Annotated in this window: 49 protein-coding genes and 2 pseudogenes; 31 read left to right on the top strand and 20 right to left on the bottom strand. The window is 67.3% G+C overall.

What is annotated here, in order from left to right:
• Positions 1-220: 220 nt before the first annotated feature.
• The 5 genes from ASF20_RS12500 (at position 221) to ASF20_RS24630 (ending at position 4,072) form a co-directional block, all read left to right on the top strand.
• Positions 221-499 carry a hypothetical protein gene (locus ASF20_RS12500; protein ID WP_056274623.1) on the top strand — a complete coding sequence of 93 codons (279 nt, stop codon included), beginning with the start codon at positions 221-223 and terminating at the stop codon, positions 497-499.
• Between the two features lie 290 nt (positions 500-789).
• Positions 790-2,313 (top strand): chromosome partitioning protein ParA, encoded by a 1,524-nt coding sequence (locus ASF20_RS12495; RefSeq protein WP_274534724.1) that lies wholly within the window; start codon positions 790-792, stop codon positions 2,311-2,313.
• Between the two features lie 90 nt (positions 2,314-2,403).
• Positions 2,404-2,859, top strand: coding sequence for a hypothetical protein (locus ASF20_RS12490; protein ID WP_056213714.1), 456 nt, complete (start codon positions 2,404-2,406; stop codon positions 2,857-2,859).
• Between the two features lie 154 nt (positions 2,860-3,013).
• Positions 3,014-3,589: a hypothetical protein gene (locus ASF20_RS12485; RefSeq protein WP_056274621.1), complete on the top strand. Its 576-nt coding sequence runs from the start codon at positions 3,014-3,016 to the stop codon at positions 3,587-3,589.
• A gap of 330 nt (positions 3,590-3,919) precedes the next feature.
• Positions 3,920-4,072, top strand: coding sequence for a hypothetical protein (locus ASF20_RS24630; protein ID WP_200917569.1), 153 nt, complete (start codon positions 3,920-3,922; stop codon positions 4,070-4,072).
• A 27-nt stretch (positions 4,073-4,099) separates the two neighbouring features.
• Here the strand turns inward: ASF20_RS24630 and ASF20_RS12480 are convergent, their stop codons facing one another.
• Both ASF20_RS12480 and ASF20_RS12475 read right to left on the bottom strand, forming a co-directional pair.
• A complete protein-coding gene (locus ASF20_RS12480; protein WP_056213996.1) occupies positions 4,100-4,999 on the bottom strand; it encodes a metallophosphoesterase in 900 nt (299 codons plus the stop codon).
• Positions 5,000-5,099: 100 nt separating this feature from the next.
• A pseudogene (locus ASF20_RS12475) lies at positions 5,100-5,570 on the bottom strand (VIT1/CCC1 transporter family protein); the annotation flags it as partial.
• A gap of 347 nt (positions 5,571-5,917) precedes the next feature.
• Between ASF20_RS12475 and ASF20_RS12470 the strand changes: the two are divergent.
• The 3 genes from ASF20_RS12470 to lpxK are packed head-to-tail and all read left to right on the top strand — an operon-like array spanning position 5,918 to position 9,001.
• Positions 5,918-6,694 carry a lysophospholipid acyltransferase family protein gene (locus ASF20_RS12470; protein WP_056213719.1) on the top strand — a complete coding sequence of 259 codons (777 nt, stop codon included), beginning with the start codon at positions 5,918-5,920 and terminating at the stop codon, positions 6,692-6,694.
• 5 nt (positions 6,695-6,699) lie between these two features.
• The gene (locus tag ASF20_RS12465) at positions 6,700-8,007 is read left to right on the top strand and encodes a 3-deoxy-D-manno-octulosonic acid transferase (RefSeq protein ID WP_056274688.1); all 1,308 of its coding nucleotides are present in this window, start codon (positions 6,700-6,702) and stop codon (positions 8,005-8,007) included.
• A gap of 10 nt (positions 8,008-8,017) precedes the next feature.
• The gene (gene lpxK / locus ASF20_RS12460) at positions 8,018-9,001 is read left to right on the top strand and encodes a tetraacyldisaccharide 4'-kinase (protein WP_056274620.1); all 984 of its coding nucleotides are present in this window, start codon (positions 8,018-8,020) and stop codon (positions 8,999-9,001) included.
• Positions 9,002-9,142: 141 nt separating this feature from the next.
• Here the strand turns inward: lpxK and ASF20_RS23350 are convergent, their stop codons facing one another.
• The 3 genes from ASF20_RS23350 to ASF20_RS12455 all read right to left on the bottom strand — a co-directional run bounded on the left by ASF20_RS23350 (position 9,143) and on the right by ASF20_RS12455 (position 13,731).
• Positions 9,143-10,885 (bottom strand): UvrD-helicase domain-containing protein, encoded by a 1,743-nt coding sequence (locus ASF20_RS23350; RefSeq protein WP_082501311.1) that lies wholly within the window; start codon positions 10,883-10,885, stop codon positions 9,143-9,145.
• Positions 10,882-12,963 (bottom strand): ATP-dependent endonuclease, encoded by a 2,082-nt coding sequence (locus tag ASF20_RS23345; protein ID WP_082501310.1) that lies wholly within the window; start codon positions 12,961-12,963, stop codon positions 10,882-10,884. The genes ASF20_RS23350 and ASF20_RS23345 overlap by 4 nt, the downstream gene beginning before the upstream one ends.
• A gap of 546 nt (positions 12,964-13,509) precedes the next feature.
• Complete coding sequence (locus ASF20_RS12455; RefSeq protein ID WP_056274617.1) at positions 13,510-13,731, bottom strand: DUF2093 domain-containing protein; 222 nt, start codon at positions 13,729-13,731, stop codon at positions 13,510-13,512.
• Between the two features lie 218 nt (positions 13,732-13,949).
• Here ASF20_RS12455 and ASF20_RS12450 point away from each other — a divergent pair, with 218 nt between their 5' ends.
• From ASF20_RS12450 to deoA, 4 genes are read left to right on the top strand one after another with little or no spacing between them, the layout of a single operon-like run.
• A complete protein-coding gene (locus ASF20_RS12450; protein ID WP_056274687.1) occupies positions 13,950-14,378 on the top strand; it encodes a cytidine deaminase in 429 nt (142 codons plus the stop codon).
• Between the two features lie 4 nt (positions 14,379-14,382).
• Positions 14,383-15,213, top strand: a complete 831-nt coding sequence (locus ASF20_RS12445) for a purine-nucleoside phosphorylase (RefSeq protein WP_244476414.1) — start codon at positions 14,383-14,385, stop codon at positions 15,211-15,213.
• Positions 15,213-15,956 (top strand): deoxyribose-phosphate aldolase, encoded by a 744-nt coding sequence (gene deoC / locus ASF20_RS12440; RefSeq protein ID WP_056274613.1) that lies wholly within the window; start codon positions 15,213-15,215, stop codon positions 15,954-15,956. The genes ASF20_RS12445 and deoC overlap by 1 nt, the downstream gene beginning before the upstream one ends.
• Positions 15,953-17,266 (top strand): thymidine phosphorylase, encoded by a 1,314-nt coding sequence (deoA, locus tag ASF20_RS12435; protein WP_056274612.1) that lies wholly within the window; start codon positions 15,953-15,955, stop codon positions 17,264-17,266. The genes deoC and deoA overlap by 4 nt, the downstream gene beginning before the upstream one ends.
• Positions 17,267-17,308: 42 nt before the next feature.
• Here the strand turns inward: deoA and ASF20_RS23340 are convergent, their stop codons facing one another.
• From ASF20_RS23340 to dnaK, 4 genes are all read right to left on the bottom strand, one after another.
• Positions 17,309-17,638, bottom strand: coding sequence for a hypothetical protein (locus tag ASF20_RS23340; RefSeq protein WP_156648057.1), 330 nt, complete (start codon positions 17,636-17,638; stop codon positions 17,309-17,311).
• A 122-nt stretch (positions 17,639-17,760) separates the two neighbouring features.
• Entirely contained in the window at positions 17,761-18,396 is a 636-nt protein-coding gene (locus tag ASF20_RS12425; protein WP_056213738.1) for an rRNA adenine N-6-methyltransferase family protein, read from the bottom strand.
• Positions 18,397-18,574: 178 nt separating this feature from the next.
• A complete protein-coding gene (gene dnaJ, locus ASF20_RS12420) occupies positions 18,575-19,735 on the bottom strand; it encodes a molecular chaperone DnaJ (protein ID WP_056274610.1) in 1,161 nt (386 codons plus the stop codon).
• Between the two features lie 155 nt (positions 19,736-19,890).
• Positions 19,891-21,804 carry a molecular chaperone DnaK gene (gene dnaK, locus ASF20_RS12415; protein ID WP_056213744.1) on the bottom strand — a complete coding sequence of 638 codons (1,914 nt, stop codon included), beginning with the start codon at positions 21,802-21,804 and terminating at the stop codon, positions 19,891-19,893.
• Positions 21,805-22,243: 439 nt separating this feature from the next.
• Here dnaK and ASF20_RS12410 point away from each other — a divergent pair, with 439 nt between their 5' ends.
• Positions 22,244-23,215 (top strand): hypothetical protein, encoded by a 972-nt coding sequence (locus ASF20_RS12410; RefSeq protein ID WP_056274608.1) that lies wholly within the window; start codon positions 22,244-22,246, stop codon positions 23,213-23,215.
• A gap of 9 nt (positions 23,216-23,224) precedes the next feature.
• Here ASF20_RS12410 and ASF20_RS12405 read toward each other — a convergent pair whose 3' ends face one another.
• Entirely contained in the window at positions 23,225-23,833 is a 609-nt protein-coding gene (locus ASF20_RS12405; protein WP_056274604.1) for a YqgE/AlgH family protein, read from the bottom strand.
• A 218-nt stretch (positions 23,834-24,051) separates the two neighbouring features.
• Between ASF20_RS12405 and ASF20_RS12400 the strand changes: the two genes are divergently transcribed.
• Positions 24,052-24,534 carry a peroxiredoxin gene (locus tag ASF20_RS12400; RefSeq protein ID WP_056213750.1) on the top strand — a complete coding sequence of 161 codons (483 nt, stop codon included), beginning with the start codon at positions 24,052-24,054 and terminating at the stop codon, positions 24,532-24,534.
• Between the two features lie 58 nt (positions 24,535-24,592).
• Here ASF20_RS12400 and ASF20_RS12395 read toward each other — a convergent pair whose 3' ends face one another.
• From ASF20_RS12395 to ASF20_RS12385, 3 genes are all read right to left on the bottom strand, one after another.
• Positions 24,593-25,573, bottom strand: coding sequence for a homoserine kinase (locus ASF20_RS12395; protein ID WP_056213751.1), 981 nt, complete (start codon positions 25,571-25,573; stop codon positions 24,593-24,595).
• A 92-nt stretch (positions 25,574-25,665) separates the two neighbouring features.
• Positions 25,666-26,667, bottom strand: coding sequence for a 4-hydroxy-3-methylbut-2-enyl diphosphate reductase (ispH, locus tag ASF20_RS12390; RefSeq protein WP_056213754.1), 1,002 nt, complete (start codon positions 26,665-26,667; stop codon positions 25,666-25,668).
• Between the two features lie 137 nt (positions 26,668-26,804).
• Positions 26,805-28,199, bottom strand: a complete 1,395-nt coding sequence (locus ASF20_RS12385; RefSeq protein WP_280136494.1) for a PLP-dependent aminotransferase family protein — start codon at positions 28,197-28,199, stop codon at positions 26,805-26,807.
• A 150-nt stretch (positions 28,200-28,349) separates the two neighbouring features.
• Between ASF20_RS12385 and ASF20_RS23335 the strand changes: the two genes are divergently transcribed.
• The 4 genes from ASF20_RS23335 (at position 28,350) to ASF20_RS12370 (ending at position 33,131) form a co-directional block, all read left to right on the top strand.
• On the top strand, positions 28,350-28,679 hold the full coding sequence (locus ASF20_RS23335) for a DUF1127 domain-containing protein (protein WP_244476413.1): 330 nt from the start codon (positions 28,350-28,352) through the stop codon (positions 28,677-28,679).
• Positions 28,680-28,868: 189 nt separating this feature from the next.
• Positions 28,869-30,782, top strand: coding sequence for a monovalent cation:proton antiporter-2 (CPA2) family protein (locus ASF20_RS12380; RefSeq protein ID WP_056274601.1), 1,914 nt, complete (start codon positions 28,869-28,871; stop codon positions 30,780-30,782).
• The gene (locus ASF20_RS12375; protein ID WP_156648056.1) at positions 30,775-32,211 is read left to right on the top strand and encodes an MATE family efflux transporter; all 1,437 of its coding nucleotides are present in this window, start codon (positions 30,775-30,777) and stop codon (positions 32,209-32,211) included. The genes ASF20_RS12380 and ASF20_RS12375 overlap by 8 nt, the downstream gene beginning before the upstream one ends.
• A gap of 200 nt (positions 32,212-32,411) precedes the next feature.
• Entirely contained in the window at positions 32,412-33,131 is a 720-nt protein-coding gene (locus tag ASF20_RS12370) for a hypothetical protein (protein WP_056274597.1), read from the top strand.
• Between the two features lie 22 nt (positions 33,132-33,153).
• Here ASF20_RS12370 and ASF20_RS12365 read toward each other — a convergent pair whose 3' ends face one another.
• Positions 33,154-33,441, bottom strand: a complete 288-nt coding sequence (locus ASF20_RS12365) for a hypothetical protein (RefSeq protein WP_056274595.1) — start codon at positions 33,439-33,441, stop codon at positions 33,154-33,156.
• A gap of 440 nt (positions 33,442-33,881) precedes the next feature.
• Between ASF20_RS12365 and ASF20_RS12360 the strand changes: the two genes are divergently transcribed.
• Entirely contained in the window at positions 33,882-34,775 is an 894-nt protein-coding gene (locus ASF20_RS12360; protein ID WP_244476412.1) for a hypothetical protein, read from the top strand.
• Between the two features lie 26 nt (positions 34,776-34,801).
• Here the strand turns inward: ASF20_RS12360 and ASF20_RS12355 are convergent, their stop codons facing one another.
• Together ASF20_RS12355 and ASF20_RS12350 are read right to left on the bottom strand one after the other, a co-directional pair.
• The gene (locus ASF20_RS12355; protein WP_056274593.1) at positions 34,802-35,632 is read right to left on the bottom strand and encodes an oxidoreductase; all 831 of its coding nucleotides are present in this window, start codon (positions 35,630-35,632) and stop codon (positions 34,802-34,804) included.
• Between the two features lie 109 nt (positions 35,633-35,741).
• Complete coding sequence (locus ASF20_RS12350; RefSeq protein ID WP_056274591.1) at positions 35,742-38,756, bottom strand: FAD-binding and (Fe-S)-binding domain-containing protein; 3,015 nt, start codon at positions 38,754-38,756, stop codon at positions 35,742-35,744.
• A 131-nt stretch (positions 38,757-38,887) separates the two neighbouring features.
• On the opposite strand from ASF20_RS12350, the gene ASF20_RS12345 reads away from it, so the two are divergent.
• Entirely contained in the window at positions 38,888-39,934 is a 1,047-nt protein-coding gene (locus ASF20_RS12345) for a threonine aldolase family protein (protein WP_056274589.1), read from the top strand.
• A 52-nt stretch (positions 39,935-39,986) separates the two neighbouring features.
• On the opposite strand, the gene ASF20_RS12340 is transcribed toward ASF20_RS12345, so the two are convergent.
• Positions 39,987-40,715: a GntR family transcriptional regulator gene (locus tag ASF20_RS12340; protein ID WP_056274587.1), complete on the bottom strand. Its 729-nt coding sequence runs from the start codon at positions 40,713-40,715 to the stop codon at positions 39,987-39,989.
• A gap of 222 nt (positions 40,716-40,937) precedes the next feature.
• On the opposite strand from ASF20_RS12340, the gene ASF20_RS12335 reads away from it, so the two are divergent.
• From ASF20_RS12335 to ASF20_RS12305, 7 genes are all read left to right on the top strand, one after another.
• Positions 40,938-42,113 carry an aminotransferase class V-fold PLP-dependent enzyme gene (locus tag ASF20_RS12335; protein ID WP_056213781.1) on the top strand — a complete coding sequence of 392 codons (1,176 nt, stop codon included), beginning with the start codon at positions 40,938-40,940 and terminating at the stop codon, positions 42,111-42,113.
• 307 nt (positions 42,114-42,420) lie between these two features.
• Positions 42,421-43,722, top strand: coding sequence for an MFS transporter (locus ASF20_RS12330; RefSeq protein ID WP_056213782.1), 1,302 nt, complete (start codon positions 42,421-42,423; stop codon positions 43,720-43,722).
• A gap of 64 nt (positions 43,723-43,786) precedes the next feature.
• The gene (locus tag ASF20_RS12325; RefSeq protein WP_056274585.1) at positions 43,787-45,022 is read left to right on the top strand and encodes a CoA transferase; all 1,236 of its coding nucleotides are present in this window, start codon (positions 43,787-43,789) and stop codon (positions 45,020-45,022) included.
• Positions 45,019-45,804 (top strand): enoyl-CoA hydratase, encoded by a 786-nt coding sequence (locus ASF20_RS12320; protein ID WP_056274584.1) that lies wholly within the window; start codon positions 45,019-45,021, stop codon positions 45,802-45,804. Before ASF20_RS12325 ends, ASF20_RS12320 begins: the two co-directional genes overlap by 4 nt.
• A gap of 13 nt (positions 45,805-45,817) precedes the next feature.
• Positions 45,818-46,348, top strand: coding sequence for a gamma carbonic anhydrase family protein (locus tag ASF20_RS12315; RefSeq protein WP_056274582.1), 531 nt, complete (start codon positions 45,818-45,820; stop codon positions 46,346-46,348).
• Positions 46,349-46,741: 393 nt separating this feature from the next.
• Complete coding sequence (locus tag ASF20_RS12310) at positions 46,742-47,323, top strand: helix-turn-helix transcriptional regulator (RefSeq protein ID WP_056213796.1); 582 nt, start codon at positions 46,742-46,744, stop codon at positions 47,321-47,323.
• Positions 47,324-47,579: 256 nt separating this feature from the next.
• Positions 47,580-47,822: a hypothetical protein gene (locus ASF20_RS12305; protein WP_156648055.1), complete on the top strand. Its 243-nt coding sequence runs from the start codon at positions 47,580-47,582 to the stop codon at positions 47,820-47,822.
• 272 nt (positions 47,823-48,094) lie between these two features.
• On the opposite strand, the gene ASF20_RS12300 is transcribed toward ASF20_RS12305, so the two are convergent.
• The gene (locus ASF20_RS12300) at positions 48,095-49,114 is read right to left on the bottom strand and encodes a PAS domain-containing protein (protein ID WP_056274578.1); all 1,020 of its coding nucleotides are present in this window, start codon (positions 49,112-49,114) and stop codon (positions 48,095-48,097) included.
• A 498-nt stretch (positions 49,115-49,612) separates the two neighbouring features.
• Between ASF20_RS12300 and pyk the strand changes: the two genes are divergently transcribed.
• From pyk to ASF20_RS12285, 3 genes are all read left to right on the top strand, one after another.
• A complete protein-coding gene (gene pyk, locus ASF20_RS12295; protein ID WP_056213805.1) occupies positions 49,613-51,034 on the top strand; it encodes a pyruvate kinase in 1,422 nt (473 codons plus the stop codon).
• Positions 51,035-51,349: 315 nt separating this feature from the next.
• Positions 51,350-52,003 (top strand): FecR family protein, encoded by a 654-nt coding sequence (locus ASF20_RS12290; RefSeq protein WP_162239171.1) that lies wholly within the window; start codon positions 51,350-51,352, stop codon positions 52,001-52,003.
• A gap of 62 nt (positions 52,004-52,065) precedes the next feature.
• Positions 52,066-52,515 carry a DUF3307 domain-containing protein gene (locus ASF20_RS12285; protein WP_244472660.1) on the top strand — a complete coding sequence of 150 codons (450 nt, stop codon included), beginning with the start codon at positions 52,066-52,068 and terminating at the stop codon, positions 52,513-52,515.
• A 10-nt stretch (positions 52,516-52,525) separates the two neighbouring features.
• Here ASF20_RS12285 and ASF20_RS12280 read toward each other — a convergent pair whose 3' ends face one another.
• Positions 52,526-54,652 (bottom strand): adenylate/guanylate cyclase domain-containing protein, encoded by a 2,127-nt coding sequence (locus ASF20_RS12280; RefSeq protein WP_056274576.1) that lies wholly within the window; start codon positions 54,650-54,652, stop codon positions 52,526-52,528.
• A 174-nt stretch (positions 54,653-54,826) separates the two neighbouring features.
• On the opposite strand from ASF20_RS12280, the gene ASF20_RS12275 reads away from it, so the two are divergent.
• On the top strand, positions 54,827-56,095 hold the full coding sequence (locus tag ASF20_RS12275; RefSeq protein ID WP_056274574.1) for an EAL domain-containing protein: 1,269 nt from the start codon (positions 54,827-54,829) through the stop codon (positions 56,093-56,095).
• A gap of 49 nt (positions 56,096-56,144) precedes the next feature.
• Here the strand turns inward: ASF20_RS12275 and ASF20_RS12270 are convergent.
• Positions 56,145-56,376, bottom strand: a pseudogene (locus tag ASF20_RS12270) (transporter); the annotation flags it as partial.

Below are 56,376 nucleotides of genomic sequence, written 5' to 3'. Positions count from 1 at the left end.
ATCCCGCGGCATTGCGAACCGTCCTCGTCGCCGGCGCGGCTTGGACGCGGTGCGAATCCCGGGGGACCGCGGCCAAGAGCTTCGGAGAAACAGGAGCGTCGGAGGATCGAGCGCGCCATTCCGCTGCCGCCAGTCGCCCGACGAGACAGGGCCCTTGCCCGGCCGCGATAGGACAAGCTGTCCGGCTGACGGCCGCGCCCGCGCCATGCCATGAGCGGGCATGATCCGGATCATCAAGCACATCCTCGTCGAGCCCACGGCGGACCAGCTGCCGCGCCTGCGACGGATTCAGGCGGCGGTCCTCGCCCGGTTTCCGGACGCCACCACGGAGATCGTCCCCGGCCTGCTCGACGATGACCTCGTCGTCGAGGTGCGGCTTCCGCTCCTCCACCTGATGGCGTGGCGCGGCGCCCGGGACGCCTGGGGCGACTTTCGCCAGGCCGGGGACGCGACGCCGCCCGATCATGTCGGGACGGCACGCGACGCCGGGCCGGATTGACGCGTCGCGGGTGGGGAGCGCCATCCCCAGCGCGTTTTCACGCTTGCGGGAGGGATGACGGACGAGCTTGCACGCCGCAATGCTGCAATCGGCCGTCCGAACCGCAAGTCGACCGCCACGCTTGTCAAGCTGAGCCCAGCAACGCGACGGATCAGGCGCCGCTGCGCTACAAAAGCCATACGTTAAGAATTTGCTAACAGGACGCGTTTGGCGTGATTGACAGGGGCAGGAAATTGCAACCTTGTTGAATCCTGGTCGTGGGTTGTCCGCCACGAGATTGGATCGCAGAAATGAGCTGGCTTTCGCTCCGCAAATTGACCGCAAGTGAAAGCAAGGCGCCGTCTTCACAGCAGACTGATGCATTGCTTCGTTCTCCAATACAGGATGTGCCTTTTATCCGTATTGCCGATGAGGCGGAGACGACGGAGCCGCTACTGGACAGTGAAGACCTTTCGCTGGATTCCCTCGGGCAGCACAACGAGAGCCTGCGGTTCCGCGTGGCGGAAATGTCCGAGCGCCTCGACGACCTGAAGTCGCTTCAGGCGGATTTCTCCGCCCTCCTGGTACCGATCGTGGCGATCACCGAGGAGCTTCCGCGGGCCAAGGTCCGGACGGCGGAGCTCGAGACTCTGCTAGCGATGGAGCAGGGTAACGCGGCCACCCTCCGGCGTGATCTCGCCGACGCCACCGGACGCCTCGCCGCGGCGACCAACGACGTGGCGGCCGCCAAGATCCAGCTGCACCACCTCGAGACCAGCCTCCAGGCCCGCGACGCGGCGGCCGAGGAGGTGCGGATCGCCCTGCGCGACAAGACCCTGCAGGCCGAGAACCTGGAGCGGCGCCTCTTCGCCGAGACCGAGCAGAGCCGGGCCCTGCAGGGCGAGAGCAAGGCGCTGCGGGTGGAGGCCAAGGCCCTCGACCAGGCGCTGGCTCGGTCCGACAGCGAGCTGCAGGACCTGCGCGAGAGCCGGCACGCCCTCGACCGGGACAACCTCCGGCTCCAGAACCTGAGCGAGGCCCAGGCGGCCCAGCTTGCAGAACTGAGCGCCCGCGCTCAGGAGTTCGAGGGCCAGGCCGAGTCCGGCCGCGTCGCCCTGCACAACGTCGAACAGCAGCTGGCGGCGGAGATCGCCGCCGCCCAGAAGGCGGAGGCCCAGTACGAGGCCGAGGTCGCGAACCATCGCACCGAGCGCGCGAGCCTCGCCATGCGGGTGGAAGCCGCCACGAGCCGGCTCGCCAACACCGAGCAGATGCTGGCCCAGCTCCGCACGCAGCTCCGCGAGCGCGACGAGGCCGGCCGCTCGGCCGAGCGCGGCCTCAAGGAAGCCTCCATCGAGCGCGTCACCCTGGAGCGTCGGCTGGAGAGCGCCCAGGTCGACCTCGCCCGGCAGAACGAGCGCTTCCTCGAGATGCAGCGGGCCCGCTCGGAATTCGAGCACCGCTGCGAGATGCTGACCAAGGCGATGGCGGCCAAGGATGCGGCCCTGGAGCAGGCCCTCGGCCGGGTCTCCAGCCTGTCCGACCGCATCGACCACCTCGTCCACCGCCAGGAGGTGGAGCGTGCGGATTTCGAGACCGTGAACCACCGCCTGATCGAGGAGCTCCAGCACGAGCGTTCCGAGCGCAAGCTCGCGCAGGGTGCCCTGGACATCGCCCGCGAGAGCCGCGTCGCCCTGCAGAAGCAGCACGAGGCCCTGCGTCGCTCGGCCCGCAGCTTCGCGGGGGACGAGGGGGCGCGGAGCGAGCCGGCCCCGGCCGCGCCCCCGCCGGAGCCGAGCAACGTCCGTCCCTTCTCGCCCCCGCCCGAGAAATAGCGCCCGACCCGACCGATCCAGCCTCGCCGACCCGACCCCTCCACCCCTTCAAGAGACGGCGCGGCGGAGACCCCGCGCAGGGATGCCCAGATGTCCGAGACCGCGCTTCGCGACCGAGAAACCTCCTCCGCCGGAGCCTGGCTGATGCGCAGCCTGCCCAGCCCCCATCGCGGGCCGGGGGCGCCCGAGCCGGCTCAGCAGGCCCATCTGGACGAGACCCTTCCGGCTCCGGCCAATGCCGGCCGGACGCGGGACTGGTCCGCCTCGCTCGATCTGATCCACGAGGCCACGGCCGCGATTCGCATCAGCGAGGAGCGGGCCGCGGAGCTGGAGCAGGAGCTGGAACGCACGGTCGCGCGGGCCCTGGAGCGGGCCACCGCCCTGGAGGCGCAGGTCGCCGCCGCGCAGACCCGCGCCGACCTCGCCGAGCGCCGGGCGGACGAGGCGGAGGAGTGGCTGGCCCGCCTGCACGACGCCGTGGTGGAGGGCTTCACCCGCCGTGCGCCGGCGGACGAGGCGAACCCGGCCAAGGTCGGAACGCCGTGAGGGGCCGGGGCGCCGGTGGCCGATCCATCCCGCGTGGTCACGCCGCCCGCCCGGGACCCTGTTCAACGACCGTCACCATGATCGTTTTCCCGTCCGGGTCTCCGCCCCCATGTCCGCTGCACCCATCTCCGCCGCTCCCATCCCAGCCGCTCCTATGTCCGCTGCCGCCTCCCCCGTCCTGTCGCCCGTGATCGATCTCGCGATCGCCCGGCTGCCCGTCCGTCACGGGGGCGAGGCCTCGGACCCGCGCGAGACGGAAAGCCCCGTGCGGAGCGGCAGCCAGGCGCTTGCCCTGGTGCCCGTGCCGGCGATCACGCCCACCTCGGAACTCGGCGCCACGACCCTGCGCCTGGTCGAGCACAGCATGGAGACGATCCAGGCTCTGCACGAGCGGGTCGATACGATCTCGGCCCAGGCGCGGGACCTGATCCGCCTCACCCACCGGGAGCGGGTCGAGCAGCAGGCCGAGCTGGATCGGGCCCGCGCCGAGGCGTCCGCCTGGCGGCGTCAGGCGATGGAACTGGAGATCCGGATGCGCGAGGCCCAGCTGCGCGTCCGCGAGGCCGAGATGGCGCGGCGCGAAGCGGATCAGGCCGCCCTCGATGCGCGGGAGCGGGCCCGCTCCGCCGAGGGCGAGGTCCAGGACCTGGAAGCCTACCTGCGCAAGATCAGTGACTACCTGCAGGCCAATCTCGGACGAGTCCCGGGCCGGCCGTCGCGCGACGCCTGAGGGTCGGGCGGCGGCGTCGCGCCTCAAAAGAATCAGGTCCGGCGACGAGTCCGCCCGCGGTGGGGGCCGAGGCGGCCCAGGATGGCCGGAACGGGCCCGGCGGGCCCCCGCTCTCCCCCGGAGACCATGGTGCGGCGCAAGCGTAGCCATTCGTTGAGAAGGTTCGGGGATTTCGCCCGCTGAACTGATATACCAAGATGTTCGCTGCATCGCGGGATCGATTTGTCGCGTCTAGCGCCGCCGAGGACTTGCGTAGTCTGAACCGACCGTTAATGTTTCCCCTCCGCCGAAATCATATCGCGTCTAACCTTTTTTGACGGGGTGACAGCCATGTCCAACGTGATTCGCGTGAAGCCGACGCATGACGGCACCTATACTGTCTACCGGGGCGAGGCCGTGCTCGTCAGCGGCCTGACCCGCCTGCAGGCGGAGCGCTACGAGGCCAGCCTCGCCGCCCAGGCGAAGGTGCTGGAGGACGCCTGAGCCCTGAGATCCCGAGGCGGCGACGCCTCAGGAGCGGGCCAGCGGAAGGGCGCCGAGATCCGCGATGGTTCCGGACTCGGTCAGGCCCCGCTCGATGCCCGCGACGGCGTAGCCCGTCGCGCGGCGCGTGATCGTGTAGAGGTGGTAGCTCGCGCGGTGATGCCGGGCATCGCCCCGGGCCGAGGCCGAGGCGGCCCCCACCACCGGAATCGACGTCCCCCCCGGCCCGGGCACGAACGCGACGCTGCGGACGTGGTTGTGCCCGTGCAGGATCAACTCCGCCCCGGCATGGGCCACCATGGCGGTGAACGCCCCCGCATCCTTCAGTTCACGCCCGGACGACGTGCCGCCGGGATGCGACGGGTGGTGGATCATCACCACGCGGAAGGGCGGCTCGGGTTCGGCCCCCAGCGTCCGCAGCAGGGCCTCGGTGGCGGCGATCTGCTGCGGCCCGAGGCGGCCGCTCGCCATCAGGGGCTTCGTCGGCACCGCCGAGGACAGGCCGATCAGGGCCACCGGCCCGCGCCGGCGCAGGTACGGGAAATGCCCGTGCGTGCCGTCGTCGCCCGCCGTCCAGGCGCCGCAGGCGAGGAGCAGGCCCTCGAGGGAGCCGCGCACGTAGGCGTCGTGGTTGCCCGGCACGAAGCTCACGGTCTCGGGCGTCCCCAGGGCTTCCAGGAAGACCTTCGCGGTCGACCACTCGCTCGGCAGGCCGATGTTGCAGAGGTCGCCGGTGCAGGCGACGTGGTCGTGCCCCTGCGCCTGGAGGTCGGCCACCAGGGCGGCCAGCACCTCCATGTCGTGGGCGTCCTTGCGGCCGCGCTGCCAGTTCACGTAGCCGGTGGCCCGCTTGCTCAGAAGCTGGCGCAGGCGCGGGCGTGTCAGCGGCCCCACATGGGGGTCGGTCAGGTGGGCGAGGCGGAACATCATCCCCCAATGCGCGGTCGATGATCGGGATTTCGCGCCCCGCATCGCCCCATCCGGGGCCGGGGGTCAACCCTCGCCTTCCGAATCCGCCCGCCGTCCCTCAGGCGCTCCCGATGGCGATGCCGGCGAGGAGCACCAGGGCGCCCCCGAGCACGACCTGCAGGGCCGCGCGCCAGAACGGCGTCGCCATGTAGCGCGTGCGGATCGCCGCGATCGCCAGCAGCTCCACCACCACCACCAGGATGGCCAGGGCCGTCGCGACGCCGAAGGCGTTCGGCCAGGTGGAGGGGATCGCGTAGGGCAGCGTGTGGCCGAGGCCGCCCACCGTGGTCATCACTCCGCAGACGAGGCCGCGCATCCAGGGTGTTCCGCGCCCGGTGATCTGCCCGTCATCCGAGAGCGCCTCGGTGAAGCCCATGCTGATCCCGGCGCCGATGGAGGCGGCGAGCCCCACCAGGAAGGTGGCGCCGTTGCTGTGGGTGGCGAAGGCGGCGGCGAAGATCGGCGCCAGGGTCGAGACCGAGCCGTCGATCAGCCCGGCGAGCCCCGGCTGGACGTAGCGCAGGACGAAGGCGCGGTGCGCCTCCGCTGCGGCGGCATCGATCGCGGTCATCGGCTCCGGGGCGCCCTGGGCGGGGGAGATCATCATCATCGCGCGTCCTGTCCTGATGGGCTCCCTTCGGAGCGCGTTCCTCTTTGGACTCATTCCAATCTATAGCTTGGAATCAGTCCAAACAAGCCACCTGCGCCGGGTTTCGCCCCCGAAACGGCGGATTCGACCGCCACAGCGTCGTTGCGCCGGCCGCGCGATCGGAGCTAGACAGCCGCCTGCCCGTCCGGCGCGCCGCGCGGGACGGCTCCGCGGACATCCCCTCCTCGACGGCATCGCCGGTCCGTCGGCGACGCGAAAGCGACGTGATGAGCCTCGTCAAACGCATCGGCCGCGCCCCGGCGGTCCAGCAGGCCCTCGGCATCCTCGCGGGCGGCTACCTCCGCCTCGTGCGGCGCACCAACCGCTTCACCGTGGAGCCGGCCGCGCCGGATGCCTGGCTCGACGGGCACAGCCCCTTCATCGCCGGCATGTGGCATGGCCAGCACACGATGATCTCGTTCATGCGCCGGCCGCACGACCGGATCGCCACGATCATCTCCCGGTCGGCCGACGGCAACATCAACACCATCGCGCTCACCCGCATGGGCGTCCGGGTGATCCGGGCCTCGGGCGCCCGCGGCCGCGTCCTGCGGGACGCCCGGGCCAAGGGCGGCGCCGAGGGCCTGCGCGCCATGCTGCGGGCCCTGAAGGACGGGGAGAGCGTGGCCTTCAGCGCCGACGTGCCGAAGGTCTCGCGCCGGGCCGATGCCGGCATCCTTACCCTGGCGCGCTTCTCCGGCCGGCCGATCATCCCCGTGGCGGTGGTGACGAGCCGGCACTGGCGCTTCGACAGCTGGGACCGGGCCTGCCTCGGTCTGCCCTTCGGCCGGGGCGCGATGGTGTTCGGCGAACCCCTATTCGTGCCGCGGGACGTGGAGCCCGAGGCCCTGGAGGCCCTGCGCCGGCAGCTCGAGGCCGAGATGAACCGCGTCCACGACCGCGCCTACACCCTGGTCGGCCGGCCCGACCGGGTCGGGCCCCACGACCGCGTCGGCCATCCCGACCGCGTCGGGGCGGACGGCCGGGTCGGGGAACCGGCGTGAAGGCGATGGCGAAGGCCCCGCCCCTCACGGCGCTCCTGCGGGCCTACCGCACCGGTCTCTATCTCGGCGAGCCGGCGCTGGTGGGGCTGCTCGGCTGGCGCGCCCGCCGGGGCAAGGAGGATGCCGGACGCCTGGCCGAGCGGCGCGGCCTGCCGGGCCGGGCCCGGCCGACGGGCCGCCTCGTCTGGATGCACGGGGCCAGCGTCGGGGAGGCTCTGTCCCTGGTCGGCCTCGTAGACGGCATGATCGCCCGCGGCTTCTCGGTGCTGGTGACGACGGGCACCCGCAGCGCGGCCGACCTGATCGGGCGGCGCCTGCCCGCCGGGGCCGTCCACCAGTACATGCCCCTCGACGCGCCGCGCTGGGTGGACCGCTTCCTCGCCCATTGGCGGCCCGACCTCGCCCTCGTCGCCGAATCCGAGATCTGGCCGAACACGGTGCTGGGCCTGCACCGGCACGGCATCCCCCTCCTCGTGGTCAACGGACGGATGTCCGAGCGCTCGTATCGGGGCTGGGCCCGCACCCCCCGGACCGCCGAGGCGCTGCTGGCCCGCATCGCGATCTGCCTTGCCCAGACCGACGCGGATGCCGACCGCTTCCGCCGCCTCGGCGCCCCCCGGGTCAGCATCGCCGGCAACCTGAAATACGATTCCGAGGTGCCCCCGGCGGACGGCCAGCAGCTCGCCCACCTGCGCGACCTCGTCGGCGACCGGCCGGTCTGGGTCGCGGCGAGCACCCATCCGGGCGAGGACGCCATGGCGGCCCGGGCCCATGCCCGCCTCAAGGAACGCTGGCCGCGCCTCCTCACCATCGTGGTGCCGCGCCATCCCCATCGCGGCGGCGACGTCGCCGCCTGCGCGGGGGCCGAGGGCCTGACCAGCGCGCGGCGTTCGCAGGGCGGGCGCCCCCATGGCGGGGTCGATCTCTACGTCGCCGACACCCTGGGCGAGCTCGGCCTGTTCTACCGCCTCGGCCGCATCGTCTATCTCGGCGGCTCCCTGGTGCCCCATGGCGGCCAGAACCCGATCGAACCGACCCGCCTGCGGGCCGCCGTGCTGCACGGGCCGCACATCCACAACTTCACCCAGGTCTATGCCGCCCTGGACGAAGCCGGCGGCGCCCTGACGGTGACCGACGCCGACGCCCTCGCGAAAACCCTGGACACCCTCCTGGCCGACCGCCCCCGCATCGCGGCGATGAGCCGGGCGGGGGAAGCCGCGCTCCAGCCCTTCGAGGGCGCCGTCGCCCGCACCCTGGCGGTGCTCGATCCCTTCATCGCCCAGATGACGCTCCGGGCGATGGCGGCCCCGTGAGCGCCGGCTGATGCGCGCCCCCGCCTTCTGGGACGCAGGCCCCGGCCATCCCGCCGCCCGGTGGCTCGCGCCGTTGAGCGCCCTCTACGGCCGGCACACCGCCGCGCGCATGGACCGGCCCGGCGAAAGAGCCCCCTGCCCCGTCCTCTGCGTCGGCAACTTCACCCTGGGCGGGGCCGGCAAGACCCCCACCGCCCTGGCGCTCGCCGCCCACCTGCGCGCCCTCGGGGCGAACCCGGCCTTCCTGACCCGCGGCTATGGTGGGCGCCTCGCAGGGCCGGTGCGGGTCGATCCGTCCCGCCAGACGGCCGAAGAGACCGGCGACGAGCCCCGGCTCCTGGCCCGGGCCGCGCCGACGATCCTGTCGCGGGACCGCCCGGCCGGCGCCGCCCTCTGCGTCCGAGCCGGCGCCGACGTCATCGTCATGGATGACGGCCTGCAGAACCCGAGTCTGGCCAAGACGCTGTCGCTCGCCGTGGTCGATGCCGGCGCCGGCCTCGGCAACGGGCGGCCCTTCCCGGCCGGCCCCCTGCGGGTGCCCCTGGCCCGGCAATGGCCCCACATCCACGGCCTCGTGCTGATCGGGACCGGAGACCGGGGCGAGGCCGTGGCGGCGGCGGCGCAAGCCCGCGGACTCCCGGTCCACCGCGCCTGCCTGGTCCCCGGCGCCGACCTGACGGGCCGCCGCGTCCTCGCCTTCGCGGGCATCGGCCGCCCCCAAAAGTTCTTCGCAACCTGCGAAGAGGCCGGCGCCACCCTGGTCGCGACCCGCGCCTACCCGGACCACCACCCCTACGGCCCCGCCGACGAAGCCACCCTCGCGGCCGAAGCCACCCGCCTCGGCGCCGACCTCGTCACCACCGAAAAGGACCACGTCCGCCTCACCGCCCCCTTCGCCGCCCGCGTCGCGGTGCTGCCCGTCACGCTCGCGTTTGCGGATGAGGGAGCTTTGCGGGGGCAGTTGCGGGGGTTGGTTGGTAGCACCTTATTTTAGCGAAACGTCTGGGGTGGACTCAGTTCATAAGCATTTAGATCGAAGCCGCGTTTGGTGTTCTACTCTGCCATTTCTAACACAGTTCGGGTGGCATCAATTTATAGCGCTCGCCCTTCTCCAAATTTTCATGCAATTTTTTGTTCATTTTCCTAGCTGACTGGAAGGTAATTCGATTACTCTTGACGAACCAAATAGGTAAGTGACTGCGTTCAGAGCCGAATCCGAAAGTGTTTGCGTCGCAAGCACAGCAAGTCGCGTCATCGGACGAGAAATAGAAACATAGAAGAGGTTCCGTGAGCGATAGTAGGCCTTTAGATGCTTCTTCTCAACATTTTCGCTGCTTAACTGCTCAAATAGCTGTGGCCAATTATAGTGGTTCCAGCCCCCACCAAGTACAACTAAAACGTTCTGAAACTCAGCGCCCTTCACACTATGTTGTGTAGCAAATGGAGTAAACCCGTCAATAAATCTTACAGCCTCTACGACCTCAACGTAGGGAACATTCCGAAGTCCCGCGTGCCTTATCAAGGATCCCATTTCCTCGGGGATAGGTTCGCCGTTGAGTGCTGCCAAATCGTCCTCTCTTTTGGTGATCCTTGAAGTGAGAGGGGGGCGATTTGTATTCTTTAGATGATCGATTACCTGCCCAATTGTTCCTTCGCGACGCAATTTTAGTAGTTGGTCCATATCACTTCGCCAAGCAACCTTGTCTTTGTGACAACGGATTGCCGGTCCACCTCCATAAATGCGAAACATCTCGCCATAATTACCCGAAGAGTATGCCGCGCACATAGGTTCTACGGTCTCGGCGAGCAACTGAATAACTGGATCTTCTTTTTTGGCAAACTGATCGTTTCTGCCCTTAAACACTTCTACAATTCCTGGGTAGCCCTGTTCAGCGGCGAGTGCACTATGGGTTAGCATAAGCACCTTCGTTTTTTCGCGCGCCCAGCCCTCATTCTCAAGTCGCACTCTCAAGTTGGCCATCGCGGATTTTGCAATCTCAGGGGGCAAATCATTCTTAGAATGAGACGTCTGCGTCCTTTGCCCTTCGTACAAATTGGTGTGGAAAAAGCGGGCCTCACCCGGCAGATGAGGATCGCTGACTACCTGAGGTAATTCAGGCCGTAGACGATTGAGTACATCGACAATCGGCTGCGCTGATCGGAAGTTACAACCCTTGTCTATGCCTATGACTGAATAGGCGGCGAGTTCGTATTCGCTCTGATAAATTGTTTGCCAATGATCGCCAAACAGTCCGACAATGGGTCCGCCATTATTATTGAAAACATTGGTTTCGAGCGAAATCATGAAATGGCGATTAGTATCTTGGTACTCGTCAATAAAAATAATAGGAAATTGCTGAGTGAGAAGACGTTTAAACTTTTGGATCGAAAGCAATTTGGCCAAAATGACCGGAACGTCGTCGTGGCCGAGAGATATCTCATTATCTGTGATGCGAAAAAAGCCGTGATCGTAAGTAATTGGCCTATTGCCGATGCCGCCAGCTTCCTTGATGGCGTCCATTCGGCTCTCCAGATCTGAGAGTACCGAACGTATTGCTGGTTGAAATGGGGCTATGAAGCTCCAAGAGAACGCATGAATAGTCTGTACGAGAATAGCTGGGTGATCTTCAACCTCAGTAGCAATCTCGTCGCGTGCAACTTCCGTGTAGGTGATGCAGGCTACGCGTTGCCCTGCTCGGACAAGAGAGCGCCCCTGCTCAGAAATGACTTTTCTCAGTGCAGCGACGAGAGAGTAGGTCTTGCCGGATCCAGCGCCCGCTTCAAGTCGAAAGCTTTTTCTTTCATCTAGACAGGCCTCTACTTTAGCTTGCGCCACTTGTGCAGCAATGATTGCTGGGTTCGCTTGTATTGTATTCATGATGTGAGTCCCGAGGCTTTGCTGGCGTTCTCTTCCGGTACAACTAACGGGGGTTCAGTGGGCGGAGGAGGAGGCTCTGCAAGCCACGCTAGTCCCTCACGGATGTATCTAGGGGCTATCCAATCCTTTTCCCGAATAGCGAACTGCAGCGCAGTAGCCGCCTTTTCCATACCTTTTGCTAATTCCCACGCCTTGAGTGCTTTGTTGCTATCCTCAGGAAGGTGAAAGTGACTAGGATTCGCTAAAATTAAAGCGTCTTCAAAGCTGCGTGCGCAAGCGTCTTCGCTCGATGACTCTGGAATTTGAAATGCAATTCGCCGATACCGCGAAATCTTTTCCGCATCCGGCTTAGCGATCAAATCCAATGGCTTTATTTGCGGAAAATCCTTGCCGGCGGTCTTATCAAACCAATGCCTAATCGCCGAGTTGCTCGTGCGCTCCCCGTCAACCACGAGGCATTTTTTGTATTTGACATGACCTTTATCGGTTTTTGTCGCATGCACTGAATCGATGTCGGTTATGACAAGTGTTTTAAGTTCAAGAAAGTCGATGAGAGGATAAAACAGATGAGCGTATGCACCACCAACTTCTAACGTTGTAACGTACTGTCGCTCCAGCCTGTGCTCAGGCTTCAGATTTTTGTCTGCTAAGGCACACAATCGAGGTACCAAAATGCGCTCCGTCGTTCCTTCAACCATGATTGCCTTATCGGCAAAATAAAGATCGCATTTGGTGAGGGTCATATATTGGTGCAGAAAATCCCGATCAGCCTCCGGGATGGTCGCCAGGCCTTTTTTAAAGTCTTTGATTTTTGTTTGTCTAGCGCTAGCGATTGCTGGGTCGTCGTTTAAGAAGTAGCGAACCGCTTCAAATGTGGCAGCGTTGGCGACGTGTGGGGAATGGGTTGTAATAATAAACTGAACTCTCCACGCCGGATCGTCGGGATATCCCTCGGAAAGCTTCGCAACAGCTTGGTTTAGCTGTGCGATGAAAACTTCCTGCATCTGTGGATGGAGATGCGCTTCAGGTTCCTCGATGAAGATCAGATGAGTGTTAGGTTGAGTTTCAAGTGCTCTATACTCTTTATGGAAAGTTTGAAGCTGTAGTAGCATGTAAATCAGATTGCGCGTTCCAAGTCCGTTATACCCTTCCGGCAAATGGACACCATCATTGCTGGCATAAACAATTTTTGTGTGGTCATTCAGCAAAGCCTCCACGTTCAGAACTGTTTCAGGCTTTAATTTTGAGTCGTTTTGCCCCGGGAAGCCCAAGACATCCATCGCTGGGAGTAGCTCCGTTAACACATCGCCAAATTCATTTTGTACTTTACGCTCGATTTCCTCAACAGATAGCTTTAGTTGTGCAGCGAGTGCTTGGTCAGCGGCGGTAGCGGTGGGAGCTTTAGCTGTTTTGTAGAGATCGTTTAAGAGCTTGCCGATAACGTCAGCATCGGCGTGACGGGAGTGATCAAGGGTTCTCTGCGCACGCACGAGATCCCATTTTATTAGTGAGTGCAGATGTTTGACATCTAAAAGGCGCCGATTTTCATCTGCCGTGGGGTCGATTGCCCAGACTTCGGTATCATATACGGACCCCAAGGTTTGTTTAATATGGCGAAAGAATTCCGCGGCGGAGTCGGGTGTTGTAGAATTGACGTCGCATTCTAAAAGTGCGGACAGACCTGCTAACCGCGGTGCGTAAACGATATGTGCGATTACAGTGTCAGAATCAGCATCAAGATCAATTACGTAAGCCGACATCGGGCCGATATCAGACGCGGCTTTGTCATACGCTAGCGTGAGCGTGATCGCGATTTTTGGCAGCATCTCCAGCACAATATGTGGCGCGACACCCGTAGCCTTAGCATCCCGAGCCGCGAGAAACTTCGAGCGCTCTGCTGCCGAGAAATCCTGCAATCTGAACGGTGTACCCGAGGCTCCGAAGCAACGAAAAACATCCGTCAGTGAAGTCTTTCCGCTGTTGTTGCGACCGACAACGACAGTCGCCGTATCCTCAAGTATGAGCTCGATATCGCGCAGGAGTCGGAAACCTTGAACTCGAACCTTTTTAACCCGCACCGCGCTCCTCCGAATCGATTGGCTTTCTTGCGGTTATGGTTTCCCATAGACAACCACTGATTGTCGATACGATTTCTGCAAAATTTTCGATGCTAGCGGGATTTGTCTCGTCGAGTCTGGAGCAGCCATCCGGTCTTCGACAGGGGCGTAAACTTCCGAAACCGACCGTTCATTCCTTGAATGCATCGGTCCACTATCGGCCAGGACCCAACGATGTTGGCGCCGTTTCGTGATCCTACAGCATCATCTTCTGTAGAAAGTTAGTTGCTAGTCAATGCGCTCAGAGCTGCTATCGAGCATCAATCGCACTTCGTTAATGCTGCAAGCATTGAGCGGTATTGCGTAATCGTGATTAAATAAGTCAATAACGAGTGGAGCACCACAGATCAAAAATCTGTATTATTAACTGTGTATCTCAAAATTGTGGAGTCATAAAATGCTTGGCCTGCGGCCAAGCAAGAGGACGCTGATGTACAATGGCCTTTGACTTTTTCAAAAATCTTGCGGCTACGTCGGATCAATTGCCGCTATCCGATCGTGCAACCCCTACCCCGGCCGTCCGGTCTCGGCGAGGCGCTGCATCGCCGCCTCGGGGCTGGCATAGGCCTCCTGTCGGGTCGCGCTCCAGTAGCGCAGGGCATCGAGGGGGATCGCCGCGCCGGTCACCGCGCAGCGCACGAAGCTGCCGGGCTTGATCACCCGCATGGTGCCGTCGCCGTACTCCACCACCGCCTCGCCGGAGGCGCCGCGCTCGAAACGTCCCAACATGGTCCCCCGCCTCCCGGCCCGTCTTCCATTCGCCCCGTCTTAGGAGCCCGGGGGCGCGCTGTCGATGCATCCGCCGCGCCGGGCCTCGACAGCCCCGCCCCTTGGTGCCTAAGTCGCGGGATGCCGTGCCGTGTCCCGCCCCGATGACCCCGGAATCCACGACTTTGGACGCCAAAATTTCGGACGCCAAAATTTCGGACGCCAAGATTTCGGACGTCATGAGTCCGGACCTGTCCCGCCTGTTCGCGGCCGCCCGGGCCGCGCAGGGGCGCGCCTACGCCCCCTACTCGCGCTTTCCCGTCGGGGCGGCGCTCCTGGACGAGTCGGGCGCCCTCCATGCCGGCTGCAACGTCGAGAACGCCGCCTATCCGGTGGGGACCTGCGCCGAGGCCGGCGCCATCGCCGCCATGGTGGCCTCGGGCGGCCGGCGCATCGCCGCCCTGCTGGTCCTCGGCCCGGGGCCCGTCCTCGTCACCCCCTGCGGCGCCTGCCGGCAGCGCCTCCGCGAATTCGCCGGTCCCGCGGTCCGGGTCCACGTCGCCGACCCGGCGGGCCTGCGCGCCGCCTTCACCGTCGGGGCCCTGCTGCCCGACTCCTTCGGCCCGGACAACCTGGGCGCCGCTCCCGGGGGGACCGATGGGGGATGAATCCTTGCGTGAACCGGAGCCGGGGGTCCAGGCCGCCGCCGGTCTGCTGCGCGCGCAGGGGTTCGGCGGACCCTTCGCCTGCGCGATCGTCACCGGCACCGGACTCGGCGGAATCGTGCGTGACCTCGACACGACCCTCTCGGTATCCTACGGGCAGATTCCGGGGTTTCCGGCCCCGGGCGTGAGCGGCCATGGCGGCCGCCTCCATGCCGGGACCCTCGCCGGACGCCGGGTCCTCGTCTTCGAGGGCCGCGCCCACGCCTACGAGACCGGCGACGCCGCCGTGATGCGGGTGCCGCTCGGCGTCGCGCAAGTCCTTGGAGCACAAGCGCTTCTCCTCACCAATGCCGCCGGCTCCCTGCGGCCGGAGGTCGGCCCCGGCAGCCTCGTGGCGCTCACCGACCACCTCAACCTCTCGGGCCTCAACCCGCTGATCGGCGAGGCCAGCGACGCCCGCTTCGTGCCCATGGTGGGCGCCTACGACGCCGCCCTGCGCGCCCATCTCCTTGATGCGGCACGGGAATCCGGCGTCGCCCTGCACCAGGGCGTCTATGCCTGGTTCGCCGGACCGAGCTTCGAGACCCCGGCGGAAGTCCGCATGGCCGGCCTCCTCGGGGCCGACCTCGTCGGCATGTCGACGGTCCCGGAGGTCATCCTCGCCCGTTTCTACGGCCTGCCCGTCGCCGCCCTGTCGGTCGTGACCAACCTCGGCGCCGGGATCGACGGCGGCGATCCCCACCACGCGGAGACCAAAGCCGTCGCCGCCCGGGCCGGCGACGCCCTCGCCCGCCTGGTCGCCGCCTTCGTCGCCCGCCTGCCCGCGAGTGCCCCCTGATGATAGAAGACGCCTCCATCGCCCGGCGGGCCCTGCCCCTCCTCGACCTTACCGATCTGAGCGAATCCTGCTCAGAGATCGCCATCGACGCGCTCTGCCGCGACGCCCGGGCGAGCGCGGTCGCCGCCGTCTGCGTCTGGCCGCACTACGTGAGCCGCGCCGCCCGGCTGCTCGCCGGCACGCCGGTGCGCGTCGCCACCGTCATCAACTTTCCCGCCGGCGGCGACGACATCGAGCGGGCGGTGGAGGATACGACCGAAGCGCTGGCCGATGGCGCCCACGAGATCGATCTCGTCCTGCCCTACCGCAGCGTCCTCGCCGGCGAGACCGGCACGGCGCGCACCATGCTCGCCGCGATCCGCGACGTCTGCGACGGCGCTCGTCTGCTGAAGGTCATCCTGGAGACCGGCGTCCTGGCGACCCCGGACGCCATCACGGCCGCGAGCCGCCTCGCCATCGAGGCCAGGGCGGATTTCCTCAAGACCTCCACGGGCAAGAGCGCGGTCTCGGCGACACCGGAGGCCGCCGAGACCATGCTCCGCGCCATCCGGGACCACGCGGGGGGGCATCCCGTCGGTCTCAAGGTCTCGGGAGGCCTGAAATCCGTCGCGGATGCGGGCACTTACCTCGCCCTCGCCGATCGCGTCATGGGGCCGGCCTGGGTTTCTCCCCGCACATTTCGCCTCGGCGCCAGCAGCCTGCGCACGGCCTTGGTCGCGGCCTCCGCCGAGGCCGGCCGGTGAGGCTGCCCCAGGAGCTCATCCGCACCAAGCGTGACGGCGGCGCGATCCCGTCGGAGGACATCGCGGACTTCGTCGCGGGCCTGACGGACGGGCGGGTGACCGAGGGGCAGGCCGCTGCCTTCGCCATGGCGGTGTTCTTCCGCGGCCTGTCGCGGTCGGAGCGCGTGACGCTGACCCGGGCGATGACCCAGTCCGGCACCGTCCTGCGGTGGGACCTACCCGGACCCGTCCTGGACAAGCATTCGTCCGGCGGAGTGGGGGACGCGGTCAGCCTCGCGCTCGCACCGATGGTCGCGGCCTGCGGCGGCTACGTCCCGATGATCTCGGGACGCGGCCTCGGGCATACCGGCGGCACCCTCGATAAACTCGCGAGCATCCCGGGCTACGACGCGATGCCGGGCCTCGACCGCTTCCGGAGTGTGACCGCCGACGTGGGCTGCGCCATCATCGGACAGACCGCAGACCTCGCGCCCGCGGATCGGCGCCTCTACGCGATTCGGGACGTTACGGGCACTGTGGAGTCCCTCGACCTGATCACCGCCTCCATCCTGTCCAAGAAACTCGCTGCCGGCCTCGACGGCCTGGTGATGGACGTCAAGGTGGGCTCGGGCGCCTTCATGGCCGAGCGCCCGGAAGCCGAGGGTCTTGCGCGGAGTATCGTCGATGTGGCGGGTGGTGCGGGCCTGCGTACGGTGGCGCTGATCACCGACATGGACTCGCCCCTCGCCTCGGCGGCCGGAAACGCCCTGGAGGTTGCCTATACCCTCGACTATCTCACCGGGCGTTGGTGCGAGCCGGCCTTCCACGCCGTGACGCTGGCGCTTGCCGCCGAGATGCTGGTCGTCGGCGGCCTCAGTTCTGACGTCGCGGACGCTTCTGCCCGCCTGGAGAACGCGAGAGCGTCAGGCCGCGCGCTCGAAGTCTTCGCCCGGATGGTCACTGCGCTCGGAGGGCCCGTCGACCTCCTGGAGCGGACCGGGCGCTACCTGCCAAAGGCGCCGATCACGCGCGCGATCGCTGCGAAGACGGACGGCTACGTCGCCTCGATCGCGACGCGAGATCTGGGCATTGCGGTGATCGGTCTCGGTGGTGGTCGAACCCGCCCGCAGGACGACATCGATCCACGTGTCGGCTTCACCGGGCTGCCCCGTATCGGAGCTCGGATCGAGCAAGGCCAGCCGCTTGCGATGGTCCATGCAGCCGATGCAGCCTCCGCCGAGCGAGCCGAAGCCGCTTTGCTGGCGGCCTACCGCATCGACCCGACACCCGTGGAGCGAACGCCTGCGGTCCTGGAGCGGATCGCGGGATAGGCAGGCGCCGGCTCTTCGGTGAAGCACCGGAAGCCGGAGCGGTCAGTAGTCGTAACGTCCGCGACCGTGGTGATGGTGACGACGCCCTTCCCAACCGCGGTAATGATCCCAGCCGTGATCGCGATGCCCCCAGCCAAAATGCCGGCGCTGGTGACCATAGCCGCGGTCCTCGTGATGGCGGCGATGATGGCCCCAATCACCATGCCCGCCCCAGTACTGCACCGGGGTGATTGCGGTTTGCGGATCGCCGTGGACCGGCGCCACGAGGGGCAAAGCCTGCGCATTCGTCGCGAGTGCGAAGCCGCCGGCGAAGCTCATCACGGCGAACAGAGTTCTCATTCCCCGCAAAGAAACTGCGCGCAAGGTGATCATCGTGAAGCTCCTGTCTCGATTGCCAAGGCGGGTCTCGCCCTCGGCATCCGGGATAGTGCTCTGGCACTGAACGCGAACTGAGACCGCTCTTCAGCCTGCGTTCGGAAATCCAACGATCGCCCTCAGGGTCGGCGATAGACCCAGACACGCGCCGGCGGAAGATTGAGCCAGACTCGGTTCGAACGACTGGCCGTGTAGGTGCCGGCATCGCACCGGGCCGGGATCGGCGGGACCACCGCGTACGTGAACTGCACGAACGGCGCACTCGGATGCATCATTTCGTGGGCGGCGTTCAAGAGATCGAGACGTTGCTCCAAGGGCTTCGTGAAGAGCGGAAGGCTTGAAACCATCGCCGCCGCCTTCTCCGCCAGCATCGTGCCGAATGTTTCGCGAATGTTGTAGGCGTCGCCGCGCAAGATCGTCGCGCGGGGAAAGCGCTTCTGCAGCAGCTTGCAGAAATCCGGATTATACTCGACCAGGATTAGGCGCTCCTGCTCGACGCCACGCCGGATCAAGGCCTCGGTGACGGGTCCCGTCCCAGGTCCGAGTTCAATTACAGGGCCGGTGATGCGCGGATCGACGTAGGAGGCCATCGTGCGGGCGAGCATCTTGCCAGACGGCGTCACAGCGCCAGTGACGAGGGGACGCTCGAACCAGGAACGCAGGAATCGCGCCTCGTCCTCCAGCGGATCCCGCCGTGTACGGTTGGCACCGGAAGCGAGGTCGGCTTTTGCGCTGGAGCGGCGTAGCGGCGGCAAGACCCTATGTCCTCAGATCACGGGTTGGGAGGGAAAGGCTAGACGACGAAGCTCTCCGGCAGTCAAGCTAGCAAACATCGAACCCGCCGGGGCGCACACAAGGATCGTGCAGGCGGTGCTCGACCGCCACATGCGATAACCGTGGCCGAACGGTTTTGATCCGAAGGATATTGCAAGTCTATGTCCTGGCTACCCCACCGAGCCCGTCGAAGAAATCCTTGACCTTGGAGAAGAAGCCCGCGCTCTCCGGATGGTTCTCGTCGGAGGCCGACTGATCGAACTCTTGGAGCAATTCGCGCTGGCGCTTCGAGAGGTTCTGCGGCGTTTCGACGAAAACCTGGATGTAGAGGTCGCCGACGTCGCGCGATCGCAGCACCGGCATGCCCTTGCCCTTGATACGGAATTGCTTCGCCGTCTGGGTGCCGGCTGGGATACGGACCTGGGTTTGCGAGCCATCGATAACCGGCACGGTGATTTCGCCCGAGAGCGCCGCAGTCACCATGGAGATCGGCACGCGGCAGAACAGGTCGGCGCCGTCACGTTGGAAGAACTCGTGCGGCTTGATCGAGAGGAAGACGTAGAGGTCACCCGCCGGTCCGCCGCGCAGGCCCGTCTCGCCTTCACCGGCCAAACGGATCCGCAGGCCGTCGTCAACGCCGGCCGGTACGTTGATGGCGAGGGTCCGTTCGCGCGTCACGCGGCCTGCGCCGCTGCAGGCGCTACAGGGATCGTCGATCACCTCGCCGCGGCCGTGGCAGTTCGGGCAGGTGCGCTCGATGGCGAAGAAGCCCTGGGCCGCACGCACGCGGCCATAGCCACCGCAGGTCTGACAGGGACGCGGCTTCGAGCCGGCCTTGGTACCGGAGCCGGAGCAGACCTCGCAGGTGACCGAGGTCGCCATCTTGATGGTCTCGGCCTTTCCGCTGAACGCCTCTTCGAGGGAGATCTCGAGATTGTAGCGGAGATCGGCGCCACGCTCGCGTGCCGGGCCGCTGCGCGCGCCGCCACGCCCGCCACCGGCGCCGGCCCGGCCATCACCGAAGAAGTTGTCGAAGATATCCGACATGAAGTCGCCGAACTCGTTCCCAAATCCGGGACCGCCGCCACCGCCCTGCTGAAATGCCGCGTGGCCGAAGCGGTCGTACGCGGCACGCTTTTGACCGTCAGACAGGCACTGATAAGCCTCATTGATTTCCTTGAACTTGAGCTCGGCCTCTGCATTTCCCGGATTGCGGTCCGGGTGATAGCTCATGGCGAGCTTACGGAAGGCGACCTTCATCTCGCCGTCAGTCGCGGTCTTGGAGACGCCCAGAATCTCGTAATAATCCCGCTTCGACATTCCCGTCCTCAAAGTCCCCGGCGCTTCGATCCGACTGGACCGCACCGTCCCCATTAAACGCCGGTGCGCCTGAAACGCGGCTGGTTCCGCTCATCGGGACAAGCCGAACATGGCTCGGGGCCGGATCGCTCCGGCCCCGTCTTCAGATGTAGGCGTTATGCCCGCTTCTTCTGGTCCTTGTCATCGACTTCCTGGAAGTCGGCGTCGATGACGTCGTCCTTCTTCGCCTCACCGGTGCCGGCTTCGGCCCCCGCCTCACCGGCTTGATTGGCGGCGTACATCGCCTCGCCAAGCTTCATCGAAGCCTGCATCACGTCGGTGGTGCGGGCCTTGATGACCTCCACATCGTCCCCCTCGAGGGCGGTGCGGAGCGCGGTGATGGCCGTCTCGATGGCGCCCTTGTCGTCCGCAGTGACCTTGTCGCCGTATTCCTTCACCGACTTCTCGGTGGCATGGATCAGGCTCTCGCCCTGGTTCTTCACCTCGACGAGTTCGCGGCGCTTCTTGTCCGCCTCGGCATTCGCCTCGGCGTCCTTGACCATCCGCTCGATATCGGCGTCCGACAGGCCACCCGACGCCTGGATGCGGATCTGGTGTTCCTTGTTCGTCGCCTTGTCCTTGGCCGTGACGTTTACGATGCCATTCGCGTCGATGTCGAAGGTCACCTCGATTTGCGGCATGCCGCGCGGAGCCGGAGGAATGCCCATCAGATCGAACTGGCCGAGCAGCTTGTTGTCGGCCGCCATCTCGCGCTCGCCCTGGAAGACCCGGATGGTCACCGCGTTCTGATTGTCCTCGGCCGTCGAGAAGGTCTGGGACTTCTTCGTCGGGATCGTGGTGTTGCGGTCGATCAGGCGAGTGAACACGCCGCCCAGGGTCTCGATGCCCAGCGACAGCGGGGTCACGTCGAGGAGCAGCACGTCCTTGACGTCGCCTTGGAGCACACCGGCCTGAACCGCCGCGCCGATGGCCACGACCTCATCCGGGTTGACGCCCTTGTGGGGCTCCTTGCCGAAGAAGGACTTCACGACTTCCTGGATCTTCGGCATGCGGATCATGCCGCCGACCAGCACCACCTCGTCGATTTCGGAGGCCGAAACGCCGGCATCCTTGAGCGCCTTGCGGCAGGGTTCGATGGTGCGCTGGACGAGATCGTCCACGAGGGATTCGAATTTCGCTCGGCTGAGCTTGAGCGCGAGGTGCTTTGGACCCGTAGCATCGGCCGTGATGTAGGGCAGGTTGATCTCGGTCTGTGTCGCTGACGACAGCTCGATCTTGGCCTTCTCAGCGGCTTCCTTCAGGCGCTGGAGGGCGAGCTTGTCCTTCGTGAGGTCGATGCCCTGCTCGCGCTTGAACTCGCTCGTCAGATACTCGACCACACGGTTGTCGAAGTCCTCGCCACCCAGGAAGGTATCGCCGTTGGTGGACTTCACCTCGAATACGCCATCACCAATCTCAAGGATCGACACGTCGAAAGTACCACCGCCGAGGTCGTAAACTGCGATGGTGCCGGCCTTCTTCTTGTCGAGGCCGTAGGCGAGGGCCGCCGCGGTCGGCTCGTTGATGATTCGCAAGACCTCGAGACCGGCGATCTTGCCAGCATCCTTGGTGGCCTGACGCTGGGCATCGTTGAAGTAAGCGGGTACCGTGATGACGGCCTGCGTCACCGGTTGACCGAGATGCGCCTCGGCCGTCTCCTTCATCTTCTGCAGGGTGAAGGCGGAAATCTGCGAGGGCGAGTACTTCTTGCCGTCCGCCTCGACCCAGGCATCGCCATTGTCGCCGCGAACGATCTTGTAGGGGACAAGGCCCTTGTCCTTCTGCGTCATCGGATCGTCGTAGGTCCGACCCACGAGACGCTTGATGGCGAAGAAGGTGCGCTCTGGGTTCGTGACCGCCTGACGCTTGGCGGGCTGGCCCACGAGCCGCTCGCCCTCGTCGGTGAATGCGACGATCGACGGCGTGGTGCGCGCACCTTCCGAATTCTCGACGACCTTGGGCTGCGTGCCTTCCATGACGGCCACGCAGGAATTCGTGGTGCCGAGATCGATACCGATTACCTTACCCATGGTGGGATCCCTCTGTTGTCGTTTGGTCAAGCAGACCGCCGAGCCCCGAAGCAGCTCGGCCCATGGCTTTGCAAAACTGACTGTGTGAGAACGGGCTTGGACACCGGTTCGCGCCCCGGAACGGTGCAGAGCCGGGTCTTAATCCCGCGTCTCGGCCGATATAAGAAGGGTGTCGCGAGGCCGCAAGGCAGAGCCCGGCGAGGAGGTGCATCCGATTGCGCGGAACCGCGTTACCCCCCTCGTCGAATTGGAATTCCGACAGCTTCACGGACCGCCAGCGGCGGTTCTAGCAACGACGGCACCAGCGGGGTCCCCGATGTCTCGTCGGCAAGGAGCGGCATCGCTGCCGTGGCAAGACAATCGTTGCATGGTAAGTGGGGCTTGAACGTGCTTGCCTGCGCATCACGCCGTTTCCACGGATATAGGCCTGAAAGTTTCGATGCGTCTGACCCGCGTGCTTCTTCTTCTCCCGGTGCTGGCATCGGTTCCTCACCCGGCCTGTGCGCAGTCGTTCTTCGAGGAGTTGTTCGGGATTGGGCGGGCGGCCAAGCCGCCAGTACCTCCACGGGGGGTGCCCTCGGCTCCGCAGGCTCCGATGCCGGGTGCCCCCGGCGAGGGAATTCCGCCATCCGCCACCGAGGCGCCGAAAGCGCCCCCGGTTCCCCGTCAGCCCATCGTCCTCAAAGCGCCCTCCGAGGACAACCTGATGGGCCAGGAGTTGATGCTGAACGGGCTCACGGGTAGCCTGAAGCTGGAACGGGCCGGAGCGGGCACCACAGCCCGCATCGTCCTGCCCGGCAATAAGATTTCGCAGCCGGTCGAAGCCTGCAAGGTGCCGTTGAACGGGGGGGCGCCGTTGGCGGTCTCGTCGGAGGGCCGCCCGGAAGGCGTCGGCCGCTTCGAGGTCACCGGCGGCGAGTGTCCCCTTCGGTTCGATGTGCTCGATGGCGCCATCCTGGTGCAATCGATGTCCGGTCCTGTCTGCACCTTCGCATCGGCCGATTGCGCTACGACCCCAACGGGCCTGTGGGGACCGGCTGCCGCGACGCTCGTTCCACGAGCGAGCGAGTTCGAGGCCGCACGCGGTGGTGCCGACCGGGCGGTGCGTGAGAATTACAAGCTGATCAGCCAGCGCCTGCGCGGCCCCGAGCTTCGCCCCGTGGTCACCGAACAGGCGGCCTTCTCATCGGATCGTGAGCAGATGTGCCGAACTTATGCTCGCGAAGGGGCGCATGGCTTCTGCAACCTGCGTTTCACCGAAGCGCGGGCCTTGGCACTCGCCACCCGCCTTGGGGTCAACACCAACACCGCGTCACCAAGCGCCTCGGCATCCCCGCCACGCCCGCGCCGCAAGCCGCCGGTGGAGGGCATGAATCCGGATACGGGTGGCGCTCCGTTCGCCGATCAGTAGCGCGAAGCCTCAGCTATGGCCGGCGCTCACCGACAGCATCGCGAGATCGATGCCGTTGTTGCGCAACGTGCGCTCGTACTTGGCTTCGAGAGCCGTGTGGAAGATCATGTTTGGGTCGGCCGGGCAGACCAGCCAGCCATTGGCCAGGATCTCGTTCTCGAGTTGCCCCGCCTGCCATCCCGCATAGCCAAGGGCCAAGACGGCACTGGCCGGACCGTCTCCGGCCACGATCGCCCGTAGGATGTCCACTGTCGCCGTGAGGCAGATTCCATCATCGATGATCAGCGTGGACTGATCGATATGGAAATCGTCAGTGTGGAGAACGAAGCCGCGCTTGGCATCGACCGGGCCGCCCATCAGCACGGGCATGTGCCCGACGCGCTCGCGGAGCAGGATCGCATCGGTCTCGCTCGCGATATCGAGCTGGATCAGCAGATCGGGCATACTGAGGTCAGTGACGGCCTTGTTGAGAATGATCCCCATGGCTCCGTCCGCCGAATGGGCGCAGAGATAAATGACCGACCGGGCGAAGCGTGAATCAGTCAGACCCGGCATGGCGACGAGAAACTGACCATCAAGATAGGCGGGATCGCCCGTGCGGGCCTGTGAACGCTGCATTGGCGCATGCTACGCGGGCAGGCGCCTTTGTCCAGGGCACGGCACGTTCCGCCGATGGATATCCGCCACATCGGCGGCAGTGGAAACTCGACAGGCTAACCCCTGCGAGCTAGACGATTTTTCACGGGCGGGCCCAGTGTGTCGACCGGGTACGACGCTGCGACAGTGATCAGGGATCCGAAGGTTCGGATGCCCCGGCGATCTTCAGGAGACGACGGATGACCATTCAGGTTGGCGACCACCTCCCCCAGGTCACGTTCCGCGTGAGTGGGGCGGACGGCCCGGAAGCCAAGACCACCGACGACCTCTTCAAGGGCCGCCGCGTCGTCCTCGTCGGGGTCCCCGGTGCCTTCACGCCGAGCTGTCACCGCAACCACCTGCCCGGCTTCGTGGAGAAGCAGGCCGAGATCAAAGCTCGGGGCATCGACACCATCGCGATCACTTCGGTCAACGACGTGTTCGTGCTCGATGCCTGGCAGAAGGCGAGTGGGGCCGAGGACCTCGAGTTTCTCGCTGACGGCAATGCCGAGTTCGCGAAGGCGATAGGGCTCGATATGGACGGTGCCGGGTTCGGCCTCGGTACCCGTTCGAAGCGCTACGCCATGCTCGTCGAGGACGGTGTCGTACGTGTTTTGAACGTCGAGGACTCCCCGGCCAAGACCGAGTTGTCGGGTGCCGAGGCCCTTCTCAAGGTGATCTGACCCATGCGCCGGCGGATGCCATGGATCCGCCGGCAACATGAGACGTCCGGGGAGGCCCTTAGGCTGACGGTCCCGGGCCGGCCCAACCGTAATCCCGCGCATCCGTCGCAGTGCGATGGAAGGTCAGCCGGCGGTCGTATTCCAGGGGATCCTTCGGCTGGACCAGGGCGCCGGTCGGCACATTGAGCCAGTCGACGAGTCGGGTCAGCATGAAGCGTAGGGCCGCGCCCCGGCACAGGATCGGCAAGGCCGTGACCTCGGCCGAAACCAAGGGGCGCACCGCCTCGTAGCCCGCGATCAGAGCCGCCCCCATGTCGCGGTGGAAGCTGCCGTCCGCCTCGAAGCACCAGGCGTTGAGGCAGATGGCCAGATCGTAAGCGAAGGCGTCGGTACAGGCGAAATAGAAGTCGATCAGCCCCGACAGTTCGTCGCCGATGAAAAACACGTTGTCGGTAAAAAGGTCGGCGTGAATCACGCCGGACGGAAGACCCAAGGGCCAGGACGCCTGGAGCACGGCGAGGTCGCCGAGAACCCGTTCGGTCAGGCCGTGTGAAACGGTGTCCGCTTGAGGCTCCGAAAGCCGGAAGAGCGGTTCCCATGCATCGACCGAGAGATTGTTGACGCGCCGCATCCCGAAATCGGCACCTGCCGCGTGCAACCCGGCGAGCGCGCGACCGAGGGCATGGCAGTGATCGATGCCGGGTCGCTTCACCGAAACACCGTCGAGGAAGGTCACGATCACTGCAGGTCGGCCGCAGAGCTCACCCAGTGCGACTCCGGTGCGATCGCGGATCGGCTGTGGGCAAGCAAGGCCGCGAGCGGCGAGGTGCTCCATCAGGTTGAGGAAGAACGGTAAGTCGTCCGCTCGGACGCGCTTCTCGTAGAGAGTCAGGATGAACGAGCCGCCAGTGGTGTGGAGATAAAAATTCGTATTCTCCACACCCTCGGCGATGCCCTTGTAGGAGAGCAGCGTACCGATGTCGTAGGCCGCGAGAAAGGCGGTCAGCGCCGCGTCGGAGACCTCGGTGTAGACTGCCACGGCACGTTCGCTTGATAATTTCGGGGACGAAATGGACAGGGGCGCCGAACGGCGCCCCTGCTGAAGCCAGGTCTATCAGGAGCGCTGTCTGCCTATTCGGCAGCTTCGCTGCGCAGTTCGCGCGGCAACGGGAAGGACATGTCCTCGACCACCGTGGAAACCGTATCCACCGTGACGGTGTAGCGCGCTGCGAAGGCGTCGATGATCTCCTCCACCAGCACCTCCGGTGCCGAGGCACCAGCCGTGAGTCCGAGCTTTCGGATGCCCTCAAAGGCCGGCCAATCGATTTCCTCGGCCCGCAGCACTAAGCGGGTTATCGGACAGCCGACGCGTTCGGCGACCTCGCGCAGGCGCTGCGAGTTCGAAGAGTTTGAGGAACCGACCACGATGACCGCATCGACGAGCGGCGCTACCTGCTTCACCGCCTCCTGGCGGTTGGTGGTGGCGTAGCAGATATCGTCCTTGTGCGGGCCGGTGATCGTCGGAAACTTCTTCTTCAGCGCCTCGACGATGTGGTGCGTGTCGTCCACCGACAGGGTCGTCTGCGTCACCCAAGCGAGGTTATCGCGGTTTTCCGGCTCCAGGGCGGCGATCTGATCGAGATCCTCAACCAGCGTGATCGAGCCTTTCGGCAACTGGCCCATGGTGCCGACCACCTCGGGGTGACCGGAATGGCCGACGAGTAGCACGTGGCGGCCGCGCTTGTGGTGAATCTCCGCCTCGCGATGGACCTTGGTCACCAGCGGGCAAGTGGCATCGATGGTGGTAAGGCCGCGGGAATCAGCGTTGTGTGGCACCGTCTTGGCGACGCCGTGAGCCGAGAAGATTACCGGAGCGGAGCCGTCGGGAACCTCGTCGAGCTCGCGGACGAACACCGCGCCCTTCCGCTTCAGGCTCTCGACCACGTACTTGTTGTGGACGATTTCATGACGGACGTAGACCGGAGGTCCGTAGATGGCGAGTGCCCGTTCCACCACGTCGATCGCCCGCACGACACCGGCGCAGAAACCGCGCGGCGCACAGAGCAGGATCTCCAGAGGTGGCTTGCCCGTGTCACCGGAGGCGGAGGAGGTCGTCAGATTCGCGTCGCTCATGATAGCCGGGATGTGGCGAGGCGGGGACGCCCCTGTCAACCTGTCATAACGGAAAACTCCCCTGCGGGCACCTCCGGTCCGGCGAAAGCGGGTACGCGTGGCGCACAGGACCCGGAAAATTTTCCGCCAGCCTTCCGTCAACCCACCGGCTCGGATCGCGCCGCCACGCACTCGTTCAGGGCGGCCTCGATCATGGGGATCAGACGTGGGTCGGTGCACTTGGCGACGTTGAAGCGCAGGAAACTGTTGCCGAGCGACGAGGGGCCGAAAGCGCCTCCCGGTGCGAGCACGAGTCCGCGTGCCAGGGCACGCCGGGCAACGTCTGCCGAATCGATTCCATCCGGCAGACGCATCCGCAGAAAGAACCCCCCGGACGGCTCCAGCCACGCCGTCAGTCCGCATCCTTCGAGGCGCCGAAGAGCCGGCGCCATCGCCCGTCCCAATTTCTCGCGGACCTCGGCGAGGTGCCGGCGGTACGTGCCGTCCGTCAGGAGCCCGTGCATCAGGCTCGCCGACAGGTGGCTGTTCCCCAGGCTCATGGCCAGCTTGAGGTCGATTAGAGGCTCCACCCAGTCCTCGCGCAGCGCGATGAAACCGCAACGGATGGCAGCCGACAGCGTCTTCGAGAAGCTGCCGATCTGAATGACGCGCTCCAACCCGTCGAAACCGGCGAGGCGTGGAGACGGCTTTCCCTCGAAATCCCCGAAGATATCATCCTCAATGATGAGCGTATCGTGCGCCTCGGCGAGCTTCAGGATGCGATGGGTGATCGCTGGCGCCAGGGTGGAGCCGGTCGGGTTCTGAAGCGCAGAATTGATGACGTAGAAGCGCGGCCGATGCTCAGCGAGGTGCGCGGCGAGGGCAGCGAGATCAGGACCGCTCGGGGTCATCGAAACGCCGACGACCCGGGCACGCTGCGCCCGCAGGAGGCCATGATAATTGAAGTAGCAAGGATCGTCGACCAGCACGGTATCGCCGGGTTCGAGCAGGAATCGGCAGAGCAGGTCGAGAGCCTGCGTCGCCGAGTCGACCAGCACCACCTGATCGGCGCCGGCCTCGACCCCCTTCTCCGCCAGCCGCCGGGCGATCTGGGCGCGTAAGGGTGGAAAGCCGAGGGGCTGATCGTGTGAGACCAGGTTGGTTGCTGGACCGCGTGCGAGCTGACGAAGGCCGCGCCGAATCGCCTCATCGGGCATCCAGGACGACGGCAGCCAGCCGGAGCCCGGCATCACGAGGTCCGGGCCGGCCTGCATGGATTGCCGGGTGATCCAGAGCGGATCCACCGCTCGGTCGAGTTGCGGTTCCACCGCCTTGAGGCAGAGCGGGCGGGTCTTGCCCGCCACGTAAAACCCCGAGCCGCGCCGCGCCATGATCGCGCCCTCGGCCCCGAGCCGGTCGTAGGCCTCGACGACAGTGGACTTCGAGACTCCCAAGGCTTCAGCGAAGGCGCGGACCGAGGGGAGGCGTGCGCCGGGCATGAGCTGGCGGCTGTCGATCCGATCCGTGATCGCCCCCGCTACCGTCTCGACCAAAGTGCGCTTCGACGAGGGGAACTCCTTAATCTGTCCTGATCCCTATGCCGGACAATTCACCCCAACCGTACTGGACTGTCCCTGTCGTGCCCATCCTCTTCCACGCAGAGTCGCGGCATCTCCACGCGCTTCGAAGAAAGGACGCGCATCATGGACGGCTTCCGTACGACCATCGCTGGGCCTGTCACCGCTGGTAGGACCCGGACCGCCATGGCGGTGGCTACGGCGCGGTTGGGCGCCATATTCGCCGCTGCGGCTTCCGGAATTTCCCGCTCTGCGATCAATCGGCGGGTCGTCCGACAGCTATCGGTGATGTCGGATCGCGAACTCCGGGACATCGGGCTCAGCCGCCAGGACGTACTGGATTCCGAGATCCTGCTGCTTGAAGGCGATGCGTCGAGTTTCCTGATCGGCCGTCGAAACGAGCGCCGGGCGGGCCGGCGCGTTCCGCGCGGACAATGGCCGCCGCGATGCGACTGACGCCGGATCCAGGAAGGTGCCGATTCGCACTGTGGGATGCTCATCGGGTTGTTTGCGAGGAGCTTCCTCCTTCCCCTAACGTGACGGCTGGGCTCCCGCTGGTTAAGACGGACCCGCCTGGCACGCTTGGATCGTTCCGAGCGGGGTCGGCCATCGCCGTCTTGGATTCGCATCCAACCTCGGATTTTCATGGCAAGCGCCACGACCCACGTCAGCTTCCTGCCTCCCGTGCTGACGTTCCTGTCGGCGGCGGTGATCGGCGTGCCGATCTTCCGCCTCATCGGCCAGAGCGCCGTGCTCGGCTACCTCGTCGCCGGTGTGGTCATCGGGCCCTTCGGTTTCTCGCTGATCGCGGAGCCCGAGACGGCGGCGAGCGTCGCCGAACTCGGCGTTGTGCTGCTGCTCTTCATCGTCGGGCTCGAACTCCAGATCTCGCGCCTCGTCTCGATGCGACGGGACATCTTCGGCCTCGGCACCGCCCAGCTCGTCGTCTGCTCAGCAGCTCTGGCAGGCGTCGGAATCCTGATGGGGGCCAAGCCCTCGGCGAGCCTCGTGATCGGCATCGCGCTCGCCCTCTCGGCCACAGCCGTCGCGCTCCAATTGCTGGAAGAGCGCGGCGATATGGGGACGCCCTATGGCGGGCGGGCCTTCGCGGTGCTGCTGTTTCAGGACATCTCCGTGGTCGCCATCCTGGCGCTGATGCCGCTGGTCGCCTCATCCGGCACGGGCGGCGGCGACGGATGGCTCCTTTCAGCCCTGCAATCCACCGGTACGGTGGGCGCGGCGATCCTTGCCGTGGTGCTGGTCGGGCGCTACGGCCTCAATCCGTTCTTCGGCCTCTTGGCGGCCAGTGGCGCCCGCGAGGTCATGACGGCCGCGGCCCTTCTCGTGGTGCTCGGCACCGCAATGCTTATGGAGCATGTCGGCCTGTCGATGGCGATGGGCGCGTTTCTGGCAGGCGTGCTTCTGGCCGAGTCCAACTTCCGCCATCAGCTTGAGGCCGACATCGAGCCGTTCCGGGGCATGCTGCTCGGCCTGTTCTTCATGAGCGTGGGCATGTCGATCGATGGCGGCTTGCTCAAGGCCGAATGGCCGACCCTGCTGGGGGCAACAGCCGGTGCGATCCTGCTCAAGGTCGCTGTGGTGGCGGGCCTGTTCCGCCTGTTCGGCTCGCCCTGGCTCGATGCGGTGCGCGGTGGAGCCATCCTGGCGCCGGCGGGAGAATTCGCCTTCGTGCTGTTGCCGGCGGGCGGCGAACTCGGCCTCGTGGATTCTGCGAGCACACGCTTTGCGGTGGCGCTCGCGGCACTGACCATGCTGGTCGGTCCAGTGGCGGCGAAGGCTCTGGACGCCCTGCTTGCCCGACGTCCCGAAGGGCCCGAGGCGCTGCCGGAGGCCATCGAGAGCACCGAGGCCCGCGTCCTCGTCATCGGCTTCGGCCGCTTCGGACAGATTCTCACACAGGTGCTGCTCGCCGAGGGCATCAGCGTCACGGTGATCGACAAGGACGTGGAGCAGATCCGCAGTGCCGCCCGTTTCGGATTCCGCATCTATTACGGAGACGGGACCCGCCTCGATGTGCTGCGCGCCGCCGGCATCGGCCGGGCCGAACTCGTCTGCATCTGCGTCGACGACAGCGAGGCCGCCCTGAAGATCGTCGATATCGTCCACGAGGAATTCGCGAGCGTGCGCACCTATGTGCGGGCCTTCGATCGCATGCATGCGGTCGAGCTGATGAACCGGGACGTCGACTTCCAGCTCCGCGAAACGGTCGACTCCGCCCTCGCCTTCGGTCGGGCGACCCTGGAAGGTCTCGGTCTCAGCACGGAGGCGGCCGCCGCCACCGCCGAGGACGTGCGCAAGCGCGACGTCGCTCGCCTCGTACTTCAGCAGGCGGGCGCGCTGCCGGACACCATGAGCTGGGCCCGCGGCCTCAATGAGATCAAGCCGGAGCCGCTGACGGAGCCGAAGCGGCCTTCCCGTGCACTCAATGCGGAGACGCGCGACATCATTGGATCCCAGAGGCGAGAGGCGGCGACCCGCACCCTCGAGACCGATGAAGCCTTCCAGAGTCGGCAGCAGGAATCCCGGACGGATGCCTGAGGTGACATCCGGATCGGCGCGGTTCGTCGAGGGATCCATTCTGCGCCACGTGGTGACCATGAGCGCCACTGGTTCAATCGGACTGATGGCGATCTTCGTCGTCGACTTCCTATCCTTGCTCTACGTCTCCAAGCTCGGAGAGCCGACGCTGACGGCGGCGGTGGGCTTTGCCACCATCGTCCAGTTCTTCGCCATCGCCATCAATATCGGCCTGATGATCGCGGCGGGTGCTCTCGTTTCGCGAGCCATTGGGGCCGGTGATGAGGAGGGCGCGCGGCGCCTCGCCACCTCCGGGACCCTCCAGGGAATCGTCGTCTCCGGCGTCCTCGTCGTGGCGATGCTGCCATGCCTGCCTACCTTCCTGGGTTGGATCGGTGCCGACGCCGAGACTCTTCCGGTGGCGACACGCTTTCTCTGGATCACGCTGCCCTCCAACCTGCTGATGGGGCCTGGCATGATGTTCTCCGGCCTGCTGCGAGCGGTCGGGGCTGCGCGTCAGGCCATGTACGTGACCCTTGGCGGCGCCATCGTCACTGCCGGACTCGACCCACTGCTGATCTTCGGTGCTGGCCTCGGCGTCGACGGGGCGGCCATCACGACCTGCTTTGCCCGTGCCACCTTTGCGATCATCGGCCTGTGGGGTGTGCGTCAGCACCGGATGCTCGCGCGACCGAAGCTCGCCGACGTCATCGCGGACGCGCCCGTCGTGATGCGGATCGCCCTGCCGGCGGTATTGACGAATCTCGCGCCCTCGGTGGCGAGCGCCTTCATCGCCCACGCGCTCGCGCAATTCGGCGCAGTCGCGGTGGCTGGCAACGTGGTGGTCGACCGCCTGACTCCGGTGGCGTTCGGCGGCCTCTTCGCCATGTCTGGCTCGATTGGACCGATCCTGGGTCAGAACTGGGGTGCGGCCCGGTTCGATCGCATGCGCGGCGTTCTGCGCGATGGCACGCTGGTCACCGCCGTCTACGTTCTGGTGGTCTGGACAGCCCTGATCCTGGGAGCCGACCCTCTGACACGCCTCTTTGCGCTGGAGGGCGTTGCGGCTGACCTGTTCGGGTTCTTCTGTCTCGTTAGTGGTGGCGTCTGGTTCTTCACCGGGCTGCTGTTCCTGGCCAACGCCTCCTTCAACAATCTTGGGTTCCCATTCTATTCCACCGCCCTGAACTGGGGACGCGCCACCCTGGGCACCGTACCGCCAGCCCTCATCGGCGCGCATTTCTACGGTCCCAAAGGCGTCATCGCCGGGGTCGGCCTCGGCTCCGTCCTGTTCGGTCTCGCCGGGATCGCCCTTGCCTTCCGCACCGTCGCCACCTTGGAGCGACGGGCCAATGTCGTGCTCTCCCCGGCCAAAGCTGCGGAGGCCCCGAATGCTGGCACGGAGCCCACCCGCGCCGCTGCACCGGCGCAGTCCGGCGCCCTGATCTGAATTCTGCCGCCGGGGAGACCTATCCGCGAGCCGGGTTTCAGGATCGTGCTGGATCCGTCCCCTCGATCGAACGCTTCGGGGTGTACGAACCCTCTCCGATGGAGAAATGTGGGGCCGCTACCGAGGTTGACCTTCGCGAGATTTCGGATGAGGCGGTGGCAGCCGCGTCCGTACGATGTCGCGGAGGGAGTCCAGCGTCGATGTCGTCACCCCCCTGGGTCCTCTGTGACACCAGCCTCATTCCCGGTAGTTCCGCTCCGCTGAATCTCCTGCGCCAGGGAGACGCCTACTCGATCCAGGTCGGGAAAGCGGAACTCATGACGAACCTCGATCGCGGCTCGGAGCAGGCTCTCGCGACCATCCCCTGTGAACGACTCGCTGGTCGCGCGACGCCACGCATCCTGATCGGCGGACTCGGCATGGGCTTCACCCTGCGCGCTGCCCTGAGTGCCCTCGGACCGGACGCGAAGATCGTAGTCGCCGAACTGATCCCGGCTGTCGTCGCCTGGGCACGAGGTCCCCTCGCCCATCTCTTCGGTGACAGTCTCGACGACTCACGAGTCGAGATCGTCGAGACCGACGTCAATCGCCTGATCCAATCGGGACCCGAGCACTTCGATGCAATTCTGCTGGATGTCGATAACGGTCCGTCCGGCATGACACGACGGGAGAACGACCGCCTGTACGATGCCTGGGGTTTGAAGCGGGCACACTACGCCCTGCGGAGCGACGGCATCCTCGCGGTCTGGTCCGGTAAACCCGACCGACGTTTCAAGGCGCGCCTACGCCTGCATGGCTTTGCCGTCGATGAATTCCGCATCCGCGCGAACGGCGGGGCTGACGGACCGCGCCACGTTCTCTGGATGGCGACGCGCCCCGTTGCCCCGCTGCGGTTCGCGTCGCTGGGAAGCAGGCCCTGAGCTCGATGGCCCCGGCCTCGTGTCAGTAGCTGTAGTTGCGGCGCGCCGGTCCCTGGGACGGCCCATAACCCGTGCCGCGGGGCTCCACGCGTGAACCGTAATCGATGTCGCGTTGCCGCTTCGCCTGACGGTTCGCCAGATATCGGCCGCCGAGGCAGCCCGCGACCGCCCCGACGACCCCACGTTCGGCGAGGTAGTGGCCGGCGATTCCGCCGATGATCGCGCCCTTGATGCAGCCCTTGGCTTCGGCCGCTCCGACGCTGCCGAAGGTGAGGAGGGCGAGGGCCGACGCTGTCGCAATGATCCGCATGTTCAATCTCCCAGCTGATGCGTCGAGGAAACCGTCCCACACCGCGCCCGTTCCGATCGGGAGACGCGGATCCGGTAAATTCCCGATGCGATCTCCTCCGGGCGTCCTGCGCGTAAGAAACTGCGTTCTTAATCCGTCGGTATCGTCATTTGTTGGATCTGTGTCTCATTCGCAGCAGGCAGGATCAACGCGGGCGTGTCTAAGGTCATAACGAGGGTCCGCCAGTCATCATGTCGGGGGACGAAGCAGGATCTTACCTGATGACTGGGAGTTGCGTGCGTCCAATCATACCCATCATGGGTATGGTCCTGGCTCTATCGTCGACAGTCGTTGGCGCCGCTGAAATGGACGATCCCGCAACCGCTAAACCATCGGTCTGGGCATCGAAGGATGGCCGGTCAGCGCCGTCCCGAAAGGGGGCCCCACCGCAGAAAAAGCCATTGGGCCACCAGGATGCCAAGGCGGACAAGGACACACGGGACGGTAAGGGCGGCGGTGACGACGGCAAGTCTCAGGATGTCGACACCGAGCATCTCTTCGGCTTCACGGAAGGCTCCGATGCCGGTGAGAAGGGCGAGCAGGAGGTCGTCGTGGATACGATTTCCCGCCTGGGCAAGCGGTTATCGGGCCCCGGCGGAGGCCACTACCGCGTCCTCGACACCAAGCTCGGCTACCAGTTCGATCCGATCGACCGCCTGAGCATCGAGTTCGGCGCGTTCGGCACCTTTCGTCAGGTCCGCAACATCGTCGATCTCGACGACAAGTCCTACGGAACGTTCGACGGCGTCTCCGTCGAGGTGAAGTACCAGTTCCTGAAGGGCGACAAGGATCAGCCCCTCGGGCTCGCGCTTGAGCTTCGTCCGCGTTTCGCCCGCGTCCTGCCCATCGAGGGAAATGGTGCCGACATCTTCGACATGGAGACCGTGCTCCAGCTCGATCTGCAACTCGTGCCGAACAAGCTCTGGTACGGCAGCAACATCAGCTTCGAGCCGGCGGCCGGTCGCCAGCGCGGCCCGGATGCCCCGGGCTACCGCTCATCGACCTTCCTCTGGTCGAACGCCCTGGTCGCCCGCGTTGGGGAAAGCACCTATCTCGGGCCCGAGATCCGCTACCTGCGGGGCTACAACGGCACGTTTCTCAATGACTTGGAGAGTGAGGCCCTGTTCGTCGGCCCTGCCCTGCACCACCGCTTCACCGAAAAGATCTGGCTCACGGTGGCGTATGCCGGACAGGTCTGGGGCCGCGATGCCGACCCGAGCCTGGCCGGTCGCGCGCTCGGCCTGAACCAGTTCGAGCGGCACACCGTCCGGGTCAAGTTCGGCATGGAGTTCTGAGCGCCGGGTGCGGAAAGTCTGCCGCCTCAGTTCGCCAGCTGCATCTGCTTGCGCAGGCTCTTGTCGAAGAGGTGGGCGGGGGCGAAGCGGCGAAGGAGACTGATCTGGCGCGCGACCTTGCCGGCGGTGTAGCGGCGCCGCGGCACGGATGCCTCGGCCGCGGCGAGCACGGCGTCGGCCACGATCTCCGGGGCGTCGGCGGTCGCCATGGCCGCCCGCATCGTCCGGTCGGCACCGGCCCGGGCCTCGATGTACAGGTCAAGCTGGGCATCGGGAACGAGAAGATTCTGGTCGAAGGCCGTGCGGGTATAGGCCGGCTCGACCAAGACGACGCGGATACCCTGACTGCGGACCTCGTGGTCGAGCGATTCCGAATAGCCTTCCACCGCGTGCTTGCTGGCAGCGTAGAGCGCCATGTAGGGGGCCGGAATCAGACCGAGCACGGAACTGATGTTGATGATGCGGCCGTTCTTCTGCGCGCGCATCGTCGGAATGACCGCGCGGATCGCCCGGATCACGCCGAACAGGTTCACGTCGAACAGGTCCTGTGCCTGGGCGATCGAGGATTCCTCGGCCCCGCCGCTGATGCCGAAGCCGGCATTGTTGACGAGGAGGTCGATCCGGCCGGTCTCGTCCAGCACCGTCTTCACCATCGCGGCGACCGACGCCTCGTCGGTCAGATCGCAGGTCAGGAGGGTGCCGGCATCGCCCAAGACGGCGCTGCTGCGTCGGCTCGTCCCGAACACGCGATAGCCGGCCTTGTGGAGGGCACGGACGCTGGCGAGACCGATGCCGGAGGAGGCTCCGGTGACGATGGCCGTCTTTCGCACGGCTTGCTCGCGAATGGCTTGGCTCATGACCCTCTCCCAGCGGGTCCGATCCACCGGCCCGTCTCCTTTTAAATGACGATTGAAATTTAAAATGGCAAGCGGATGGGCGTGCCGTGGCACACGCGCATCGTTGGTATTACAGCGGCAAAAACGGCTTTCCGTTTCGCAACGCGGGCGAAGGACGTGTCGAGGTCACAAGGGCGTCGTCGAGAACGCGCGAGACGTGACGTGCGGTGAGGCCGAGGCCGTCGTGGATCTGATGGCGGCAGCTCGTGCCGTCGGCGACCACGAGATCGTCCGGGCCGGCCTGGCGCAGGGCCGGGAACAGTGACAGCTCGGCCATGGCCAGGGACACGTCGATGGTCTCGGCGCCGTAGCCGAAGGCGCCGGCCATGCCGCAGCAGCTCGACTCGATCGGGCGGACGTCGAGACCGGGCACCGCCCGCAGGACCGTCTCCACCGCACCCATGGCCGCGAAGGCCTTCTGGTGGCAATGGCCGTGGAGATGGGCGACCCGGCCGCCCTGGTCGGCGAGCGGCAGGTCGATCCGACCGGCCTTGAGGTCGGCGGCGAGCAGTTCCTCGAACAGGACGCTCGCGCGCCCGAGTTCGGCGGCGTCGGGGCCGGGCAGGAGCGAGGCGAACTCGTCGCGGAAGGTCAGCAGGCAGGACGGTTCGAGGCCGACGATCCGGGCGCCGGCCCGGACATAGGGCAGCAGCGCGCTCAGCGTCCGCCGGGCCTCGGCCCGGGCCCGATCGGTCTGGCCCGAGGCGAGGTAGGTCCGTCCGCAGCAGAGGGGGCGGCGACCGCGATGGGGGAAGACCCGGTGCAGGCGGTAGCCGGCGGCGACCAGCACCCGCTCGGCCGCCTCCAGGTTCTCGCGCTCGAAAGCCCGGTTGAAGGTGTCGCCGAACAGGACGACGTCGCGGAAATCGCCGGTGACGTCGGCGGGATGGGCGGGCTCGCCCGATTCGCGCCAGGGCCGGCGCCATTGCGGCAGGGTCCGGCGGGCCGAAAGGCCGACCCAGCGCTCGGACAGGCGGGCCAGGGCTGGCAGGCGGTCGCGCAGGTTGAGAAGCGGCGCCAGCCGCGCCGCCGTGCCGGCGTAGAGCGGGAGGGCTGCCACCAAGCGCTCCTTCAGCGGCAGGCCGTGCCGGGCGTGGTAATGATGCAGGAACTCGATCTTCATCTTGGCCATGTCGACGCCGGTGGGGCATTCGCGCCGGCAGGCCTTGCAGGAGACGCAGAGGTCCAGGGTCCGCTTCATCTCCGGGCTGGTGAAGGCGTCCGCCCCGAGCTGGCCCGAGATGGCGAGCCGCAGGGAATTGGCCCGGCCCCGGGTGAGGTGCTGTTCCTCCTTGGTGACGCGGTAGGACGGGCACATGGCGCCGCCGGCGAGCTTCCGGCAGGTGCCGTTGCTGTTGCACATCTCGACGGCGGGGCCGAAGCCGCCCCAATCGGACCAGTCGAGGGCGGGTACGGTGGGCTCGGTCACGGCGTAGCCCGGCTGGAAGCGCAGCAGCGAGCGGTCGTCCATGCGCAGCGGCCGGACGATCTTGCCGGGGTTGAGGCGGTTGTCCGGGTCGAAGCCGTCCTTCACTGCCTCGAAGGCGCGGGTCAGGCGCGCCCCGAACATCGGCGCGATGTATTCGGACCGCGAGATGCCGTCGCCGTGCTCGCCCGAGTAGGAGCCCTTGAAGCGGCGCACGGCCGCGCTCGCCTCCTCGGCGATGGCCCGCATCTTGGCGACGTCGCCGCCCTGCTTCATGTCGAGGATCGGGCGGACATGCAGGCAGCCCACCGAGGCGTGGGCGTACCAGGTGCCGCGGGTGCCGTGCCGGGTGAAGACCTCGGTGACGGCGTCGGTATAGTCGGCCAGGTGCTCCAGCGGCACCGCGCAGTCCTCGATGAAGGAGACCGGCTTGGCGTCGCCCTTCATCGACATCATGATGTTGAGGCAGGCCTCGCGCACCTCCCAGACCGACTTCTGCCGGACGGGCTCGGGCACCTTCACCACGGCGTTCCGGAAGCCGTGGTCGCTCATGCAGGCGTCGAGGCGCACGAGGTCGGCCAGCAGCGCGTCGCGGTCGTCGCCGGCGAATTCCACCAGCAGCAGGCAGTTCGGCGTGCCGCGGGTGATGTCTGCGAGCGTCGTGCGGAACAGCGGGATGTCGGCCCCGAGGACCAGCACGTTGTTGTCGACGAGTTCCACCGCCACGGGATCGAGGTCGACCAGCGCCTTCGTGGTTTCCATGGCGGCGCGGAAGGACGGGAAGTGGCAGACGCCCATGACCCGGTGGGCGGGCAGCCGGGAGAGCTTCAGGGTGACGCCGGTGGTGGCCGCCAGGGTGCCCTCGGAGCCGACGAGGAGGTGGGCGAGGTTCGGCCGCGCCTCGATCAGGGCGTCGAGGTTGTAGCCGCCGACCCGCCGCTGCACCCGCGGATACCGGGCCAGGATCTCGTCGCGCTCCGCCTCGGCGAGCGCGCGCATCGCGGCGGCGAGGTGCGTGGCCCGGTCCGGGCCCGTGACCCCGGTGCTGTCGTGGCCCGTGAGACCGAAGCCGAAGGCGGTGCCGTCGGGGAACAGCGCCTCCATGGCCAGGACGTTGTCGCTCATCTTGCCGAAGCGGAGCGAGCGCGCGCCGCAGGAATTGTTGCCGGCCATGCCGCCGATGGTGCAGCGGGTGGCGGTGGAGGGCTCGACGGGGAAGAACCAGCCGTCCGCCTTCACCCGGGTGTTCAGGCGTTCCAGCACCATGCCGGGCTCGACGGTGATGGTGCCCGCTTGCGGATCGTAGGCGGTGATGCCGTTGAAGTGGCGCGAGCAATCGACCACGAGGCCGTGCCCGATCGGCTGGCCGTTCTGCGAGGTACCGCCGCCGCGCAGGATGACGGGCACGTCGTGCTCGGCGGCGATCTTCAGGGTCGCGGCGATGTCGGCGGCCGAGCGCGGCAGCACCACGCCGGCCGGCACGATCTGGTAGATCGAGGCGTCGGTGGCGTAGCGTCCCCGGGTGAAGGGATCGAAGCGGGCCTCGCCCTGCAGGGCCTCGGCCAGCCGCCGGGCGAGCCCGGCATTCAGTCGAGTGGCCGCGCGGGGCGTGCGGTTCGCCGCCCGCGGCGTGGTCGATGGCTCAGCCGTGGCGGTCATGCGTCATCGTCCTCGCGTTGCGGATGGGCATCCGGATCGGAATGCCGGGCTGCGGCCGCCGGATGGGGTGGCGGTCTGGGCCGCCGGAGCTAAGATACCGGTGATATTTTGAATGCAAACGGGCTTGCAAGATGATCGACCTGTTCAGCGACACCCAGACGCGGCCCACGACGGGGATGCGGGACGCCATGGCGCGGGCCGAGGTGGGGGATGAGCAGTCGGATTCCGACCCCACGACCCTGGCGCTCTGCGAACGGGTGGCGGACCTGCTCGGCCAGGAGGCGGGCGTCTTCATGCCGTCCGGCACGATGTGCAATCTGGTGGCGATCCTGGTGCAGACCCGGTCCGGCGACGAGATCATCGTGGACGACCAGTCCCACATCTACAACACCGAGGCCGCCGGCTCGGCCGCCATCGGCGGCGTCTCCGTGATGGCCCTGAAGACCCCGGCGGGTGTCTACACGCCCGAGGCCTTCGCGGCGGCCATCCGCCCGTCCGCCCGCACGGCGCCGCGCTCCGCCCTGGTCTCGATCGAGCAGACGACGAGCTTCTCCGGCGGTTCGGTCTGGGCGCTCCCGGACATGCGGCGCATCCGCGACATCGCCCATGAGCGGGGCCTGCGGGCGCATATCGACGGGGCCCGTCTCTTGAATGCGGTGGCGGCCACCGGCATCGCCGCGAAGGACTACGCCCAGGGCTTCGACAGCGCCTGGATCGACCTCAGCAAGGGTCTCGGCTGCCCGGTCGGGGCCGTCCTGTGCGGGACGCGGGCGTTCATCACCGAGGCCTGGCGCTGGAAGTACCGCCTGGGCGGGGCCATGCGCCAATCCGGCGTCCTGGCGGCCGCCGGCCTCTACGCCCTCGATCACCACGTCGACCAGCTCGTCCGCGACAACGCCCACGCGGCCCTGCTGCGCGACCGGATCGCGGGGGCGCCCGGCCTCGCCATCGACGAAGGTGCGGCCCAGTCCAACATCCTGTGCTTCTCGGTGGAGCCCCTCGGCGTCACGGCCGCCGCCTTCGCCCAGGCCTGCCTCGCAGAGGATGTCCGGGTGCGGGCGATCGGAGCCCATCAGATCCGCGCCACGACCCATCTCGAGGTGGACGAGCCCAGCATCCTGCGAGCGGCCGAGGTGATCCGCGCCGAGGCCGGGCGCCTGTCGGCGCGCGCCGGCTGATCGGCTTCGCCGAGATCCGGCGAAGGACTCGGCGTGGACCCCATCGTGGCCATCAGGCACCGGCCGTCGCGGTCTCCCGCACGGCAGCCGCGCGGCGCTTGTTGCGCAGGTGACGGAACAGGATGTCGCTGAGCTCCGGTCCCGCCCGGCGCCGCAGGGCGTCGAGGATCTCCTCGTGCTCGCGCATGGCCTCGCCCCAGCGGTCGCGGTCCTTGTCGAGATTGGCCGCGTAGCGCACCCGGCGCAGGCGCCCGGCGAAATTCGCGTAGGTCGTCCGCAGGGGCTCGTTGTCGGCGGCCTCCACGATCCGGTCGTGGATCGCCTGGTTGCCGGCGAAGTAACCGTGCAGGTCGCGGCGGAGATAGGCCGCGTACATTTCGTGGTGCAGGCGTTCGATCTCGGCAAAGCCCGCCTCGGTGATCTTCTCGCAGGCGAGGCGACCGGCCAGGGCCTCGAGACCGCCCATGACGTCGAACAATGCCACCATCTCGTCGGGGCCGAGCTGGCGGACCCGCGCGCCCCGGTTCGGCAGCAGGTCGATCAGTCCCTCGGAGGCCAGCACCTTCAGGGCTTCCCGCAGGGGGGTGCGCGAGATGCCGAAGCGTTCGCAGAGGAGCCGTTCTGGCACGCGCGCCCCGGGGGCGAGGTTGCCCTCGACCACGTAGTCGCGCAGCTGGGCCAGCAGGGTCCCGTGAAGCGAGGCGACCCCCGTTCCCGCGATCCGGAGCGGGGACGCGGTCTCCGGGTCGACCGCGGAATCCGGGACGGCATCGAGCATCATCCTTCCAGAACTATCAGCCGGCCCCGCGACGGTCGAGGGCGTTCGAGCGCAAAATAATGCTTGTGTCGCGTAAAAATGAATGCAAATTTTTGGTCGACCAAAACGGACGCGGATCGGATCGACGACAATCCCGCGCCGAACGCCATTGGACGCCGTGGCGCCGCCCTCGTCCCGCGACCCGCCAGCACCGTCTGGCGCACCCGAAAGCCTGCGAGGCCCCCGATGACGACACGGACCGGACGCCACTTCCTGCACATCCCGGGCCCGAGCCCGGTGCCCGAGCGCGTCCTGCGCGCCATGGACATGCCGGTGATCGACCATCGCGGTCCCGATTTCGCCAAGCTCGGGCGGGCGGTGCTGGAGGGCGCGCAGGCCGTGTTCCAGACCCGCGCGCCGGTGATCCTGTATCCCGGCTCGGGCACCGGGGCCTGGGAGGCCGCCATCGTCAACACCCTCTCGGCCGGCGACCGGGTGCTGATGTTCGAGACGGGCCACTTCGCCACCCTGTGGCGCCAGATGGCGGCCCGCTGGGGCATCGAGGTCGAGTTCGTGCCGGGCGACTGGCGCCGGGGCGTCGACCCGGCCCGGGTCGAGGCGATCCTGGCGGAGGACCGGGCGAAGTCGATCAAGGCCGTGATGGTGGTCCACAACGAGACCTCGACCGGCGTCACCAGCCGCATCGCCGAGATCCGCAAGGCCATCGACCGGGCCCACCATCCGGCCCTCTTCCTCGTCGACACCATCTCGGGCCTCGGCTCGGCCGAGTACGCCCACGATTCCTGGGGCGTCGACGTCTCGGTGAGCTGCTCGCAGAAGGGCCTGATGCTGCCCCCCGGCCTCGGCCTCGTCGCGCTCTCGGACAAGGCGCTCGCCGCCACCAAGACCGCCACCCTGCCACGCTCCTACTGGGACTGGCAGGAGATGCTGAAGCCGAACGCGGCGGGCTACTTCCCCTACACGCCGGCGACCAACCTGCTCTACGGCCTGCGCGAGGCCATCGCCATCCTGAGGGAGGAGGGCCTGCCCCAGGTCTTCGCCCGTCACCAGCGCCTCGCCGCCGCGACCCGCGCCGCCGTGGAGGCCTGGGGCCTGGAGGTCCTGTGCCAGGAGCCGTCGGAGTACTCGCCGGTGCTCACCGCCGTGGTGATGCCGGAGGGCCATGACGCCGACGCCCTGCGCACCCTGATCCTCGAGAAGTACGACCTGTCCCTCGGCACCGGCCTCGCCAAGGTCGCCGGCAAGGTCTTCCGCATCGGCCATCTCGGCGAGACCAACGACCTCATGCTGATGGCCGCCCTGTCCGGCGTCGAGATGGGCCTGAAGGCCGGCGCCGTGCCCCACACCCGCGGCGGCGTGCTGGCCGCCATGGACGCCCTGCGTTCCGGGCTGGACGATTGAGGAGCCACCTCCGGCGGACCTGACGGATCGGGGTCTGACAGACCGTCATTCCGGGGAGCCGAAGGCGAGCCCGGAATCCAGATCCGCCGACGGTGCCGGACGCGATGAACCCTGCGGTTCTGGATCCCGGGCTCCGCTGCCCGGCCCCGGGATGACCGAGTGCCAAAGGCGAAACCCTCGGAGAAACGAAGACCCGACGCCCTCATCACACCACCCCGACGCACCCCCACAAACAGCCCGGCGATCAGACCGGGCGGGAGGACGCGTTCAACCGGAGGAAACCCCGATGACGCCAGATCAAGGACGCATGACCGCGTCAGGACCAGCGAAAAGACGCGTCTCCGCGTCGAACATGGTCCTGTTTCTGCTCTGCCTGATGTACTTCGTCACCTATCTCGACCGGGTGAACATCGCGACGGCGGGCGGCGAGATCATGAAGGATCTCGGGCTTTCGAACACCCAGTTCGGCCTGATCCTGTCCGCCTTCGCCTATCCCTACGCCATCTTCCAGGTCATCGGCGGCTCGGTGGGCGACAAGTTCGGCGCCCGGCGCACGCTCCTGGTCTGCGGCCTGATCTGGGCTTCGGCCACGATCCTCACCGGCCTCGTCGGCGGTCTGATCAGCCTGTTCCTCGCCCGCGTGCTGCTGGGCTTCGGCGAGGGCGCGACCTTCCCCACCGCCACCCGCGCCATGCAGAACTGGACGGCGCCGGGCAAGCGCGGCTTCGCGCAGGGCATCACCCACGCCTTCGCCCGGCTCGGCAACGCAGTGGCACCGCCCATCGTGGCCGTGCTGATCTACCATGTGGGCTGGCGCCTCGGCTTCGTCGTCCTGGGGGTGGCGAGCTTCGCCTGGGTCGTGGTCTGGTACCTGTATTTCCGCGACGATCCGAAGGACCATCCGGCGATCACCCCGGAGGAACTGGCCGTCCTGCCGCCGCCGAGCAAGGTCGGCGCCAAGCAGAACATTCCCTGGAGCCGCCTGACCCTGCGCATGCTGCCGGTGACGCTGACCTACTTCTGCTACGGCTGGACCCTGTGGCTGTTCCTCGGCTGGCTGCCGAGCTTCTTCAAGCTCAATTACGGCCTCGACCTGAAGAACTCGGCCCTGTTCGCCTCGGGCGTGTTCTTCGCCGGCGTCGTCGGCGACACCCTCGGCGGCGTCTTCAGCGACCGCATCCTGAAGAAGACCGGCAACCTCAAGCTCGCCCGCCTGAGCGTCATCGTGGTCGGCTTCCTCGGCGCGGCGGCGAGCCTCGCCGGCGTGTTCTTCACCCGCGACCTGACCCTGGTGGCGCTGCTGCTGAGCTCGGGCTTCTTCTTCGCCGAGCTGGTCATCGGCCCGATCTGGTCGGTGCCGATGGACATCGCGCCGAAATATTCGGGCACGGCGGCCGGCCTGATGAACACCGGCTCGGCGGTGGCGGCGATCATCTCGCCGATCGTCTTCGGAATGATCGTCGACATGACGGGAAGCTGGACCCTGCCCTTCGCCGGGTCCGTCGGCCTCTGCCTGCTCGGCGCCGGCCTCGCCTTCACCATGCACCCCGAGCGTCCCTTCGTGGAGGAGCCCGCGGTGCCGCTGGGACGGGCCGTCCCGGCGGAATAGCGCTGGATCCCACCCTCCCCCGCAGAGGGGGAGGGTTACGCGAGCAACACAGGAGCCGAGCACGATGGACGAACCCGTGCACGACACATCCCGCCCCAGTTCCCGTCCCCTGCCCCTGGCGGGCCTGCGCGTCCTCGACGTGACGCAGGTGATGGCGGGGCCGGTCTGCAGCATGCTGCTCGCCGATCTCGGGGCGGACGTGATCAAGATCGAGCCGCCCGGCACCGGCGACCAGACCCGGGGCGCCATGGGATTCAAGATGAAGGGGCCCGACAGCATGGGCTTTCTCAACATGAATCGGAACAAGCGCAGCCTCGCCCTCAACCTGAAGAGCCCGGCGGGCCGCGACCTCCTCCTCGACATGGCCGAGACCGCCGACATCGTGGTCGAGAACTACCGCCCCGGCGTGATGGCCCGGCTGGGTCTCGGCTACGACGCGATGCGGGCGCGCAACCGCGGCCTGATCTACGCCAGCATTTCGGGCTTCGGGCAGACCGGCCCCTGGGCCAAGCGCCCCGGCTACGACCTCATGGCGCAGGCGATGTCCGGCGTCATGAGCGTCACCGGCCATCCCGGCGGGCCGCCCGTGAAGGCCGGCGTGCCGGTGGCCGATATCGGCTGCGCGCTGTTCGCGGTCTACGGCATCCTCAGCGCCTATATCGGCCGGCAGGCCAGCGGCGAGGGCCAGTACATCGACGCGTCGCTGTTCGATTCGGCGCTGGCCTTCTCGATCTGGGATACGAGCGAGTACTGGGGCACCGGCCGGATCCCGGAGCCCCTGGGCACGGCCAACCGCATGAGCGCGCCCTACCAGGCGGTGCGGGCGGCGGACGGCTACTTCGTCATGGGGGCGACGAACCAGAAGCTCTGGCGCCTGCTCTGTGACGTGCTCGGCCGGGAGGATCTGCTGGCCGACGACCGCTTCGGCGACATCGCCGGGCGCCTCGCCCACCGCGAGGTCCTGATCGCCGAGCTGGAGACGAGTTTCGCCGCCAAGACCGCCGAGGAGTGGGTGGCCGATCTGCTGGCCGCCGGCATCCCGGCCGGGCGCCTGAACACCTATCCGGAGGCCTTCGAGAGCGAGCACGGCCGCCACCGCCAGATGCGCATCGAGGTGCCCCATCCGATCGAGGGCAACGTGCCGAACATCGGCTTCCCGGTGAAGCTCTCGGGCACGCCGGCCCAGGTCCGCCGCCACGCGCCGCTCCTGGGCGAGCACGCCGACGAGATCCTGTCGGAGCTCGGCCTGTCCGAGGCGGCGGTCGAGCGCCTGCGCGCAGAGGGGGCCTTCGCCGCATGAGCGCGACCACCGACGCGGGGGCCGTCCGCTACCGGGTCGAGGGCGGCGTCGCCCACCTCACCTTCGACCGGCCGGCCGCTCGCAACGCCCTCACCTTCGCGATGTACGACGCCCTGGCGGAAAGCCTCGCGCGCATCGAGGCGGACCCGTCCGTGCGCGTCGCCGTGCTGCGGGGCGCCGGCGGCCAGGCCTTCGTGGCCGGCACGGACATCGAGCAGTTCGTCGGCTTCACAGGCGCGGACGGCGTCGCCTACGAGGCCCGCATCGAGGGCTACGTCGCCGGGCTGGAGCGCTGCCGCGTGCCGACCGTGGCGGTGATCGAGGGCTGGGCGGTGGGCGGCGGCCTCGCCATCGCCAATGCCTGCGACCTCCGGGTGGCGCAGGCCGGGGCCCGCTTCGGGGTCCCCATCGCCCGGACCCTGGGCAACTGCCTCTCGCCGGCCAACCTGCGCCGGCTCACGGCGACCCTCGGCCAGGGCCTCGTCACCCGCATGATGCTGCTGGCCGAGATGCCCACCGCCGAGACCCTGGCGCCGCTGGGCTACCTCGCCGCCGTGGCGGAACCCGATCGTCTCGACGCCGAGGTGGCGGCGCTCTGCGAGCGCCTGCTCGGACATGCCCCCGTGACCATGCGGGTCACCCGCGCGATGCTGCGCCGCCTGGAGCGGGACCCGCAGGCCGAGGCGACGGACCTCATCGCGGAATGCTACGGCAGCCGCGACTTCGCGGCCGGGGTCGAGGCCTTCCTGGCCAAGCGGCCCGCGGCCTGGACCGGCACCTGAGCGAGGACGCCGCATGACCCTCTACGCCCTCGGCCCGCATCGGCCGCAGCTCGCCGACGTGGACAGCACCTGGATCGCCCCGGGGGCCCACGTGATCGGGCGCGTCCATCTCGGCCGCGAGGTCTCGATCTGGTTCGGCGCCGTCCTGCGTGGCGACAACGACGAGATCCGGATCGGCGACCGCACCAACATCCAGGACGGGGCGGTGCTGCATGCCGATCCCGGCTTTCCCCTGCACCTCGGAGACGATGTCACCGTCGGGCATCGGGCCATCGTGCATGGCTGCACCATCGGGGCCGGCAGCCTCGTCGGCATGGGGGCCACGATCCTGAACGGCGCCCGCATCGGTCGCAACTGCCTGATCGGTGCCAATGCGCTGGTGACCGAGGGCAAGGCGTTTCCCGACAACAGCCTCATCGTCGGCGCTCCCGCCAGGGCCGTGCGTACGCTCGACGCGGAGAGCGCGGAGCGCCTGACGCAGACCGCCGGAAACTACGTCGCCAACGGCCGCCGCTTCCGCCAGGACCTGCGCGAGCTTCCCTGAGGCACCTGACCGAGGCCGTCGCGGAACCGGTGCGGCCATCGCCGGCCTGACCGGTGGATCACAGGTCGAACGATCGCGGGGAACGGTCGACGAATCCGCCCTGCCCGATCCGCTCGTCGCCCGAATCGGCCGCTTCGGCGCAATCTCGGCACCGGCCCGGGGCCCGCCGATACCCGAACGTCGTGTGCGCCCGCGTGCAGGCGCCCCGTCGGTCGAGAAGACGTCTGCACATCGTGCCGTTCTGAAGAGGTTCGATCACGCGCGTGAATATGATTTCGCGAGAACGATAAGTATCGACGCAAACATAGGCGTATTGACCATGCGCGAAGATTGCCTACCGTTATCCAGGGCAGGTGCTGCGCCGGACCGGGTAGGGAGAGGCAGGTCGCGACCATGCTTGTCGGGATGCCATTCCTGCGGGTCTTCGACCGAATGGGCTACGGCGGGCTCGTGCTTTCGACGAATGGACACGTGCTGGCCATCAATGACAGCGCACGCCACATCTTCCAGAGTCTGTTCTGCTTGAGTCGGTCCGAGGTCGAGGTCGAGGTTCTGAACGGGCTCGGGCGCGGGATCGTCAAGCGGTTGCTCGGGCAGGGTCGGGCACGCTTCCAACTGGACAGTGAGAACTGGATCCTGGTGGAGCGCCCCGACCAGCGCCCGCTGATCATGAGTTCGGTGCCGCTTCCGGTCGACGGCGCTGACGGGCCGCACTCGGTCCTGCTGCTGATCGACCTCGACGCGACGCCACTCCTCAACCGCGCCGCCCTGGAGCAGGTCTTCGGATTGACGCGCACGGAAGCGAAACTCGCCACCCTGATGGCCCAGGGCGCGACCCTCGCGGAAGCGGCGGGGCTCCAGGGTGTCCGCGTCGCCACCGTGCGGACTCAGCTCCGCTCGATTTTCACCAAGACCCATACCCATCGGCAGGCCGAACTGGTGATGCTGGTGTCCCGGCTCTCCAGCCTGCCCTGATCGGCGACCCCTTCCATCCGCTCGCCACACTTCCGCATGCCGCCCACGGTGATCGCAGCCCGACCGCGCATGTTCACAAATATATATTGTCATGCAATCGTTGGGATAGGGTCAAGCGAGGATCATGATCGTAGATATAGAATGTATCAGAGCTAAGGTTTAAGCGAATACTGGAGTTGTTTAGTCAGTTTGGGGGATGACAGTTCCTGGGATCGGGCGATCTTCGTGCCGTCGTAAAACACGACGGGAGGAAACGATGAAACATTCCATTCCTATCCTCGGATTGGTCGGCCTGTCCCTGGCGGCCCTGAGTTCCGCACCGGCCTCGGCGGCCACGAGACAGCAGCGTCTCCCCGCAAAGTACACGGCCCTGGACGCGGCGAAGACGAAACCCGCCATACCGGCCCAGCCCACCACCGCGCGTCAGGATTTCAACGCGGACGGAACCGACATCGCCATTCGCCTCCAGGACGGCCATCACGGCGACGGGAGCCTCTGAGTGGCGCGATGCGGCGCGACGAGGGTCGGGCGCGGTACGAGGCCTGTCCCCGGGCCATCGGGGGCGGGTCTTCGTGTTGAACCGATCCTCCGCCGGTGCTTGAGTGACCGAACCGCCTCATGCGATCCCGCTCGGCGCGCCATCGATGCGCGCCGGTCCGCGACGGGACCGCGCGTTCGGCGGCAGGGTCCGTCCTCGCGATCGTCGCGCCGTGAAATCGTCTCGTCGCGGAATCTTCCGGCGGGCGCGTGCGGCGCAGAGATCCGTCGCCCTCAGCGATGCCCGACGGCGATCAGGCCGTCGTCCATGACGGAGAACCGGATTCCGAACCGTCGCAGCGTCTCCACGGCCTTGTGCCGGGATTGCTGGGCCGTGCCGTCCGGATGCTCCTCCATGCGTTTCACGGTCGACAGGGAGAGGCCTGCGGCCCTGGCGAGATCGGACATGGACCAGTCCAGCAGGGCGCGGGCGGCACGCAGGTGACGTCCGGCGATCGCCTGCTCGAGCCCCTTCAGCAGCATCCCGACGGGTGGACTTCCCCGTGTGCCGAGGGGCCGCGCGAGATTGCTCCAGTCCACCACCTGGCCGCGCCCATCGACGATCGGAACCGTAAAGATCTCGAAGCGCTCCCGCTTCCCGCCGGCGATATAGAGGACCGGCTTCATCGTGTAGACCTGTCCGACCTGGTGCGCCGCGAGGCTTACGGCGCGCCAGTGTTCCCGCTCCTCGGTCACGATCGCCAGAAACGCGTCGTCCGCCGTCTCCTCAGGTGAGAGGCCGGTCAATTCGTAGGCTTCTTCCGTGAAGGTGTAGGCGTAGTCCGGATCGTTGGAGAAGGTCAGGGTCCGGGTGCGGTCGAACAGCGCTCGCCGGCGTCGCCGCTCCGCCGCGAGGGCCCGTCTCAGATTTTCCCGCTCCGTCACGTCGAGGACGCTTCCGGCAATCCCCAGGGGACGTCCGTCGGGGGCCAGGTGGATCTCGCTGCGAAGCGACAGGACGCGATTCGAGCCGCCCGGACGGATCACGCGGATCGTCTGCTTTTCCTGCGACATGGCCCCGATGAGGCCGGAGCCGCTCGCCATCCTTCCACGATCCTCCGGATGCACAAGGCCGATCAACAGGTCGTAGCTTGGGCGGGTCGTCTGAGGATCGAGCCCGAGGATGCGGAACAGGCCGGAGGACCAGACATGCTGGTCGCTGGCGAAGTGCCATTCCCACGTGCCGCTGATGCCCTGGCTGTCGAGGAGACGCAGGAATTGCTTCGACGAGAATGGCAGGCTGTCGACGTCCATCGTCGGAGTAGGTCTCGCAGCGAAGAAAACATCCAATGACGGTTTTATTTTTACGGCATTCGATGCGAAAGGCGAAATTTCCCGGATCATTCAACGACAGGTAATCGAATACTAAATCTGAAGTTGCGTCTGCGGCGACGAAAGCTTCGTCGCGTGCGATCCCCCAGACCGACAGGAGTCGCCGTACCGTTGCGGACGCGCTGGGCGGCACCGATCGGGCGCGTGACGATCAGACCGTCGGCGTCCCGGGATTCGTGTCCGGCATCGCAGCACGTTTCCGAGCGGGGAGTGGTCCGGCGAGACGGACGGCCGTCCGGCGTTTACCCTGGCGTTGCCCTGCGCTAGGATTTTCGCCTCAGCCGATGGTCGCCGGACGTTCCGGCGGGCCGACATCGTCACCGCTTGCCTCACCCGTCGGGATCACCGTCAGGACGGTGCATCCCGGCGTGATCCTCTGCCTTCGATCCAGGGAGGCGGCCGTGCGCGGCCGTGGGATTCATGCGCCGCAACCGCCACGCCAAGATCGTCGCGACCGTCGGACCCGCCTCGTCGTCTCCCGACATGCTGCACCGGCTCTTCGTCGCCGGGGTCGACACCTTCCGCCTCAACTTCAGTCACGGCACGCAGGACGACCATGCCCGGGTCTACGCGGCGATCCGCACCCTGGAACGGGAGACCGGCCGGCCCATCGGAATCCTCCAGGACCTGCAGGGGCCCAAGATCCGCCTCGGCACCCTGGCGGGCGGGCGCCTCGACGTCGCGCCCGGCGAGACGGTGCGCTTCGTGCTGGAGGGCGCCGAAGGCGACCGGCACGCCATCCCCCTGCCCCACCGGGAGATCTTCCTGGCGGTGGCCCCGGGCCAGGATCTGCTCATCGACGACGGACGGGTGCGCGTGCGGGTCACGGGCCTGACCGGTGACAGCCTCACCGCCGAGGTGATCACTGGCGGAACGCTCTCGAACCGCAAGGGCGTGAACCTGCCCGGCACCCTCCTCGACCTCTCCCCGCTCACCGCCAAGGACCGGGCCGACCTCGCCTTCGGGCTGGAGCTCGGGGTGGACTGGGTCGCACTCTCCTTCGTTCAGAAGCCCGCCGACCTCATCGAGGCCCGGGCCCTGATCGGTGACCGGGCCGGGTTGATGACCAAGGTCGAGAAGCCCCAGGCCCTGGAGCGCATCGACGACATCATCCGCCTGTCCGATGCCGTCATGGTGGCGCGGGGCGATCTCGGGGTCGAGATCCCGCACGAGGACGTGCCCGGACGCCAGAAGGAGCTGATCCGGGCCTGCCGGCTGGCGGTCAAACCGGTGATCGTCGCCACCCAGATGCTCGACTCCATGGTCTCGGCCCCGACGCCGACCCGGGCCGAGGCCTCGGACGTGGCCACCGCCATCTATGACGGGGCGGACGCAGTGATGCTCTCGGCCGAATCCGCCACCGGCCAGTATCCGGTCGAGACCGTGACCATGATGGCCCGCATCATCCACCGGACCGAGACGCACAAGCTCTACCGCTCGCTGATCACCGCCACCGATCCGGGCGAGGAGGAGACGCCGCCCCACGCCGTCGCCAGCGCCACCGCGACCCTCGCCGACGCGGTGGGGGCGGCCGCCATCGTGGCCTACACGCTCAGCGGCACCACCGCGGCCCGGATCGCGCGACGCCGGCCGCAGGTGCCCATCCTGGCCCTGACGCCGGATCTCGCGACCTCGCGCCGGCTGTGCCTGCTCTGGGGGGCGCACAGCCTGCGCGCCGATGAGGTGGATTCCTACGAGGCGATGGTGGCCAATGCGCTCGCTCACGCGGTGGAGGAAGGTTTCGCCCTGCCCCACGCCCGCGTCGTGATCACCGCCGGCATCCCCTTCGCGGTGGCCGGCACCACCAACAACATTCGTGTCGCGCAAGTCCCCTCCGCCTAAACCCCCTCCGCCTGAGCCGGCTCCGGTCGGGCGGCGCGGTGGGCGTGGATCGAAACCGGTCGAGCACCCGGGCACAACTCTTCGACAATACCGGCAACTGTGCCGTGTTTCGCCCGTCCTCCAGCGTCTAGGCGCGTTTTCGCAAGACGAAGGTCGGACGCGCTACAACGGGGGCAGGCTATTCAGCGATGCTTAACGGCGCGGGCGTAGACCCCGGGGACGTGTACCGGTGCCTTGCCGTCGTTCAACCCGAGCGGACCTTCGCTATCCCGTCCACGTGCCTGCTCTCCCGCCCCTGTCTCGTGGACGATGACCGTGACCCTGAAATCCTTCGGCACCTTCGCTGCCCTGTTCCTCGTCGGCGTCGCGCCGGCCATCGCCGCACCCCAGCAGGTCGGCGTGGTCGCCAAGGTCGACCGCCAAGCCGTCGCCTCCCAGTCCGGCCAGGCCCGCGACATGGCTCCCCAGGGGCCGGTGTTCTTCAAGGACATGATCCGCACCGGCGCCGAGTCGCGCCTCGAGGCCAAGCTCGCCGACGACACCGTGCTGACCCTCGGCGAGAACGGTAGGCTCACCGTGGACGACTTCGTCTACAAGCCCGGCGCGCAGGGCGGGAAGCTCGCCCTCTCGGTGGCGCGCGGCGCCTTCCTCTTCGTCGGCGGCAAGATCGAAGGGCCGACCGGCGGCAACGTCGCGATCAAGACCGCCGTCGGCACCCTCGGGGTGCGCGGGACGACGGTCTGGGGCGGCGCCATCGACGGCGGCTACGGCGTGCTCGTGCTCGACGGCGAGGTGATGCTCAAGACCAAGCGCGGCAGCGTGCTCATGCGCAAGGGTCAGGGGACGATGGTCTACAAGGGCCGGGCACCCGAGGCGGCCGCCCCCTGGCCGGACGACCGGACCAAGCGCGCCGTGGCGACGGTCACGATCAGCGAACAGGCGCAGTTCGTCCCCACTCTGAACCGCTGACGAATCCTGCGGCAGGCGCCGGGGCGGTGGGATTCTACCCACCGTTCCGGTAGCCTGCGGCGATGCCCGGGCGGTATCGCGGTCCCGCGCCGCCCGACCCTCTGGAGACCGCCCTGGTGCAGGCCCTCGACATGCCCGTCCCCCTGTCGACCCTGGCGGCCCTCCTGGTTGCGATGGCGGCCAAGCATTACCTGATCGACTTCGTCGTCCAGACGGACTGGATGGCCCGCGGCAAGGAGCGGGTCGCGGGCTGGGCGGCGCCGCTCGCCGTCCATGCCGGGACGCATGCCCTCGGCACCCTGGCGATCGCCCTGCTCTACAGGCCCGGCCTGTGGTGGCTCGCGCTCCTCGACTTCGTGGTCCACGGACTGATCGACCGGGCCAAGACCCTGGTCGCCCACCGCACCCGCTGGCCCATGACCGACCCGCGCTTCTGGTGGCTGATGGGCTTCGATCAGTTCCTGCACCAGCTCACGAACATCGCCCTGGTGGTGCTCCTCGTCCTCCCCTGAGACTTACGTCTCAGGCCGCCATGCTGACGGAGCGCTCGCCCGCCCGGATGCGGCGGGCATGGAGCGCCAGGATCGGGTCGTCGGGGTTGGCCGCGTGCAGGCCCAGCAGCGCCTCGGCCGCGCCGGCGTCCCCCGCGACCAACCGTCCGAAGGCCACGCGATAGGCGTCCAGGGCGTCGCTGGCCTGTCCCGTCGGCTCGAAGACCTCGACGCCCACGGATTTGCCCTTCAGCATCAGGGTCCCGATGGGCCGGAAGCTGACGCCGGACACCTGGTCGCAGGTGGTGCGGGCGATGCAGATGCGGGTGCCGAGCGCCTTGTTGGCAGATTCGAGCCGCGCCGCAACGTTGATCGCATCGCCGTGCGCCGTGTAGTCGAAGCGGCGCGTCCCGCCGAAGTTGCCGACCACGGCACGTCCGGTATTGATGCCGATGCGGGTCGCGCCGAAGGGGACGCCGTGGGCCCGTTGCCGCTGGCGAAACGCCTCCGCGAAGGCGTCGAGGGCCAGCGCGCAGGCCACCGCCCGCGCGGCATGGTCGGGCTGGTCGAGGGGCGCGTTGAACATGACGTGCACCGCGTCGCCGACGATCTTGTCGACGGTGCCGCCATGGGCCATCGCGATGGAGCACAGGCCGTCGAGATAGGCGTTCAGCAGGTTGACGAGGGCCTCGGCGCCGGAGGCCTCGGTCATCGCGGTGAAGCCCTCGAGGTCGGTGAAGAGGAACGTCATCTCGCGGGTCTCGCCGCCGAGCTTCAGCCGGCCGGGGTCGCTGGCCAGCACCGCCACCAGGTCCGGCGACAGGTAGTGCGTGAAGGCGGCGCGCAGGCGCTGGGCGGAACGCTCCGAGCCCGCATAGCGGGCGAGGCTCCCGCCCGCATGGGCGACGAGGAGGCCGAGGGTCGGCAGCGTCGGGTCGAGGAGCAGGCCGCCCCGGGCGAACAGGGCCAGGGCGGCGAAGGTCGGCACGGGCGCCAGGAAGGCCATGCCGAGCCCGGCGCTGCTGAGCCGCCCGAAACCGCAGGCCAGGGCGGCGGCGAGGCCGAGCACCAGCGCCGCCACGATCTCCGCACCCAGCGCCCAGGCCGGGCGACTGAGCGCTTGCCCGCCGATGACCTGATCGAGGGCCATCGCGTGCAGGTTCACGCCGGGCTCGAACGGGGTCATCGGCGTGGGGCGCAGGTCGGACAAGCCGACCGCGCTGGTGCCGACGAAGACCGCGCGGCCCTGGATCTCCGGGCGCAGGCCCGAACGCTGATCGGGATCGAGCAGGCGCCAGGCGGCGATCGTCGGCGTCGAGCGGGCCTTCGGGAAGTGGAGGGCCAGGGCGCCGGAGCGGTCGACGGAGAGATCGACCGCCCCGACGCGGATCGTGTAGCCGGTCAGGGTCGCGCCATCGCGCTCCGCCCGCACCTTGAAGCTCTCCTCGTCCTGCAGCACCCGCAGGGCGTCGAGGGCGAGGGAGGGCACCAGGCGGTTTCCCACCGTCGCGAGCAGCGGCAGGCGCCGGATGATCTCGTCGCTGCCGGCCGCGATGGTGAAGCTGCCGTGGCCGGCGGTGGCCGCGTCGAGCACGGGCAGGTTCTGGACCGAGCCTCGGAAGTTGGGGACCGTCTCGCCGGGATCGCCGGAGATCGTCGCGAAGCCGGCGCTGCGCGTGACGGGTTCGCCCTGCGCGTCCGGCGTCAGCGCGAAGCCGGCGACGACGCGGCCCCGGGCGAACACCGCCGCCAGGGCGGCATCGTGGTCCGGCAGGGCCGTCTCGGGCTCCGCCGCGCGAAAGCCGAAGCGCCGCGCCCAGTCGGGCACCAGGAGCGCGGGCGAGGTGCGGTCGGGCTCGGCGAAGACCATGTCGAGGGCGACGACGCCGGCGTCGAGGTCCTGCAGGGCCGCGACGAGGTCCGCCACCACGTGGCGCGGCCAGGGCCACTGGCCGTGCCGCTTCAGGCTCTCCTCGTCGATGTCGACGACCCGAACCGCGGCGCCGTCGGTCACGCGGGGGCTGATCCGTTGGGCGCTGTCGAAGGCCGCCTGCCGCAGGCGCTCGAACGGCTCCGGAACGACGGTCCGCACGGCCAGGAGGGCCAGCACCAGGGCAAGGCCCACGCCCACCGGGGCCAGGCGTCGTGACAGGAACATCGGGGGCAGGCTCCGCGCGGGGCGTCTTCGCGATCAGTCTCGCGCCGCCGTGCTGAGATCTCGTTAAGGATAGGAGACGGCGCGTGAAACAAAGCGGTTGCCGTTCGCCAGCTCTTAACCGGCCCCCGGCACGGTTCGCCCCGGGCCATCACTGTGCCCAGCCTGGAACCTTCCGTGCCGCGTTCCCAAGCGAAGTCCCTGGACCATCATCACCTCCCGGCCGGTGCGCGCCTGTTCTCGGCCGGCGACCTGGGCGATGCGGCCTACCTCATCGTGAGCGGCCGATTGGAGATCGTCCTCGAGCGTCCGGAGGGGGACCTCATCCTGGCGCATCGCGGCCCCGGCGAGATCGTCGGGGAGATGGCGATCCTCGATCACCAACCGCGCTCCGCCGCCGTGCGGGCCCTGGAGGACAGCGAACTCGTCGTCATCACGGAGGAGCAGCTCGCCCACCGCATCGCGCAGACCGATCCGATCCTGCGGATGTGCCTGGGCGTGGTGCTGTCGCGCTACCGGCAGACGGTGGCCATCCTCGAGCAGATGAAGGGAACGGCGCCGCCGCCGGTCCTCGGCGCCGATGCCCCCCCGTCCGAGACCTTCGCGGCCGCTCTCGGCGCCCTGTCGCTGGAGCGCGAGATCCGCGCCGGCCTGCGCAACGGCGAATTCGAGCTGTACTTCCAGCCCATCGTGCGGCTGTCGTCCCGGCGGCTGGCCGGGTTCGAGGCACTGATGCGCTGGCGCCACCCGACCCGGGGCCTGGTGCCGCCCATCGAGTTCATCCCGGCGGCCGAGGCGTCCGGTCTCATCGTCGACCTGACCGCGTATGCCTTCGAGGAAGTCGGGCGGGTCTTCCCCGAGCTCCTGCTCGCTGCCCAGACCAATCCCGGCGCGCTCGACGGTCCGCTCTTCATGACCGTCAACGTCTCGGGCCGCGACCTCGCCGGCGCCTCGTTCCCCGAGATGATCGCCGACTTCCTGGCGCGGACCCGGATCGCCCCCTCCAGCCTCAAGATCGAGGTCACGGAGAGCATGCTGATGGACGATCCTGAGCGTGCCGCTGCCGCGCTCACGCAGTGCCGGAACGCCGGCCTCGGGATCGCGATCGACGATTTCGGAACGGGCTATTCCTCGCTGAGCTATCTGAGCACCCTGCCGGTGACGACTCTAAAGATCGACCGCGCCTTCGTGCGCACCCTCCTGGCCGACCAGACCAGCCGGGGCATTGTGCAGACGATCCTCCGGCTGGCCGACGATCTGGCGGTGTCCGTGGTGGCCGAGGGAATCGAGCAGGCCGGCGAGGCCGACCTTCTCGCCGGCATGGGCTGCGCCTTCGGCCAGGGTTTCTATTTCGGTCGGCCGGCCCCCCTGGCGGGCGCCCTGAGTGCCATCGCGACCTGGCCCGCCCCGACCGACCATCAGGCCGCCCTCCGCTTGATCGCCTGACCGAAGCGACGGGAGCGGCGCGGCTCCGAGGAACGGTTTTCGAGAACCGCTATCGGCGTTCGATCCGCCCCGGGCCCGTCAGTGGGACGGATGGCGCGGCGGCGTTGGTGCTCTCCTTGTAGATCGGTACGATGACCCGGAGCCAGCCTCGGGTCTCGCGGCCTCCGTAATTGCGCTCGACCACGTCCTGAGTGACGTAGGCCTGCAGGTTCACCGGGCCGAAATTGTACCCGACGAGGCCGCCCACCGCGATCTGGCCCTGGCGGCGATAGCCGGGGAAG

This window comes from Methylobacterium sp. Leaf88 (genome assembly GCF_001422795.1).
In the GTDB taxonomy this organism is placed as follows: domain Bacteria; phylum Pseudomonadota; class Alphaproteobacteria; order Rhizobiales; family Beijerinckiaceae; genus Methylobacterium.
Note: the sequence above shows the minus strand (reverse complement) of the source record. Positions and strands in the feature narration are given on the sequence as shown.

What these genes read in the sequence shown, in the direction of transcription:
- ASF20_RS12500 (WP_056274623.1), top strand. Translation starts at nt 221, where the DNA reads ATGATCCGGATCATCAAGCACATCCTCGTCGAGCCCACGGCGGACCAG.
- ASF20_RS12495 (WP_274534724.1), top strand. Translation starts at nt 790, where the DNA reads ATGAGCTGGCTTTCGCTCCGCAAATTGACCGCAAGTGAAAGCAAGGCG.
- ASF20_RS12490 (WP_056213714.1), top strand. Translation starts at nt 2,404, where the DNA reads ATGTCCGAGACCGCGCTTCGCGACCGAGAAACCTCCTCCGCCGGAGCC.
- ASF20_RS12485 (WP_056274621.1), top strand. Translation starts at nt 3,014, where the DNA reads ATGTCCGCTGCCGCCTCCCCCGTCCTGTCGCCCGTGATCGATCTCGCG.
- ASF20_RS24630 (WP_200917569.1), top strand. Translation starts at nt 3,920, where the DNA reads ATGTCCAACGTGATTCGCGTGAAGCCGACGCATGACGGCACCTATACT.
- ASF20_RS12480 (WP_056213996.1), bottom strand. Translation starts at nt 4,999, where the DNA reads ATGTTCCGCCTCGCCCACCTGACCGACCCCCATGTGGGGCCGCTGACA.
- ASF20_RS12470 (WP_056213719.1), top strand. Translation starts at nt 5,918, where the DNA reads ATGAGCCTCGTCAAACGCATCGGCCGCGCCCCGGCGGTCCAGCAGGCC.
- ASF20_RS12465 (WP_056274688.1), top strand. Translation starts at nt 6,700, where the DNA reads ATGGCGAAGGCCCCGCCCCTCACGGCGCTCCTGCGGGCCTACCGCACC.
- lpxK (WP_056274620.1), top strand. Translation starts at nt 8,018, where the DNA reads ATGCGCGCCCCCGCCTTCTGGGACGCAGGCCCCGGCCATCCCGCCGCC.
- ASF20_RS23350 (WP_082501311.1), bottom strand. Translation starts at nt 10,885, where the DNA reads ATGAATACAATACAAGCGAACCCAGCAATCATTGCTGCACAAGTGGCG.
- ASF20_RS12455 (WP_056274617.1), bottom strand. Translation starts at nt 13,731, where the DNA reads ATGTTGGGACGTTTCGAGCGCGGCGCCTCCGGCGAGGCGGTGGTGGAG.
- ASF20_RS12450 (WP_056274687.1), top strand. Translation starts at nt 13,950, where the DNA reads ATGAGTCCGGACCTGTCCCGCCTGTTCGCGGCCGCCCGGGCCGCGCAG.
- deoC (WP_056274613.1), top strand. Translation starts at nt 15,213, where the DNA reads ATGATAGAAGACGCCTCCATCGCCCGGCGGGCCCTGCCCCTCCTCGAC.
- ASF20_RS23340 (WP_156648057.1), bottom strand. Translation starts at nt 17,638, where the DNA reads ATGATCACCTTGCGCGCAGTTTCTTTGCGGGGAATGAGAACTCTGTTC.
- dnaJ (WP_056274610.1), bottom strand. Translation starts at nt 19,735, where the DNA reads ATGTCGAAGCGGGATTATTACGAGATTCTGGGCGTCTCCAAGACCGCG.
- dnaK (WP_056213744.1), bottom strand. Translation starts at nt 21,804, where the DNA reads ATGGGTAAGGTAATCGGTATCGATCTCGGCACCACGAATTCCTGCGTG.
- ASF20_RS12410 (WP_056274608.1), top strand. Translation starts at nt 22,244, where the DNA reads ATGCGTCTGACCCGCGTGCTTCTTCTTCTCCCGGTGCTGGCATCGGTT.
- ASF20_RS12405 (WP_056274604.1), bottom strand. Translation starts at nt 23,833, where the DNA reads ATGCAGCGTTCACAGGCCCGCACGGGCGATCCCGCCTATCTTGATGGT.
- ASF20_RS12400 (WP_056213750.1), top strand. Translation starts at nt 24,052, where the DNA reads ATGACCATTCAGGTTGGCGACCACCTCCCCCAGGTCACGTTCCGCGTG.
- ispH (WP_056213754.1), bottom strand. Translation starts at nt 26,667, where the DNA reads ATGAGCGACGCGAATCTGACGACCTCCTCCGCCTCCGGTGACACGGGC.
- ASF20_RS23335 (WP_244476413.1), top strand. Translation starts at nt 28,350, where the DNA reads ATGGACGGCTTCCGTACGACCATCGCTGGGCCTGTCACCGCTGGTAGG.
- ASF20_RS12380 (WP_056274601.1), top strand. Translation starts at nt 28,869, where the DNA reads ATGGCAAGCGCCACGACCCACGTCAGCTTCCTGCCTCCCGTGCTGACG.
- ASF20_RS12375 (WP_156648056.1), top strand. Translation starts at nt 30,775, where the DNA reads ATGCCTGAGGTGACATCCGGATCGGCGCGGTTCGTCGAGGGATCCATT.
- ASF20_RS12370 (WP_056274597.1), top strand. Translation starts at nt 32,412, where the DNA reads ATGTCGTCACCCCCCTGGGTCCTCTGTGACACCAGCCTCATTCCCGGT.
- ASF20_RS12365 (WP_056274595.1), bottom strand. Translation starts at nt 33,441, where the DNA reads ATGCGGATCATTGCGACAGCGTCGGCCCTCGCCCTCCTCACCTTCGGC.
- ASF20_RS12355 (WP_056274593.1), bottom strand. Translation starts at nt 35,632, where the DNA reads ATGAGCCAAGCCATTCGCGAGCAAGCCGTGCGAAAGACGGCCATCGTC.
- ASF20_RS12350 (WP_056274591.1), bottom strand. Translation starts at nt 38,756, where the DNA reads ATGACCGCCACGGCTGAGCCATCGACCACGCCGCGGGCGGCGAACCGC.
- ASF20_RS12345 (WP_056274589.1), top strand. Translation starts at nt 38,888, where the DNA reads ATGATCGACCTGTTCAGCGACACCCAGACGCGGCCCACGACGGGGATG.
- ASF20_RS12340 (WP_056274587.1), bottom strand. Translation starts at nt 40,715, where the DNA reads ATGATGCTCGATGCCGTCCCGGATTCCGCGGTCGACCCGGAGACCGCG.
- ASF20_RS12335 (WP_056213781.1), top strand. Translation starts at nt 40,938, where the DNA reads ATGACGACACGGACCGGACGCCACTTCCTGCACATCCCGGGCCCGAGC.
- ASF20_RS12330 (WP_056213782.1), top strand. Translation starts at nt 42,421, where the DNA reads ATGACCGCGTCAGGACCAGCGAAAAGACGCGTCTCCGCGTCGAACATG.
- ASF20_RS12325 (WP_056274585.1), top strand. Translation starts at nt 43,787, where the DNA reads ATGGACGAACCCGTGCACGACACATCCCGCCCCAGTTCCCGTCCCCTG.
- ASF20_RS12320 (WP_056274584.1), top strand. Translation starts at nt 45,019, where the DNA reads ATGAGCGCGACCACCGACGCGGGGGCCGTCCGCTACCGGGTCGAGGGC.
- ASF20_RS12315 (WP_056274582.1), top strand. Translation starts at nt 45,818, where the DNA reads ATGACCCTCTACGCCCTCGGCCCGCATCGGCCGCAGCTCGCCGACGTG.
- ASF20_RS12310 (WP_056213796.1), top strand. Translation starts at nt 46,742, where the DNA reads ATGCTTGTCGGGATGCCATTCCTGCGGGTCTTCGACCGAATGGGCTAC.
- ASF20_RS12305 (WP_156648055.1), top strand. Translation starts at nt 47,580, where the DNA reads ATGAAACATTCCATTCCTATCCTCGGATTGGTCGGCCTGTCCCTGGCG.
- ASF20_RS12300 (WP_056274578.1), bottom strand. Translation starts at nt 49,114, where the DNA reads ATGGACGTCGACAGCCTGCCATTCTCGTCGAAGCAATTCCTGCGTCTC.
- pyk (WP_056213805.1), top strand. Translation starts at nt 49,613, where the DNA reads ATGCGCCGCAACCGCCACGCCAAGATCGTCGCGACCGTCGGACCCGCC.
- ASF20_RS12285 (WP_244472660.1), top strand. Translation starts at nt 52,066, where the DNA reads ATGCCCGGGCGGTATCGCGGTCCCGCGCCGCCCGACCCTCTGGAGACC.
- ASF20_RS12280 (WP_056274576.1), bottom strand. Translation starts at nt 54,652, where the DNA reads ATGTTCCTGTCACGACGCCTGGCCCCGGTGGGCGTGGGCCTTGCCCTG.